This window comes from Natronococcus amylolyticus DSM 10524 (assembly GCF_000337675.1).
In the GTDB taxonomy this organism is placed as follows: Archaea; Halobacteriota; Halobacteria; order Halobacteriales; family Natrialbaceae; genus Natronococcus; species Natronococcus amylolyticus.
Genome location: NZ_AOIB01000030.1, coordinates 1 through 57,671, shown reverse-complemented (window position 1 = coordinate 57,671; position 57,671 = coordinate 1). Strand labels below are relative to the sequence as shown.

General features: G+C 55.0%; 41 protein-coding genes and 9 pseudogenes (1 of these 50 running past the window's edge). 27 read left to right on the top strand and 23 right to left on the bottom strand.

Translation table 11 applies throughout. The features are described 5' to 3' along the window. On the top strand, positions 1 to 465 hold the 3' portion of the coding sequence (locus C491_RS22000; RefSeq protein WP_083909361.1) for a PrsW family glutamic-type intramembrane protease. Its footprint begins 1,566 nt before the window's first position; only the last 465 of its 2,031 coding nucleotides appear in the window; its start codon lies beyond the left edge, outside the window; it ends in the stop codon at positions 463 to 465. Positions 466 to 485: 20 nt separating this feature from the next. On the opposite strand, the pseudogene C491_RS15150 reads toward C491_RS22000, so the two are convergent. Further along, a pseudogene (locus C491_RS15150) lies at positions 486 to 1,229 on the bottom strand (IS1595 family transposase); the annotation flags it as partial. A 164-nt stretch (positions 1,230 to 1,393) separates the two neighbouring features. Here C491_RS15150 and C491_RS15145 point away from each other — a divergent pair. From C491_RS15145 to C491_RS23780, 3 genes and pseudogenes are all read left to right on the top strand, one after another. After that, positions 1,394 to 1,852: a response regulator gene (locus C491_RS15145; protein WP_005557831.1), complete on the top strand. Its 459-nt coding sequence runs from the start codon at positions 1,394 to 1,396 to the stop codon at positions 1,850 to 1,852. 903 nt (positions 1,853 to 2,755) lie between these two features. Beyond that, positions 2,756 to 3,433, top strand: coding sequence for an SWIM zinc finger family protein (locus C491_RS23785; RefSeq protein ID WP_241431341.1), 678 nt, complete (start codon positions 2,756 to 2,758; stop codon positions 3,431 to 3,433). A gap of 174 nt (positions 3,434 to 3,607) precedes the next feature. Further along, positions 3,608 to 3,748: pseudogene (locus C491_RS23780) on the top strand (HTH domain-containing protein); the annotation flags it as partial. 60 nt (positions 3,749 to 3,808) lie between these two features. On the opposite strand, the gene C491_RS23775 reads toward C491_RS23780, so the two are convergent. The 4 genes from C491_RS23775 to C491_RS15125 form a co-directional block, all read right to left on the bottom strand. Continuing rightward, the gene (locus tag C491_RS23775) at positions 3,809 to 4,006 is read right to left on the bottom strand and encodes a hypothetical protein (protein WP_049892115.1); all 198 of its coding nucleotides are present in this window, start codon (positions 4,004 to 4,006) and stop codon (positions 3,809 to 3,811) included. A gap of 369 nt (positions 4,007 to 4,375) precedes the next feature. After that, the gene (locus tag C491_RS15130) at positions 4,376 to 4,789 is read right to left on the bottom strand and encodes a type II toxin-antitoxin system VapC family toxin (protein WP_005557826.1); all 414 of its coding nucleotides are present in this window, start codon (positions 4,787 to 4,789) and stop codon (positions 4,376 to 4,378) included. After that, entirely contained in the window at positions 4,786 to 5,097 is a 312-nt protein-coding gene (locus tag C491_RS21990; RefSeq protein WP_005557825.1) for an AbrB/MazE/SpoVT family DNA-binding domain-containing protein, read from the bottom strand. Before C491_RS21990 ends, C491_RS15130 begins: the two co-directional genes overlap by 4 nt. Positions 5,098 to 5,463: 366 nt before the next feature. Beyond that, positions 5,464 to 6,882: a carotenoid oxygenase family protein gene (locus C491_RS15125; protein ID WP_005557824.1), complete on the bottom strand. Its 1,419-nt coding sequence runs from the start codon at positions 6,880 to 6,882 to the stop codon at positions 5,464 to 5,466. 134 nt (positions 6,883 to 7,016) lie between these two features. Between C491_RS15125 and C491_RS21980 the strand changes: the two genes are divergently transcribed. From C491_RS21980 to C491_RS21950, 9 genes and pseudogenes are all read left to right on the top strand, one after another. After that, complete coding sequence (locus C491_RS21980) at positions 7,017 to 7,841, top strand: helix-turn-helix domain-containing protein (RefSeq protein ID WP_005557823.1); 825 nt, start codon at positions 7,017 to 7,019, stop codon at positions 7,839 to 7,841. 565 nt (positions 7,842 to 8,406) lie between these two features. Further along, on the top strand, positions 8,407 to 8,622 hold the full coding sequence (locus C491_RS15115; RefSeq protein ID WP_005557822.1) for a hypothetical protein: 216 nt from the start codon (positions 8,407 to 8,409) through the stop codon (positions 8,620 to 8,622). A 58-nt stretch (positions 8,623 to 8,680) separates the two neighbouring features. Beyond that, positions 8,681 to 8,821: pseudogene (locus C491_RS21975) on the top strand (ornithine cyclodeaminase family protein); the annotation flags it as partial. 148 nt (positions 8,822 to 8,969) lie between these two features. Next, a complete protein-coding gene (locus C491_RS21970; protein ID WP_083909360.1) occupies positions 8,970 to 9,470 on the top strand; it encodes a hypothetical protein in 501 nt (166 codons plus the stop codon). Positions 9,471 to 9,543: 73 nt separating this feature from the next. After that, a complete protein-coding gene (locus tag C491_RS21965) occupies positions 9,544 to 10,134 on the top strand; it encodes a helix-turn-helix domain-containing protein (RefSeq protein ID WP_241431340.1) in 591 nt (196 codons plus the stop codon). Positions 10,135 to 10,358: 224 nt separating this feature from the next. Further along, the gene (locus tag C491_RS15105) at positions 10,359 to 12,365 is read left to right on the top strand and encodes a sensor histidine kinase (RefSeq protein ID WP_005557820.1); all 2,007 of its coding nucleotides are present in this window, start codon (positions 10,359 to 10,361) and stop codon (positions 12,363 to 12,365) included. Between the two features lie 282 nt (positions 12,366 to 12,647). Further along, complete coding sequence (locus C491_RS15100) at positions 12,648 to 13,151, top strand: DUF7342 family protein (protein ID WP_193787542.1); 504 nt, start codon at positions 12,648 to 12,650, stop codon at positions 13,149 to 13,151. 635 nt (positions 13,152 to 13,786) lie between these two features. After that, complete coding sequence (locus C491_RS22600) at positions 13,787 to 14,572, top strand: helix-turn-helix domain-containing protein (protein ID WP_241431339.1); 786 nt, start codon at positions 13,787 to 13,789, stop codon at positions 14,570 to 14,572. A gap of 464 nt (positions 14,573 to 15,036) precedes the next feature. Next, positions 15,037 to 15,588, top strand: a pseudogene (locus C491_RS21950) (transcription initiation factor IIB); the annotation flags it as partial. 623 nt (positions 15,589 to 16,211) lie between these two features. On the opposite strand, the gene C491_RS15095 reads toward C491_RS21950, so the two are convergent. Continuing rightward, the gene (locus tag C491_RS15095) at positions 16,212 to 16,646 is read right to left on the bottom strand and encodes an SRPBCC domain-containing protein (RefSeq protein WP_005557813.1); all 435 of its coding nucleotides are present in this window, start codon (positions 16,644 to 16,646) and stop codon (positions 16,212 to 16,214) included. Positions 16,647 to 16,839: 193 nt separating this feature from the next. Then, a pseudogene (locus tag C491_RS15090) lies at positions 16,840 to 17,127 on the bottom strand (DoxX family protein); the annotation flags it as partial. Positions 17,128 to 17,298: 171 nt separating this feature from the next. Between C491_RS15090 and C491_RS15085 the strand changes: the two are divergent. The 3 genes and pseudogenes from C491_RS15085 to C491_RS15075 all read left to right on the top strand — a co-directional run bounded on the left by C491_RS15085 (position 17,299) and on the right by C491_RS15075 (position 23,970). Then, positions 17,299 to 20,151 carry a M14 family zinc carboxypeptidase gene (locus C491_RS15085; protein ID WP_049892112.1) on the top strand — a complete coding sequence of 951 codons (2,853 nt, stop codon included), beginning with the start codon at positions 17,299 to 17,301 and terminating at the stop codon, positions 20,149 to 20,151. Positions 20,152 to 20,608: 457 nt separating this feature from the next. Then, entirely contained in the window at positions 20,609 to 21,799 is a 1,191-nt protein-coding gene (locus C491_RS15080; protein WP_083909357.1) for a M14 family zinc carboxypeptidase, read from the top strand. Positions 21,800 to 22,402: 603 nt separating this feature from the next. Continuing rightward, a pseudogene (locus tag C491_RS15075) lies at positions 22,403 to 23,970 on the top strand (ATP-binding protein). A gap of 4 nt (positions 23,971 to 23,974) precedes the next feature. Here the strand turns inward: C491_RS15075 and C491_RS15070 are convergent. Then, positions 23,975 to 26,620 (bottom strand): PEP/pyruvate-binding domain-containing protein, encoded by a 2,646-nt coding sequence (locus C491_RS15070; RefSeq protein ID WP_049892110.1) that lies wholly within the window; start codon positions 26,618 to 26,620, stop codon positions 23,975 to 23,977. Positions 26,621 to 26,717: 97 nt separating this feature from the next. Between C491_RS15070 and C491_RS21930 the strand changes: the two genes are divergently transcribed. Both C491_RS21930 and C491_RS21925 read left to right on the top strand, forming a co-directional pair. Next, positions 26,718 to 27,335, top strand: a complete 618-nt coding sequence (locus C491_RS21930; protein ID WP_005557803.1) for a TetR/AcrR family transcriptional regulator — start codon at positions 26,718 to 26,720, stop codon at positions 27,333 to 27,335. A 780-nt stretch (positions 27,336 to 28,115) separates the two neighbouring features. After that, a pseudogene (locus C491_RS21925) lies at positions 28,116 to 28,673 on the top strand (class I SAM-dependent methyltransferase); the annotation flags it as partial. 279 nt (positions 28,674 to 28,952) lie between these two features. Here the strand turns inward: C491_RS21925 and C491_RS15055 are convergent. The 4 genes from C491_RS15055 to C491_RS21920 form a co-directional block, all read right to left on the bottom strand. After that, positions 28,953 to 29,228, bottom strand: coding sequence for a PadR family transcriptional regulator (locus C491_RS15055; RefSeq protein WP_005557798.1), 276 nt, complete (start codon positions 29,226 to 29,228; stop codon positions 28,953 to 28,955). Between the two features lie 1,304 nt (positions 29,229 to 30,532). Next, entirely contained in the window at positions 30,533 to 30,889 is a 357-nt protein-coding gene (locus tag C491_RS15050) for a type II toxin-antitoxin system PemK/MazF family toxin (protein ID WP_005557797.1), read from the bottom strand. 2 nt (positions 30,890 to 30,891) lie between these two features. Further along, positions 30,892 to 31,167: an AbrB/MazE/SpoVT family DNA-binding domain-containing protein gene (locus tag C491_RS15045; protein WP_049892105.1), complete on the bottom strand. Its 276-nt coding sequence runs from the start codon at positions 31,165 to 31,167 to the stop codon at positions 30,892 to 30,894. Between the two features lie 482 nt (positions 31,168 to 31,649). Further along, positions 31,650 to 31,868 carry a HalOD1 output domain-containing protein gene (locus C491_RS21920; protein ID WP_083909356.1) on the bottom strand — a complete coding sequence of 73 codons (219 nt, stop codon included), beginning with the start codon at positions 31,866 to 31,868 and terminating at the stop codon, positions 31,650 to 31,652. Between the two features lie 451 nt (positions 31,869 to 32,319). Here C491_RS21920 and C491_RS21915 point away from each other — a divergent pair, with 451 nt between their 5' ends. Both C491_RS21915 and C491_RS15040 read left to right on the top strand, forming a co-directional pair. Further along, a complete protein-coding gene (locus tag C491_RS21915; RefSeq protein ID WP_083909355.1) occupies positions 32,320 to 32,637 on the top strand; it encodes a hypothetical protein in 318 nt (105 codons plus the stop codon). Between the two features lie 93 nt (positions 32,638 to 32,730). Further along, entirely contained in the window at positions 32,731 to 33,006 is a 276-nt protein-coding gene (locus tag C491_RS15040) for a helix-turn-helix transcriptional regulator (RefSeq protein ID WP_005557792.1), read from the top strand. A 113-nt stretch (positions 33,007 to 33,119) separates the two neighbouring features. On the opposite strand, the gene C491_RS15035 is transcribed toward C491_RS15040, so the two are convergent. The 4 genes from C491_RS15035 to C491_RS15015 all read right to left on the bottom strand — a co-directional run bounded on the left by C491_RS15035 (position 33,120) and on the right by C491_RS15015 (position 43,384). Beyond that, positions 33,120 to 36,272, bottom strand: a complete 3,153-nt coding sequence (locus C491_RS15035; protein WP_083909354.1) for a type IV secretory system conjugative DNA transfer family protein — start codon at positions 36,270 to 36,272, stop codon at positions 33,120 to 33,122. 1,401 nt (positions 36,273 to 37,673) lie between these two features. Continuing rightward, positions 37,674 to 41,144: a VirB4 family type IV secretion system protein gene (locus C491_RS15025; protein WP_005557790.1), complete on the bottom strand. Its 3,471-nt coding sequence runs from the start codon at positions 41,142 to 41,144 to the stop codon at positions 37,674 to 37,676. Next, complete coding sequence (locus C491_RS15020; protein WP_083909353.1) at positions 41,141 to 42,862, bottom strand: hypothetical protein; 1,722 nt, start codon at positions 42,860 to 42,862, stop codon at positions 41,141 to 41,143. The genes C491_RS15025 and C491_RS15020 overlap by 4 nt, the downstream gene beginning before the upstream one ends. Positions 42,863 to 42,874: 12 nt before the next feature. Then, positions 42,875 to 43,384 (bottom strand): hypothetical protein, encoded by a 510-nt coding sequence (locus C491_RS15015; RefSeq protein WP_005557786.1) that lies wholly within the window; start codon positions 43,382 to 43,384, stop codon positions 42,875 to 42,877. A gap of 237 nt (positions 43,385 to 43,621) precedes the next feature. On the opposite strand from C491_RS15015, the gene C491_RS23510 reads away from it, so the two are divergent. Then, on the top strand, positions 43,622 to 43,936 hold the full coding sequence (locus C491_RS23510) for a hypothetical protein (RefSeq protein ID WP_193787543.1): 315 nt from the start codon (positions 43,622 to 43,624) through the stop codon (positions 43,934 to 43,936). 33 nt (positions 43,937 to 43,969) lie between these two features. On the opposite strand, the gene C491_RS22585 is transcribed toward C491_RS23510, so the two are convergent. Next, the gene (locus tag C491_RS22585; protein ID WP_152421348.1) at positions 43,970 to 44,215 is read right to left on the bottom strand and encodes a hypothetical protein; all 246 of its coding nucleotides are present in this window, start codon (positions 44,213 to 44,215) and stop codon (positions 43,970 to 43,972) included. Positions 44,216 to 44,276: 61 nt separating this feature from the next. Beyond that, positions 44,277 to 45,596 (bottom strand): hypothetical protein, encoded by a 1,320-nt coding sequence (locus C491_RS15005; RefSeq protein ID WP_241431338.1) that lies wholly within the window; start codon positions 45,594 to 45,596, stop codon positions 44,277 to 44,279. A gap of 733 nt (positions 45,597 to 46,329) precedes the next feature. On the opposite strand from C491_RS15005, the gene C491_RS15000 reads away from it, so the two are divergent. Continuing rightward, positions 46,330 to 46,827: a helix-turn-helix domain-containing protein gene (locus C491_RS15000; RefSeq protein ID WP_049892096.1), complete on the top strand. Its 498-nt coding sequence runs from the start codon at positions 46,330 to 46,332 to the stop codon at positions 46,825 to 46,827. 15 nt (positions 46,828 to 46,842) lie between these two features. Here C491_RS15000 and C491_RS14995 read toward each other — a convergent pair whose 3' ends face one another. The 3 genes from C491_RS14995 to C491_RS21910 form a co-directional block, all read right to left on the bottom strand. Next, positions 46,843 to 47,418: an FxLYD domain-containing protein gene (locus C491_RS14995; protein ID WP_005557779.1), complete on the bottom strand. Its 576-nt coding sequence runs from the start codon at positions 47,416 to 47,418 to the stop codon at positions 46,843 to 46,845. 254 nt (positions 47,419 to 47,672) lie between these two features. Beyond that, complete coding sequence (locus tag C491_RS14990) at positions 47,673 to 48,233, bottom strand: TATA-box-binding protein (protein WP_005557777.1); 561 nt, start codon at positions 48,231 to 48,233, stop codon at positions 47,673 to 47,675. Positions 48,234 to 48,321: 88 nt separating this feature from the next. Next, entirely contained in the window at positions 48,322 to 48,615 is a 294-nt protein-coding gene (locus C491_RS21910; protein WP_005557775.1) for a helix-turn-helix domain-containing protein, read from the bottom strand. A 415-nt stretch (positions 48,616 to 49,030) separates the two neighbouring features. Here C491_RS21910 and C491_RS14985 point away from each other — a divergent pair, with 415 nt between their 5' ends. Next, entirely contained in the window at positions 49,031 to 49,894 is an 864-nt protein-coding gene (locus C491_RS14985) for a hypothetical protein (protein WP_152421347.1), read from the top strand. A gap of 257 nt (positions 49,895 to 50,151) precedes the next feature. Here C491_RS14985 and C491_RS14980 read toward each other — a convergent pair whose 3' ends face one another. Next, entirely contained in the window at positions 50,152 to 50,445 is a 294-nt protein-coding gene (locus C491_RS14980) for a hypothetical protein (protein WP_005557772.1), read from the bottom strand. Between the two features lie 197 nt (positions 50,446 to 50,642). On the opposite strand from C491_RS14980, the gene C491_RS14975 reads away from it, so the two are divergent. The 4 genes and pseudogenes from C491_RS14975 (at position 50,643) to C491_RS14965 (ending at position 57,135) form a co-directional block, all read left to right on the top strand. Further along, positions 50,643 to 52,607, top strand: a complete 1,965-nt coding sequence (locus C491_RS14975) for an archaea-specific SMC-related protein (RefSeq protein WP_049892094.1) — start codon at positions 50,643 to 50,645, stop codon at positions 52,605 to 52,607. Positions 52,608 to 53,266: 659 nt separating this feature from the next. Beyond that, positions 53,267 to 54,556: pseudogene (locus C491_RS14970) on the top strand (orc1/cdc6 family replication initiation protein). A gap of 824 nt (positions 54,557 to 55,380) precedes the next feature. After that, positions 55,381 to 55,625: pseudogene (locus C491_RS24270) on the top strand (acyl-CoA dehydrogenase); the annotation flags it as partial. Between the two features lie 283 nt (positions 55,626 to 55,908). Next, positions 55,909 to 57,135, top strand: coding sequence for a tyrosine-type recombinase/integrase (locus C491_RS14965; protein WP_005557769.1), 1,227 nt, complete (start codon positions 55,909 to 55,911; stop codon positions 57,133 to 57,135). Positions 57,136 to 57,263: 128 nt separating this feature from the next. On the opposite strand, the gene C491_RS14960 is transcribed toward C491_RS14965, so the two are convergent. Continuing rightward, the coding region (locus tag C491_RS14960) for an electron transfer flavoprotein subunit alpha/FixB family protein (protein ID WP_005557767.1) at positions 57,264 to 57,671 on the bottom strand (408 nt) is incomplete at its 5' end.

The window sequence follows — 57,671 nt, the reverse complement described above, 5'->3', positions numbered from 1 at the left end:
ATAGTAAGATTTACACTCATTATAGCACCCCTTCAAGTCCTTTTTTCGGCATTTGCCGGCTATTATCTTGGCCTTGCGAAATTCAACCCAGAGAACGCTGGTCCAATCGTTACTAAGGGTCTACTTATCGTTATTGTACTTCGCAGTTTCTATGATATTGCGGTAGACCTCATTCAAGCAAGAATCCCCGCAGAGCAGACTGGGATCGTATTTAGCGCTCAGATAGACGCACTTCTCATTTTCGGGATTATCTTCATTCCAATACTAATGGTTATGCTCTTCAGGAAGCTTTCTGCCTACTCTACGCTATATCGAGAAACAATTCACAGTTGTGCAGAAGAAGACACAGGGTCAGACATCGAGATAGAACCACAGGAAACAACACAATTGGAAGATCTTCGTGGACTCCTTGATAGCGGCCTACTTACCTACGATGAGTTCGAAGAACTCCGCAGTAGACTCTAATTGGCTCGCTCTTCCGTAATCTAGCGGAATACGTTGACGGCGATGCAGTCAACCAGTCCGTGAATCGGTGCTCCAGTAAGGTTCAGTGACCGGAGGAAGCCGTAGGTGCGAGCGGCCTGCTCCAAGCCCTGCTTGGAGAGGCCGCAAAACTTCGCTAACCACGGCTGGAGCAGCGACCAGAGACACTCTGCTTGGTTCGTATGAACGCCGTCTTCGGAAACATATCCCTCGTCGTGGACAACGTACCGGTGATCGTACTCCATGCCTCGGTAGGCTGGCAGTCCATCAGTCCAGACCTCTCCCAGTGGCTGGGAGAGGTCGTCCGCCTCCTTGATAACTGGGCCTAAATCATCCTCGTAGTCACTTCCCTCTTAGGCCGAGACTACGCGAAGCACGTCGCGGCAGGCCGCGACGAGCGTCATCTCATCCCCCTGCTCTCCGGTCCAGCGCGTTCGTCCACCCTCGGACGAGCCGCCGCGGTCGAGACCCTCCCGCGGCGGCTCTTGGCCCTTGAAGCCGGAACAGACCTGCTGTGTTTCATCGACCTGTGTTGGGCCATCGACTGTCTGGGAGATGCGCTCCCAGACAGTCGGGAAGCCTCGAAGAAACGCGGTCTCCAGGTCTCTGAGCTGATTGTGAAGCGTCTTGTAGCACGGCGAGAGGAGAGCGGCAATTTGGTTGATGCTGAACAACGTATCAGCGTAGAGGATGGAAACGATGAGGAACTCACCGGGGGTGAGTTCCGCATCGTAGAAGTTCGATCCCCAATCTACTACCGGCGTAATTAACCAACAGGAGCCCCTCTACTGCATCCGTTGTTGGTTAAGCAGGCAATCTTGTGACTGGTACCAATCTGCTATGTACAGACAAAAGACAGACCAATCTCATTGTCCATGGTTCTTTACCTGCTCACCGAGTATAGCTCACAGTGGCTTCAGACGATGAGCAGAACTATCAGTTGGTCACAATTTTACTGGTTGAGCCAAATCCCGGGGATACGCGCCTCTTTACGGAATCATTCAAGGACGCAAAACTGAAGAACGACCTCTACACCGTCTCCGATGCTGACGCCGCCCTTGATTTCGTCAACCAGCGTGGCGAGTATACGGATCATCCGCGTCCTGACTTCATCCTGCTCGAGCCGAAATTACCCGGAAAAAGCGGCATAGACGTATTGACCGAACTGGATGATGAGCCCACATTGCGTGAGATTCCTGTCGTCGTACTCATGAGTTCGAAAATGGGCGAGGACATCGTCAAATCGCACGGGCTTGATGCGGATCACTACGTCCAAAAACCAGTCGAACCAGAGGATTATATCGAATTCGCACAGGAAATCGAGGGGTTTTCGATGGCGCTCGTTCAAGAGGAGTCGACAGATAACTGAGTTTCCTACTGCTGACTCGATATACGAGTCTTTGAGCACGACTCGAAGACAAGTACGAACTATACCGCGTTCAATTCGCATCTGCACATAACGAATCGACCAGTTCAGATTCACGGACGATACTGAATAAAGAAACCGCACTACTATCTACTGATACGCTTGGCCATGGTCAGCAGTTCTGGTTGGAAGACTCTATGAGAAATCGGCTCGTTCTTTCGACCAACCGTGCCTACATTTGGCCGAACAGAATCTGGGAAGTGGCACATCATCGGTCCCGATGGGTGCCGATATGGACGAGCCTTCGCTGACGAGACCGAGAACGTGCCAGACGAGTCGGTCACAGCAACAGATATTGTTGCCTATGAGCCCCCTGACTCATCAGGCAACAGCCAATCTCGTCCAATATCACTCACCGGAAGAGAAGGGTCCCTTCTGCAGGGCGAAAAGGAGACTCAGCGCCTCGTTCTGCCATCCACTGTTCGCGAGAGTGACTCTGAACTGTGTCGTTCATGCCGGTTGCAACTAGAACGCCACCAGAAGCGACGATCACGAGTCATCACTCAGCTCAAGCAAGTGACGCCGATTCGGGACGGGGACTGGAATACGGCCGAGCAGGATACGAGACGCCCCTGTGATTGGTGTCGGGCTCATGAACACACCACTTGGCACACTGAGGAACTCAACTGTACAGTTTGTCCAGCCTGTGGCCGACTCTTCGAGACACCATTTGGGGAGTCAACTGCCGAAAATCAGCCAGAAGCTAACCGCTTGCCGAATACTCCAACCGAACCAGTCGCACCGATCGTGTTTGGAACAGGACTCCCAGACTACGATCCGACCGAATTAGTCGGAAGCAATCGGCCGTTGATCAAATACCGCGACAAGCACAAATATGCTGAGCTGGTGCTCGAACTCGAGCGGACTGGCCATGGGTTCTCAGCCGAGGGGATCACTGCACTCGACGAAATTCGCTCGAACTACGCCACCCAAGTCGCTGATGACAACACACACCAGACTGATGTCACACTCGAGGTCGGTGTGACTCCACGAACGATAACGATTAAGGGGATATTCCCTGAGGATAGCTCGCCAATGATTGGATCGTGTTGGGACATCGTGAGCGATCCGACCAAGTGGTTCCCGATTGGATGGCCAGAGCAAGGATGGATCCACCGCCGATCAGCTGATCCCGCTATCCCAGGAGATGAGCCTGTCGTAGATGCGTTTCCCCGCCTCCAGACACAAACACCAGCTAACTCAGTTGACCTCGAGACACTGCGACAAGTGACCGAGCCAGGCCGCTATGAGCGAGGAAGCTGCTACTACGAACAAGGCTCAGTAACCGGTATCGAGTTCGTCGACGATTCTCTTCAGGCGACAGTCCAGGGGAGTCGTCCATACGAGGTCCAGGTCACTCTCTCAGAGGGGAGCTACGTTAGCGGTCAGTGTAGCTGCCCAGATGATACAGTCCCCTGCAAGCATATCGTCGCTGCCGTATTGGCTAGCGGTGATATTGAGGCCGTCGGCGATGGTCAATCGGTAGACGCTCTTCTAGAGGAAGCGGCCGCCAAAGAGCTTTGAGCCGTGCTTGCTGAACTCGCAGATGAAAACATGCAAATGAGGAAACACCTCTATGAGAAGCTTGGTGAAGGCTGACTGCAGTATCGAAATAACGGTTCGTTCTCCACGCCCTCAGACCGGCCTGTAGAGATTCACGAATGTAGATGTCTCGAGTCCACTGGAATCAGTTACACCGTGACGCTCGAGCCCGAGCAATTGCCCTCCGCCTGCCCACCAGCAGTTGGCCGAATCGTTCAAACACTTCTCACCGCTGAGAGTCGGCTCTCACAACGAGAGCTTGCTGAGCGAGCGGACGTCTCGACACGGACGGTCCGGAACTACCGTGATCGACTCGAGGCACTTGATCTCATCAGTATCGATGAAAACGGATATCGCCTAACGTTGTCGTTCCAGACGACCACCGAACGCCGCGAGCCCGTTGCTCCAGCCGTCCTCGAGGAAAGTCAAACGCTCCTCGACGCGGCCGATGCATTGCTCGAGACAATTCTCCCACCAGATCGCTACGGCGATCCCGACGATCCGCTCGGGAATGTGCTGTTCTGGCCACCGGACCCGTTGCGAGTACTTGAGCATCCAATGGTCGGCTCATGGTTGCGCCTAGCGGCTGCACTCACAGCGACAGAACCCACCGAAGGTAGCCGGGCCGTTCAGATGGGGTCTTCGCTCGAGCAGCAGCCACTTTCTCGCGCGACTCCGTAGCATCTGGATCATCGTTCGATCTCCAATCTACTACTGGGCGAGGTTAACCAACATATGCCTCTCTTTAGCACCCACTGTTGGTTAAGCAGACAATCTTGTGATCGGGGCCATGTGCTCAGTACAGGCGGAACAGATACCGCTGCGGTAGCGCCACAAGCGCAGCACCCGCGAGCGACCAGTGGGAGCGGTAGGGAGGGGAGGAGCGCGTTCGCATGGCTCGCTACCCCCCGGTATCATAAGACCTCAAGCTGGGTCGTCGCGAAATCGCTCAACAAGATCCTCTAACTCATCGAAGTCGTTATCAGCACCAACAAGGAGTGTTCCATCAACCGCGTTAGCCGTTGCCAGGGCGTATGCATCCCCAAGCGCCATTGGATAGGCTTCTTTGAACGCGGCTGCGGCCTCCCAACAGTCCCGTGGGTCATAGACTGTGACGCCGATCTCCTCAAGACGTTTGAGGCTGGCTCGAACCTTGTCAGTTCGAAACCCTACTCGAGAACCAACGTATAGCACTTCAGTCTTAGTCACTGGACTAATGTATCCATCAATCTCACCGGACGCAACCTGATCGATCCATTCCTCAACGACGTCACTGCCTGGCTCGTCATCCAGGTAGGCAATGAGTGGTTCCGTGTCAAAGACAACTGTGTCCGTCATTTCTCCTCTGCTTCGTCGGAAAAGCGCTCAACTAGCTCATCGACGCGTTTTTTATCACGCTCTCGCTCTTCACGGAGAAGTGCCGTTGCAGGCCGACTGTCATCACTGTCTCGTTCGATACCACGAAACTCGCGCATCGATCCAACTGGTCGGATCACGATTTCTCCATTCTCATTTTCGATGAACTTGACGCGACCAGGGGCGGGAATTCCGTGCTTTTCTCTGAGATATTTCGGGATCGTTGCTTGGCCCTTTTCGGTGACAGAAACAACTCGTTCCTCACCGTTAGAATGGGTATTACTTGACATAGGTAATACTTTTTTCTGTTCATACTTAACTCTGATCGTGGATGGAACAGATATTCAGTCCTCATAGAACTAGCAGACATAGACGGCTTCGGCAGAAAGTTGTCTATCACAACGCGAGCTTGCTGACTGAGCGGCTGTCTCGGCACGGACGATCCGGAACTACCGCGATCGACTCGAAGCGCTCAATTTCATTCGTATCGACGAGAATGAGTATCGACTGGCATTGTCGTTCCCGACGACCACCGAACGCCACGACCCCGTCGTTCCATCTTGTACGGAGCGCGGGTTAGGGTAGAGGAAAATAAGCCGCCGCCGTCGATTCGAATTACTCGAGAAACAGAACGTCCTCGTTCGACCGGACCCGTATCACACCTCCGGAAAGAATCGACCGTGGAAGCCGAACGGAACGGCGTGTGGCAGGGGTGCACGCGCTCTCTCGACTAACGTTTCCGCATCGAACACGAGCAGCATCGATCGCTCCCGTCGGGTGTCCAGCGCCGTCGCGATCACGACACCGTCGTCCTCCATGGTCCCACCGGGGCGCTGAACCATCCGCGGCTCTTCAACGTAGACGCCCCGTTCCCACCATTCCGTCGCCGTTCCTCGTTCAATGTCGAGTTTGACCAGTCCGTTCGCGCCCTTCCTGTCGGTCGCCTGTGCATACGCGTACCGGTACCGTCGTCCCCGAACCGGTTTCGGAACCGTCGGGAGCTCCATCCCACCGTCGTACCGCTCGAAGCGTCGGACGCGTCCCTCGTCGGGATGGAGTCGGAATCTAATTAGCTGGCCGTCGGGAGCCGCGCTGAAGGCGTTCTCCGAGAGGGCGTCGAAGGTAAGCGCCTGGACGATCTCGTCGTCGTCGAACGCGACGAGATCGAGGACCAGCTCGTTGCCGTCCTCGTAGGCGTTGACGTGATGGAACGTGAAGAACGGCGGCGTTTCCAGCGTCCCGACGAGCGTTTCGGCGTCCCGATCGACGACGATGATCCTGCTTGCGGTCCCTTCGTCGTACTCGAGGAGATCGAGGAATCCTTTATTCCACGGGGCCAGTACCTTCGCCATCGCGATCCGGAGCGGTGTCTCCACGATGACAATATGCGAGTCGGTGATCGAACAGTCGTGGACGTATCCGGGGCCGGCAGCCGGGACGGTAGCGACGTGGGTTCGCCCGGCACGCCCGGGCGGGATCCGGTAGAAGTGATACTTCGGAGAGCGCCCGAACTCCGTACTGTAGCCGATCGTTTCCTCGCGATTGGGATCGACCTGGAGGTGGGCTGTCGCCAGATGCTCCGGAATGTCGTCGCGCCAGCGAAACTCGCCGCGGGTCTCGAGCGTTACTGGGTCGAACGCGATCCGCCGCGGTGCCTCGGTGAGAGCGACAAAGTGCTCGCCGAGTTGGGCGACATGGACGTTCGCGTTGTCCGTCGGTTCGGGCGGTCCGAGCGACCGGAGCCACCGTAGGGTTCGGCGGAACGAATCGCCGCCGGTTGCGAACTCCGTAGCGCCGTGGCCGGAGTCAGCGGCCGCGTACGCGTCGGTCCGCAGGAACCGGTTCGTATACGAAACGGTGCCGTCCGCGAACCCGTAGCGGCGGAGCATCGCCAGGCCGTCGAACCAGTGGGTCGCGCGCTCGCCGCCGAACTCGAACCGTCCCGGTCCGTTCCGGATCAATGCCCCGGATAGCCACGACGGAACGGTACCATCGATCGGCAGCTGTCGGTCGGCGTACTCGGTGTCGACCGTTCGAAAGCCGAGTTCGTAGGCGCAATCGGTTGCGTTCGACATACTCTCACATCGGATGGACGGACGATCAATCCGCGGGAGGCGGCACCGACCGGAGAAGCGACAGATTGCTTTTTCGCTGACCGTCGATGCCGACGACCCGCTAGGGACGCTCATTGGTTCCGTAGTCGTTCGTGGTGAAGACATCAACCGACTCCCGTCCGAAATTCAAACACTCGCTCGAGACGCCAGCAGCGCTCGCTGAGGATGCTCCCGAATTCGCGGTCCGCGTTTCCCTCTCGACAGGGGACCGGGCCACCTACGCAACGGCTGCGACGCAAATCCTCCAGTCGAAGAACTTGCGACTAACTCGAGAAATCGTTTCGTTGCTCCACGCACTGGCTGGCTCACCGTACGCCGCTACTCGAGCCTTGCAGCAACTCGCTACCGAAGACGACCGCCGAGAGCTTCGACCGGACGAACTCCGCTATGCGCTGGGAACACTCGAGCCTGCGCAGCTACTCTCCGATCTCCCACCGACAGTTGGCCGAATCGTTCACACCCTGCTCACCGCTAAGAGTCGGCTCTCACAACGAGAGCTTGCTGATCGGGCAGACGTCTCGACACGGACGGTCAGGAACTACCGCGACCGACTCGAAGCGCTCGATCTTATCCGTGTCGACAAGAACGGGTATCGCCTGGCGTTGTCGTTCCAGACGGCCACCGAACGCCACGACCCTGTTATTTCGACCGTCCTCGAGGAGAGCCAGACGCTCCTCAACGCAGTCGATGCATTGCTCGGGACGATTCTTCCACCCGATCGCTACGGCGATCCTGATGATCCGCTTGGGAGTACGCTATTCTGGCCACCGAATTCATCGCGATTACTCGAGCATTCGATGGTCGGCCCATGGATGCGACTAGCCGCCACACTCACAGCGATAGAACTCACCAGAGACAGCCAGGCCATTCAGATAGGACCAATGCTCGAGCAGCGATCACTTGCTCACATACCTCCGTAGTAGTATCTGGATCATCGTTCTATCTCCGATCTACTGCCGGGCATGGTTAACCAACGGGACCCCCTCTACTGTGCCCGCTGTTGGTTAAGTAGCTGATTTTGTAATTGGGGCCAATCTGCTATGTACAGAAGAATCGTGATTACCGAACTGGGGCTGCTCACGTTCGTCGGTTGGCCGACCGGTTACGCGGTGTACGTCCGTTCACGATCGTAACCTCCCTCTGTAGCATTTCAGTCACCACACTGACTTTTCCGTGGACGAACACACCGTGTTCATCCAAGCCGAGAAATGAACAACCGAGATGGTTCTGATGGTGGAGTGTTTCTCACTATTTCCGACTTAAAATCCAGCTATGATAGATAGAATGAGTCAATCAACCGATTCAGCCGATATTTTGAGGACGGAACGATTCCGACAGACAAGTCAGCCCCGTGAGTTCTTCGCCGTGTAACCAACTCATAAGTTACGAAAACCCACTCACCCAGTTACGCGTTAGAAACATATCCATCATCGGCTAATTATGGGAAACACTTATACCACTAACCTACATAGAATAGAATAGATTATGACTGGATACTACGACATTGTTCTCGGCCTAATCCCGGTTGCACTCCTCGGAATCACCGCAGCGATGATGTTGGTGGGTATCTCGCTGACCGCAGCGGTGCCCGTCGGTGCGTTCGTCGCGATCGGAATCATGGGACACGCGATGTTCGTCAACAGTCCCGGCGAGATCACCGACGAGCCGACCGCGACGTACCCGCCGGTCAACGCCGACTGAGCCGACCGAACCTTCTCCCTCCTCATCTTTTTTCCATTCGACGTCGTTGTCACACGAGATGACAGACACGCTGTTTCTCACCAGTACCGACGTCGTCGGCCTCACCTCGCCGACCGAGTACGTCGACGTCGTCCGAGAGGGGTACCACCAGCGCGGTGAGGGTGCGCCGACCCAGCCCCGCTCGAGTGAGTTTCGCGACAGCGTTAGCCTCTCCGCGTTTGCTCAACTGAATTCTAACTAACAGTCGCCTCGAGCCCCTGGAGGATCCGCCGGCCATTCTAAGGGAAGCTCACTGTATTGGCGAGCTCTCAGATGAAGCCCTCGAAAATCCGGAAACACTCCGAGAGATGTTCATCGAGTGGGGGACTGAGCTCGAGGATCTCGCAGCAAAACTCTCGACCGGCGAGTACGAGGAGCGCAATCGGTTCCGGAGTTCGATCATGCGGTCGATTCACGGCCTTGCTGGCTCAATCATCCATCTGTTCGATGCTCTCGAGATCGACGTCGTTCGCGAACTTCGGGTGCCGGCTGGACTCGACACGAACTCACTGAACGAACTCGCAACCTCGGTCGGCATTGCGACGGCAATTCAGTCGAAATACGGTGCGTTCGCCTGCTACCGGCACTGTTCGAGGCACGAGGAGAGAAGCGTCAGAGTATTCTCTCGCCAACAGTCGATACCAACGGTCCTGAAGACGATATCCACCGACTCCGTCCCAAACTCGAGCAAGCGCTCAAAGCGCCAGCAGCGCTCGCTAAGGCCGCTCCCGAGCTCATGGTCCACCTCTCTCAACGGGCAGCCGGACAGCCCATGCCGCAGCTGCGACGCGAATCCTCCAGTCCAATAACCTCCGACCGACTCGAGCTCTCGTTTCGTTGCTCCACGCACTGGCTGGCTCACCGTATGCCGCTGCTCAAGCCTTGCAACAACTCGCCGGCGAAGACGAACGTCGAGAGCTTCGACCGGATGAACTCCGCTATGCGCTTGGAACACTCGAACCCGAGCAGTTGCTTTCCGATCTGCCGCCGACAGTTGGTCAAATCGTTCAGACACTGCTCACAGCTGAAAGGCGTCTCTCACAGTGTGAGCTCGCCGATCGAGCGGATGTCTCGACACGGACGATCCGGAACTATCACGACCGACTCGAAGCACTCGATCTCATCTGCGTCGGCGAGAACGGGTATCGTCTGGCGTTGTCGTTTCAGACAACCACTGAGCGACGCGACCCCGTTGTTCCAGCTGTCCTCAGGGAGAGTCAGACGCTCCTCGAGGTAGCTGACAGACTCCTCGAAACGGTTCTCCCACCCAATCGCTACGGCGACCCCGACGACCCACTTGGGAGTGCGCTATTCTGGCCACCGAATCCATCGCGACTACTCGAGCATCCGATGGTCGGCTCATGGATGCGACTAGCCGCCACACTCACGGCCACAGAATCCACCGAAGACAACTGGGCTGTTCAGATGGGGTCATCACTCGAGCAGCAATCGCTTTCTCACACAACTCCATAGCAAACTGTGTCTCGTTCTCTCTTCGATCTACTGTTACATGTAGTTAACCAACGAGACCTCCTCTAGTACACCCGTTGTTGGTTAAGAAGCAAATCTTGCGATCGGCCAATCTGCTCTGTACAAGTCAAGTAGATAACAGAGCAGTAATTGACTCCCTGATAGCTGCCAAGAGCAACATGCTGAGTCCCAGTAGCTCTTTATCTTTCTGCTGCACAAACAGTACCATGGCATACTGGCGACGCCTCGTGTCTATAATCGGAGGAAGGCGTATAGTCGGTGCTCTTGGGGCGTTCTACGTCGCATTTGCCGTTCTTCGGATATTCATTGGGTTTAATATTGGTGAACCGATCAGTAGCATCTTCATCATAATCTTGTTAATTTCCGTTCCCGGCTTCTTCCTCCTTTATGGCGCATACTGGCTTCCTCAGAGCGATATCGACGCCGAGTTCTACGCCGACATCGCCGGATGGGCTCTCACCGGATTCGGGGCAGTGGCGGGTGTGCTCATCTTATATCACCTCCAGCCTGAAGGTGGTATTTCTGAGCCACTAGCCGGGATTCCGATTCTCACGGCACTAGGTAGTCTTGGGGGGCTCGGTGTCGGTGTCTATGATGGCCGAGCCAAGACGCGAACTCGACAACTCAAGCGACGAGCCAACCAGCAAGAGACGGTGGCCGACCTCGGTCAATTTGCGCTCGAAACTGAGGACCTCGACTCACTCATGCATGAAGCGGCCCGCAAGGTCTCGGATATACTCGACACTGACTACTGCAAAGTGCTCGACCTCGACGTTGAGAACGAGGAGTTGCTACTCCGCCAGGGCGTCGGATGGAAAGACGGGATCGTCGGAGAGGCGACAACCTCGCCCGTTGAAGCGGATTCGCAGGCAGCGTATACGCTGGCCAATACCCATCCGATCGTTGTCGAAGACCTCGAGACGGAGACGCGGTTTAGCGGGCCGGAACTGCTGACGAACCACGACGTCCGCAGCGGCATCAGCACTATCATCGGACCGTTCGACGAGCCGTGGGGGATTCTGGGAACACACGATACTGACCGGCAAGAATTCACCGAGGAAGACGCTAACTTCGTCCAAAGTGTCGCCAACGTACTCGCGGAGGCGATCGAACGTACGGAAAAAGAACGCCAATTGAGGGAACGGAAGGCACAGCTGGATCTAGCGACCGATGCTGCGTCAATCGGCACTTGGACGTGGGATATCCAGGAGGACGTTGTTACTGCAGATGTGTATCTCACCGAGATGTATGAGATGGAACCGGCAGATACAGCGGGCGGTGCTTCAATGGAGGTCTTTTACGAACCAATCCACGAAGACGACACGGAGCAGACATGGGAGGCTCTCGAGCAAGCTGTCGAGGAGACGGGCAGACTCAATACCGAGTATCGAATTAGGAGTACGACCGGTGACATCATCTGGGTCGAAGCTCGAGGAGAGGTTAAATACGAGGGTGGCGAGCCGGTCGAATTATACGGTACAGTTGCCGATATCACCGAACGAAAAGCGCGGGAGGAACGATTAGAACAACTGGTCGCTGAGCTCGAAGAATCGAACGAACGGTTAGAGCAGTTTGCGTATGCTGCCTCACACGATCTGCAAGAGCCGTTGCGGATGGTCTCGTCGTACCTCCAGCTTATCGATAGTCGATACGAACTTGATAAGGAGGGAGAAGAGTTCATCGAGTTCGCCGTGGACGGAGCCGAGCGGATGCAGTCGATGATCAACGGACTTCTCCAGTACTCGCGCGTCGAAACACAGGGCGACCCAGCAGAGTCAATTGAGTTGGAAGATATTCTTGCGGATACTCGCGAGAACCTACAGATGACAATCGAAGAGAGCGACGCGACGATTGAGGCAGAGCCACTTCCGTGTATTCAAGGCGATCCTGATCAGTTGCGGCAGGTATTCCAAAACTTGCTCGCCAACGCTATCGAATACAGCGACGACCAGCCGATGGTCCACATAACTGCAGAGCGGAACGGCACAGATTGGGTTATCTCCATTGAGGACGAAGGAATCGGGATCGGCTCAGAGGAACAGGAGCAGATCTTTGAGGTGTTCCAGCGAGGTCACAGTCACAGCGATGGTAACGGTACTGGGATCGGTCTTGCAATCTGTGAACGGATTATCGAACGTCACGGCGGTGAGATTTGGGTGGAATCAGAACTGGACGAGGGATCGACGTTCTCGTTTACACTTCCGGCTGAGTAAGCGGCCTGTCCTGCCCGTTCACTATCCTCCGCCGACTGTCCTTGACCCGTACGACATACGCGCCCTGTGTCAACACGATTCTGCTAGCACCACCGGTATTTGATAGAAGTCACAGCGGTAGGTTCGCATATCCACTGAACAGCTGATTCATTGGTTTTACTAGGAAACAAATGAAGCTATCCTGCTGAACCCATGCTCTGTTACCAACTCGAGTTCTCACAGCACCTAAAAACATATTTCCACTACCACGGATATATATTCTAGTAAGCCGTAGTCGCAGACATGCCTGAGGAGAGCCGACAATCGATGACCCGCGGGGAGCGTGTTCGTGCTGCAGCGCGAACATTGCGTACACCTCGGACTGCTCAATGGGTTGCTGATGAAACGGAGGTCTCAGTGAAAACTGCACAGAAGTACCTCGAGCAACTCGTCGAGGACAATGTTCTCCGAAAGGTCGAACAGGGAAACAAGACTCTCTACGGTATCGATCAGCTCATGGCAACCTACCGTGAGGTGGCAACACTCCAGCGGGAGCACGATCAGGAGGAACTCACGGCTGCTCTCGAGTCGATGCGAACGCAGATCACGGAGTGGAAAACCTCGTACGATGTCGAGACGCCAGGGGAACTTCGAGCGAGCATCGCTGACCTCGAAGACACCGACGAGATGAAAGACCGCCGCGAGATCGCCAACGAATGGGAACATCTCGCCGATCGATTGCCAGTCATCCGCGCCGCCCTCAATGAATATGACTGGGCTACCAAACGCGACACCATCTCAGCGTGACGAATGGGACTTTCCGGAACGATCGATAGTGCGGTTTACGAGGGTCTCAAGGACGTCTTGCAGCGATACCCAGTTGTAACAACTGTCGCGTATCAACCAGACAGCATCGTCAAAAAGTTTCTCCGGGCGCAGATTGATCCCGCCCGTGTTGTCCCACCAACTGGTCCAGAACAACCTCGTGTGGACGTCGAATGGCGGTTCACTCAGAACGAACAATTCTATCGGATTCACTATGCAGACCCAAATACGGGGTTCAATTGCGGCTGGCACCGCGATGGAGACCATCCTGAGTTAGGACCAGTCCATTTCCAATATGGGATGCCGAGAGCCGATCGTAGTCAGCACGAGTCTGCAAGCTTTGAGAAGGATGTCCCAACAGAAATACTCTGGAGTGCTCTCGATGGCTTGTTCGAAAGGAGAATTATTGATTTGATGGGTGAGCGGTAACACAGAGATTTGTTGATCGTTCGTATTCTGTCACCACTCTATTTGTCCGGCATGGAGAAGGTCAAGGTCTATCGCTTCTCCGTAGTTAGTTAGCCAATGTTGACTATCCTGCCTTCTGAGTATTGTGAATAGAACAGAGTTCTGACTGCATTGAACTGACAAAGCAACTCAACCAAAGCCTGTACAGGATGGGCAATCGCTCGAGACGCCAGCAGCACTCGCTGGGGCCGCTCCCGAATTCGCGGTCCACCTCTATCGACGGGCAACCGGACAGACCATGCCGCAGCTGCGACACGAGTCCCACAGTCCAAGAACCTGCGGCTGACTCGAGAGACTATCTCGTTGCTCCACGCACTGGCTCACCGTACGCCGCTGCTCAAGCACTGAAGCAACTCGCCGGCGAAGACGAACGCCGAGAACTTCGGCCAGACGAACTCCGCTATGCGCTGGGAACACTCGAACCCGAGCAGTTGCTTTCCGATCTGTCGCCGACAGTTGGTCAAATCGTTCAGACGCTTCTCACAGCAGAAGACCGTCTCTCACAGCGTGAGCTCGCCGATCGAGCGGATGTCTCAACACGGACGATCCGGAACTATCGCGATCGACTCGAAGCGCTCGATCTCATCTGCGTCGGCGAGAACGGGTATCGTCTGGCGTTGTCGTTTCAGACAACCACTGAGCGACGCGACCCCGTTGTTCCAGCTGTCCTCAGGGAGAGTCAGACGCTCCTCGAGGTAGCTGACAGACTCCTCGAGACGATTCTCCCGCCAGATCGCTACAGCGATCCTGATGATCCGCTTGGAAGTGTACTGTTCTGGCCACCGAACCCATTGCGATTACTCGAGCATCCGATGGTCGGCTCATGGATGCAACTAGCAGCTACACTCACAGCGACAAAATCCGTCGAGGACAATCGGGCCGTTCAGATAGGACCCCCGCTCGAGCAGCAGTCACTTTCTCGCGCAGCGCCGTAATTTCTGGTTCGTCGTTCTGTCTCCGACTATCAATCACGTCTAGGTAACCAACGGAACCCCCTCTACTGTAACGGTGTTGGTTAACCAAGCTGATCGCGGTTGTTTGGAGACAATTTAGGAGAGATCTGCTACTATAATATTCAGAGAGCACTTGACTATACAGGAAGATCTCTATGAAGTACCGAGTTCGATCCGATCGCAATCTTGGCAAACTCCGATTCCTTGATATTTACAATCAGTTTCGATAAGAGAAGTGAATTACACAAGGTCGTGGAATAGTGATATATGTGGATTCAGTGTCAATCATTGTACGGAAGATGGTGATTATATGGCAAAAGATTACGAGCCACCACAGGTGACCACATTTGGTAGCATAACGGAGATAACGAAGCAAGGGAGAGGAAGAGGGCCGCCGGAAAACCTACCCATAGGCTACGGCCGGGGTCCCCCGTGAGAAAGTAAGCGCACTCAGTGAGATCGATCAAAGGTCCTCTGTACCGGCTGTACCACGGTCAGTTTGTGAAGTCGCCAGCGCTGTCTATTGACAGGCATTGAACGAGGATCTTATCCGCGGTCGGTCGATTGAAGGGGTCGCAACAAGCTGTCTGTATGCTGCCTGCCGACAGGGAGACATTCCACGCAGCTTAGAGGAGGTTACGGACATCTCACGGGTCGAGAAAAAAGAAATTGGGCGGACCTACCGCTATATCGCCCACGAACTCTCTCTCGAAGTGGACCCAACTGATCCAAAGAAGTACGTCCCCAGGTTTTGCTCTGAGCTGGGTTCGAGTAAAGCAGTTCAGTCGAAAGCCAGAGAAATTATTGATACTAGCACAGAGCAGGGGTTACTCTCTGGGAAATCTCCGACAGGGTTTGCCGCCGCTGCAATCTATGCTGCAAGCATCCTCTGCGATGAAAAGAAAACACAACGCGAGATCGCAGAAGTTGCACAAGTGACCGAAATGACGATTCGGAACCGCTATCAGGAGCAAATCGAAGTACTAAATCTCCAGTAGTCGCTTTCTGCCAGTGGAACCACCGCGGTTGACTCAAGGCGCTCGATCTCATTCGCGTCGACAAAAACGGGTATCGACTGGCGTTGTCGTTCCAGACAGCCACCGAACGCCACGATCCTGTTGTTCCGGCTGTCCTCGAGGAGAGTCAGACGCTACTCGACGCTGCCGATTCACTCCTTGGAACGATTCTTCCACCCAATCGCTACGGCGACCCCAATGACCTGCTTGGGAGTGCGTTGTTCTGGCCACCGAACCCATCGCGAGTACTTGAGCATCCGACGGTCGGCCCATGGATGCGACTAGCCGCCATACTCACAGCCACAGAATTCACCGAGGACAATCAGGCCGTTCAGATGGGATCAGCGCTCGAGCAACAGCCACTTTCTCGCACAACTTCGTAGCATCTGGACCATCGTTCTATCTCCGATCTTCTACCACAGTCAACTAACCAACGAAGACCTCTCTGTTGTACTCAGTGTTGGTTAAGCAGGCAATCTTATTATCGATACCAATCAGTTCTGTACAGGTGGAGTAGGTGCCGGAGTAACAATCGATCTCACGAGATATGGCAAGAACAACTTGCTGAATATAGAAGATGGATGCAGGACGGTTCAGGGCTGGAACTACTCGCTTTCAACTCGCTGCTTCAGCGCCTCGTTCATCTGCTTGAAGCCAGTTTCGACATCGTCCCCAATTCGACGGTTGATGAACCCGACTAGCGCCCCACGAAACGTTTCAGCGTGCGTCAACCGTGTCCGTTCACCATCATCTGATGTGGTGAGGACGAACCGGTGTTCACCATCGTATAAGCCGGGGACAAACAACCGTCCTTGCCACCGAAATTCGGTCGGTTCATTTGCGACGAGTACCGTCGGGCGGAACGTCATCGGTCTCGTGTTCTCGTAGACCGTTGTCACTTCCAAACGCTCGCCTTCGGTCGGTTCACCATCTATCTCTAGTACGGGATTCCACTCAGGATATGACGCGAAATCGGTCAAGACAGTCCACACAGCGTCAGGAGAGGCATCAATTTCGATTTCGGTTACGATCTCATCCATAGAACGCATTTTTTGTGGCGTAATAATAAATCTACATTTTGGTCCGGTTTTGCAAGATATTCGCTGTGTATCTTGCACGTCTCTCAAAATCCATCACCGACTAAGGGTTCCAACAGGACCAATTGGCAGTAATCGAGTTGTCACAGCTGAAGCTGCGGATGTTCTCCTGGTTTTCAGATAAAAACAACTGGGGTTAGCTCAGTACGTATCGAAGCTTTGAGAGGCGCTCGACGGGCGTCTGCCCGCTAACTTCGATCTGTTCGATACAGCGGTCGAGACCGAGGATCCGGCCGGCGCCGAAGACCGCGATGGCCAGAAAGACGACGGCGTAGATCAGCGTCGAGCCAAACAGTGCGAGCCAAGCACCGTCCCACCCGCCAAGGTAGAACATGCTCATCTGGATCGCGCCGCCGAGGGCGGCCAACCGGACAAATGCGCCCGCAATGAGTGCCACGCCGATCAGCACCTGCATGATCGGGACAACATTTAAGTTCTAACAATCGAAGTCTACGCACTTATCCGATTCATCAGCATCAAATTATTTTATTCCTATTAAACATTGTCACCCATCGTGATTTCTGAAAATGAAAGTCATAGTATTATAATATTCTTTCGTCGGCCATCTTGTGGCTAATTGCCACGGTCAGTAACCATGAGCAGCAGACATCACGAGCGGACCGAATCACAAGAGGAGAGCGAGCGCTATACTGAAGCGGAGGCAGTGGCGCTCGACGATGAGGCGTTCAAGGGGAGTTCGATCGACCGGCGAACGTTCCTGAGCGTCGCCGCGGCGACCGGCGCGGCGCTCGCGCTACCGAACGCGGTTGCTGCGGAGGTCGAGCACCCCGCGCTGACCGACCGAGCCGCGTTCGTCGTCAACGCTACGCCGGACGACTACGAGGTACCAGTCGTTATCGAGTTCGATGCGGCAGCCGGCGTCCCGGAGGACTTCGAGACGGAGTACACCGACCCGGACTGGGGCGTCGACGACCAGACTGCCCCGCCGACCGCGGTGACGCGAAGCGAGCCGACGCCGGCGGCCCACGCCCGCCTCGACGCCGACGAACTCGGATCGGTACTCGATGAATTCGATGACTACGTCGAAGCGGTCGCTTATTCCATGGGCGCCAATCCGTGGTGGCATCTGGAGGACCCCTACGCGGATGGCGTCTTTCCACCGGTCGAGGAGTCTCGCGACTGGCTCTCGTTCGAGGAATCCGTTCAGGGTATCAGGTACCTGGAAGAGGAGGTCGCTCCCGACCGAATCAACTTCTACTCGATCGGAGAATCTCCCGGCTGGAACAACCAGTTCACCAGTGAGGACCCCGACCCGAACGACGTCTACGTCACGGAGGTCACGAATGACGTCGACGACGAGGCGTCCTTCGACGAGAAGGACAAAGTGGTGTACTCGCTTAACATCCACGGCGACGAGCGAGCCGGCACTGAGGCCGGCTGTCGGATCATTGAGGACATCGCCTACGGCGAGGCCCCCGACTTCGAGGAACTACTCGACGATGTCGTCCTCCTCTTCCTGTTTACGAACCCGGACGGATGGGTCTCGCGCAAGCCCGAAACCGAGATCCCGTGGGTGGCCGACCACAACTGGAACTTCCAGCGGGGGAGCGCGTCGGGTCTCGACACGAATCGGCAGTACCCGACGATGGGTTGGACGGATCCGTCGTTCTGGCCTGCGGAACCCGTGGACACGCCCGACGTGCGCCCCGACGATCCCGACGGTCGGGGCTACCACGAGATGGTCCCCGACTCGCTGGCCATCGTCGAGCACTTCCGCGACTACGACAACGTGGAATTCCTCTGTGACTACCACGGGATGTACACCGCCGATCACATGGTGTTCAACCTCGAGACGAACGCTCCGTTCACCCACGACAAGACTCATGACCTAGACGAGGTGAGCATCCAGATCGGCGAGGCGATGGCCGACGAGTGGGGCTCGATCGAGGCTGAACCGCTCGCGTCCGACATCATAGCGGCCTCGGAGACGGAGTATGGGTCCCCGTCTCTGCCGGGTGGCGACAGCTACGATGGCCTGCTCGACTGGGGGACGATCTACGACTCGCTCGCCTACCAGGTCACGGGCGCGTTCCTCGGGTGGGCCGGTCAACCCGAGGAGTTCGGCGGCCTCGGTGCGGTCACCGTCGCCCCGGAGGTCATCATCTCGAATCACTTCGGCGACGCGATCAAGGTGTGGAAGCCGTACTGGTCGCGTCACTACGAGACCGCCTACCGACTCTCGATGCGCGAGTACGCCCGAATGACTGCCGCGGAGACCGACGCAACCGTGGCGACCGATGGACAGGACACGGCCTACGTTAGCTCGGACGAGCTGACGCGCCGGTCTGCGGACCTCCCACATACCAACGAGAGCCCTGGCCAGGGCCAGGGTCCCGGGCAGGACCGGGCAACCGAGGTGCGACGGCGCCACGAGACCGTCCAGCCCGGCCCCGACGGCAGATCGAGCGTCAACACGTCCGCCGGCGAGTCGGCACACTCGCTGTTCGTACACTTCCAGGGACTCTCGACCGCTACCCAGGGAACGGTTCGGCTCGTCAATCCCGCCGGGAACGTCGTCAAGGAGATTGATCTCGCGGATCGGGACGTCCGCAGGCACGACTTCGAGGACTGGTTCGTCCGCCGTCCCGAGACGGGCGACTGGAACGTCGAGATCAATACCGACGCCGACGTCGACGTCCAGACGACCCTCATCGAGTCGGAGGGGGCCCCCGATCCCAGAGACACCCTGGGCTACGAACAGACCGAGTACGTCGTCAACCCGATGCAGTTCTTCGACGACCTCGAGCCGTTCGTCGAGGACGGCGACGTGAACGGGCTGCGCGTCCACGACGTCCGAAACGGGCGACTGCTCCGCGGCCAGTCCGGTAGGCGCCACTACGACAAGCTGGTCGTCTCCCACGACGACGGGATCGACGACGACCGCTACATCTCGGCCATCGAGGGGTTCGTCGAGGCCGGTGGCGACCTCGTGTTGACCGACAGCGGCGTCAACCTTCTCGGAGTCCTCGATGTCGGTGACGCCGCCGACATCGACGGCGATGACGTAAGCGACATCGAGGTCAACTTCGCCAACCTCGAGGATCGAGACTTCGACCACGACCTCCTCGCGGGGATCCGTCCCCGGCAACAGGAGATGTGGAAGGGATCACAACTCGGCTACACGACCGGCGTCGACCAGCCCGCGACCGTGGTCGACGAGGACGTCTTCCGAGAGGCGAACGGCGAGGTCGCCGGAACGATCGGCGGGGAGGGCGTCGGCGCCGGCCGGCTCGCCGCCGGCGACGCCGAGATCACAGTCCTCGGAAGCGTGCTCCCGCCGGCCCAGCAGACTGAGCTCCACCCCTTCGGCATGGCCGACTATGCCGTCTCGTTCATGGGTCACACGCTGCTCTGTAACGCTCTCGGGTTCCAACAGCGCCGGTACGTCGATGGCGAACTGGTCGGGACGTACGGGGAGGTTCGGTAGGGCTCCGGTTTCGGGGACCTGCCAATCGATTTTTCGACTGACATCCGCAGGCAGCTAGTGATCTCGGATGTGTCGAGTTCGCAGGGCCGAATGGGTCGGTCGTACCAGCGTGCGGTTCGGGGATGACTGAATCGATGCCGGGTCGCGCCGGTACTCGCCAGGATGCTCAGTGTTGATTTGCTCCGTGAACTCCTCTCGAGTACCAAAGGTCCTCGAGCAGTCAAGAGACGGACAGTCGTACGTCTCGACGTCGTCATTCATGGCCTGATCGCTTTCTCGGAGCAAAGACGAGGGCGGTCGGGGGCTCCTATGAGGGATTGTGTTTGTTTTCCTCAAGCAGCTCGTCGCCGAGCCCTTAGCGTACGACTGGACATTAGTATGTAGCAGAATTGTAATAGATATTTCTGAGAAACGCCGTAAACTATTTGATATTGATTAATGATTTATTGAGTGTATCATGAAGCGACGGCATGTACTCAGGACCGCTAGTGGAATCGCTGCGGCAGGCGTCCTCGGCACGACTATCACCGGAACGGCGGCGGCAGACTGTGACGTGGTCACGCCGAATGGTCCCTTCCCTCCAGAGACCGCCGAGGAGAACTACGAGGCGTTCACCTCGAACGAGACGCTCTACGACCGGCTTCACCAGCTTGAGAACCGGACGAACGTCGAGTACGAGGAGCTCGGAGAGACCTGGCAGGGTCGACCGATCCCGTACGCGAAGGTGGGCAGCGGCGACTTCCACATCTTTCACACTAACCAGCAACACGGCGACGAGCAGCCGGCCACCGAGGCCGCACTCCGAGTGCTGCGAGATCTTGGCAACGGACAGGGTCGCTCCGACATTCTGGACGAGTTGACGATCCACTTCCTCGTTCGACACAACCCGGATGGCTGGGCACCCGCCGACGACAACGAGACGCCCACGCGAAGCAACGGCCGGCCGGATGACATCTGTCACGACGGCCCCTACTTCGGACGGAACCAGTGCGGCCCGTCCGACCCGAACCGCCAGCACTACTTCCAGTTCAACGAGGAGACCCTCGCCGAGGTCGACGGGGACGCTTTCGACGAGGAGATCGGCATTCCGGACGAGAACCCCTCTCCAGAGACCCAGGCGATGATCGACAAGGTTGAGGAGGTCGACGCTGACCTTATTGTCGACTGGCATACGCAGTTCACCTACCACGACCAGAACTGCGACATGGTCAACGTATCACTAGCCTGGCCGTTCAACCCGCACGCGCCCGACGACGCAGTCAACCTCTCGAAGCAGGTCGCCGGCGCGTTCTGGGACGGCGTCCAGGGCCGCGCGAACGGCAACGCCTCGATCTTCCCCGGCGGTACGACAGCAAACATCTGCCGCAACGCATACGGGGTGGCCGGCCGCGGCAGCGTCCTGGTCGAACAGCGCGGCCAGGCACCCGAACTGAACAACGCCTCCAACGGTCGCATCATCCGCCACTCGCTGAACATGTACGAGCGGCTTCACGAGGAGGCTGCCAGCGGGGACCTAACTGAGCGGGATCCGGACTACGCCGACGGGCTCTGGGATGTCGGTCGGGACTGGTTCTGGCGGGATCTCCCCTCGGCAGACCTGGACGAAGAGGTCGAGGAGTACTGGGAAGAACACCTGAATTCGCACTAGCCCCGCCGCGGAGACGGAACGGTTTAGACTTTTTTCCAAGTGACGGTCGCCGAGTGATACGTCGAAATACGGTGCATTCGCCTGCTACCGGCAGCTGTTCGAGTCTCGAGAAGAGAAGCGACAGACTGCACTCTCGCCAACCGTTGACGCCGATGAGCCGCTGGGGACGCTCATCGGCTCCCTGGTCGTTCGTGGAGATGACGTCCACCGACTCCGCCCCAAGCTCGAGCACTCGCTCGAGACGCCAGCAGCACTCGCTGAGGACGCTCCCGAGTTCGCAGTCCACGTCTCCCTCTCGACGGCCGACCGGACGGCCTATGCAGCAGCTGCGACGCGAATCCTCCAGTCTAAGAACCTCCGACCGACTCGAGGTGTCATTTCGCTGCTTCACGGATTGGCTGGCTCACCCTACGCCGCTGCTCGAGCCTTGCAGCAACTCGCTACCGAAGACGACTGTCGAGAGCTTCGGCCGGATGAACTCCGCTATACACTGGGAACGCTCGAGCCCGAGCAGTTACTCTCTACCTCCCACCAACGGTTAGCAATTCCAGTTCCGAAAGGCAAAACAGACAAGTCATTACCGCAGTAATCATTATGTAGCGTATGACCTTCTACGATCGAGACGACGAACTCACCGCATTAAACACCGCCTTCAAATCGTCCGGTCATGCCTTCTATGTCGTATATGGCAGACGTCGAGTTGGGAAAACAGAGCTGCTCAAAGAATTCTGTTCTGAACAGGACCACATATACTTTCTCGCAGCCCAGGAGGCCGAACACCGTCAGCGGGAGAAATTCGTCGAACAAGTCGCAGATGCTTTCGACGATCGCATCCCTCGGATCGATGGCTGGGACGATGCCTTCGAATACCTTGGCGAGAAGCTCACGACAGATACCGTCGTGGTGGTTATCGACGAGTTCCCCTATTTAGTCGGCGAAAATGACTCACTCCCATCGTACCTTCAGTCGTTTGTCGACGAACACCTCCAGAATACAGACTCGATGCTCGTTCTCTGTGGATCGAGCGTGAGTACGATGGAGTCAGAGGTGCTTGGTCATGAAAGTCCACTGTACGGTCGACGAACGGGGCAGCTCGATCTTCAGCCGTTCTCGTTCCAGCAGGCCAGAGAAGCCATCGGATACAATCTTGGAGATGCAATTCGATCGTACTCGGTGACCGGTGGGACACCGATGTATCTCACGCTCTTTGACTACGACGACCCGCTCGCTACAAACATTCAAACACGAATCCTCTCGCCAACGGCTGTCCTCTACAATGAGCCGGAATTTCTCTTACGAACGGAACTGCGCAATCCTGCTCGATACATGAGCATCCTCGAGGCCGTCGCGCTTGGTCATACAACACCAAATGAAATTTCCGNGAACTGCGCAATCCTGCTCGATACATGAGCATCCTCGAGGCCGTCGCGCTTGGTCATACAACACCAAATGAAATTTCCGGAGCAACAGGAATCGATTCGGGGCCCCTCTCGAAGTATCTCCAGACGCTCCGTCGGCTCCGGCTCATCGACCGCAAAATTCCTGTGACGGCGTCTGCGAAGAAATCGAAGCGCTCGCGCTATTACGTCGCCGACGAGTTCCTCCGATTCTGGTTTCGCTTCGTCGAACCAAATCGCTCGAGTATCGAAGAAGCACCACAAGTCGTCTTCGAGGGAACGATCGAACCGAATCTTTCGACCCATACCGCACGGACATTTGAAAATATCTGCCAGGAAGCGATCTGGGAAGAGATCCGGCAGGAGAACCTCGAACCATACTCGGAGGTTGGACCATGGTGGTATGGGGAAACCGAGATCGATATCATTGGCCTCGCTCCTGATGATGATCGAATTCTCCTTGCCGAGTGCAAATGGACCAATGAGCCAGTTGGTCACGCACTCGTAGACGACCTTCGATCGAAGACAGAGAACGTTCGATGGGGTTCGCCTAACCGAGACGAACAGTTTGCACTCTTCTCAAAAAGTGGTTTTGTCGGTGGACTCGAGAAGGATCTCGGCAATAATTGGACACTCTTCGATCTAGAGGACCTCCGTACACTCTTCCCGCGNTTCTCAAAAAGTGGTTTTGTCGGTGGACTCGAGAAGGATCTCGGCAATAATTGGACACTCTTCGATCTAGAGGACCTCCGTACACTCTTCCCGCGGCAGTGAGGACTCACGGTGTCTCCTCGATGATTTCGACGCGTCCAGCATCTCCATCTACTCGGATCCGCTGGCCGGTTTCGATTCTGTCCGTAGCGCCGTCAACGACAACCGATGGAATACCGTACTCACGTGCTACTAACGATCCATGGGAAAACACACCACCGACGTCAGTCACCAAACCGACCGCGTTGAGAAACAACGGCGTCCAACCGGGGTCAGTATACGGACAGACGAGAATTTCGCCCTCTTCGATTTGCTGTGTTCGTGGGTCATGAACTACCCGTGCAATCCCTTCGGCAGAACCGCTTGACGTTGCCACGCCGACGAGCCCGCTATCGTCTTGATCTGGAGAGCTGGTTCCACGTGGAATCTCTCCATTGCTCGTAATTACGCGTGGTCCGCGAAGCGTTCTGTGTGCCCGATATTCTGCCTTCCTGCTTTCGAGATCAATGTTGAGGTCTTCCCACGCTTCCGGGTCCTCGAGTGCCGTAAGCAACTCTTCAAGCTGAAGTAACCAGACGTCATCAACATTCTGGAGCTGGCCCTCTCGCTCGAGTCGCTCACCTGCTACAAGCACCTGTCGTCTAAATTCCGCCCATAGATGCGTATAGGCGTATTTCGGAGTCTCCCTTGTCGACTTGTAATTTCGATACCGGGAGGCGAGTGGTTTGACAAGTCGTCTACGGATTGACCCAAAGAACCCGCGATCAGCGATATCCTCGAGGCGGGCAATCGCGACATCAGCATCTGCTTCCAGCTGGTTCAGTTTTTCTCGGTGTTCACCTGAACAGCCGCCCGCGAGTCGCGACCGTATCGTCGACAAAAGCGGAGATGGATCCTCACAATATCGTGGTTGACTTGGGTCGAGTTCAGAGGAGGCACGGTGTCCATACGTCTGCATGAATCGGTCGAACGCAGCGACGAACTCGGTACTTTCTTCCAAGTCACGAATTTCGTCGATTTCGGCGCCAGATTCGAGAGCCTCTGCTACAGCTGGTGATTCTCGTGCGATATCCGCAAGATCACCTAGCTCGAGAACCATCGAGATGGTTACGTTGTCCCGTAGCCCCTTATCGAGTGCCTCAAACTCAGACTCACAGTCGGGACAAAGCCAGCGAAGAATGCGTCTCGAAATAAATCCAGCCGTTGTCTCGAGTTGTTTCGTTGCCGTCCACCCAAATTTCGATGTTTCTGAGACCGTGCGACGGATTCGATCCGATTCTGATTCTGCCGTCTGTATCGAGATGATCGCTTCTTCTACATGCTGTTCGTATTCGGTTCGCACCTTACTCGGGAATTGCTCGTAGTTTGGGTTAAGAAGCCCCCAAACCGTGCGTGCACCTCCGACAGCAGCAGTGCGTGCAAATGTCCGTATGGCACCGAGATATGCTCGAAGTGATCCATCTCCAACAGCAGGGGCAGACGATAACTGGTCGCCTCGACACTCGACGATCTCTCTTTGGGGGACAACGCCTGGTTCGTCCATTTCTTCGATCCCGGCAAGCCACTTTTGTGCGAGGCGTTCTGAACGCAACATCGGCGTCACATCGAGGTAGACGAAGCCGCCGGCACCAGCAACCGATGTGAACTCAGAGGGATGATACGCAAACAAATTTTCGAGGGTCCACATCGTGTACTGACGAACGTAGTCGACCGACAGTGGGGGCATAGGATCGATCATCCCCTGGCGGTGATTGTAGCTGTAATAGACGTGCAGTCCGTCGTCGTTTGGGGCCGGTGTAGGGACAGGAAACAACGACGTGATCGGGCGTGATTGAAGTATCCAAACTTGATCGTTAGTGATACTCCACTCGATGTCCTGAGGGGGCCCGAACAAGTCCTCGATTCGATTCCCGTAAGAGACCAGCCTCAGTACTTGTTCGTCCCTAAGTATTCGCTGCTGATCTGAGAACTCCATCGAGTCCTCACTGTGACTGGATCGGTATTCGATAATGTCGTTGGTTTGTTTATCGACACGGACGTTGTCTGCCGTTACCGTCCCTGAGACGACGGCTTCCCCGAGCCCACTAGCAGCATCGATCGATGCAATGGTTCGATTGCCAGTAAGGGCGTCTGCTGTAAACAACACACCAGAAATGTCTGCATCTACCATTCGCTGGATAACGACTCCCATAGCAACGTCATCATGTGAAATGTCGTTGGCCTTCCGGTAGGAGATTGCACGGTCAGTAAATAGACTCGCCATGCATTCAGAAACGGCATCAAGTACCTCATCATGGCCTGAAACATCGAGAACAGTGTCGTGCTGGCCAGCGAACGACGCAGTGGGGAGATCTTCTGCAGTTGCACTTGAACGGACAACGTACGCCTCTTCAGCCTCGAGAAAACCGTCTATCGCTTTGCTCACCACCTTGGGTATCGGCTGGTTTCGGATTGACTCCCGCAATGTTGCTGCTGTGGGTTTCAACTCATTCGCACCAGAAGACCGGTCTAATTGCTGAACCAGGTCTGCAATCTCCGCTTCGGCAGTGAGGTGATCGTATACAGCAGTTGTTACACAAACTCCCGTTGGGACTGGAAAGCCAGCAGCGAGCAATCGTGCGAGATTGGCGCCCTTCCCACCAGTGTGGCGTAGATCTAATGCTTCTGGGTCGGTCAGCGGAAGCACAGATGCTGTTTCTGCATTCAAGTCCATACCTCTCTATGGATCTATGACTACAAGCAGATTTCGGTCATGAGGTTGTGACTGTAGAATCCGTAGGGTTATGATTTAATAAAGTCTCTAATTGAACATGCGAGGATTCAGTGATGACGAACGGGCTCGAATCAGAGACGGCCTAATCGAAACCGGGAGAGAACAGTTCCTGAAGTACGGTCCAGAACGAACTCGAGTGAAAGACATCACCGACCCGGTTGGAATTGCCAAACCTACCTTCTACCAGTTCTTCGACTCAAAAGGAGAGTTGCATCTCGAAATCATCTCGCGCGAGACCGAGGAATTCGTCGAACTTCTCCAAGAAGAAATAGAAGCAACAGATGACGTCCGTCAGGGTGTAGAACGTCTCTTTACCAGCTACCTCCAGTTTATCGAGCAAAACCCAAATTTACACAAACTGATGTCTGGAAACCACCCCAGAGAACTCTTCCGGAACGTTTCACAGGAACGAATCGACGAGGTCCAACACCAATGGACTGCATCATGCATCCCAATAATTGAACGACTTCAGGAGAGAAGTGACGGAATATTCGCATCACACGATCCTGATATGGTTTTAGCTCTCCTAAGACCGGTTGGACTCCTGCATCAGTACGGAAAAAGCGGAACAACGCGGAGCGAAGAAGAAATCACGGAAGTACAGCAAATGCACATTGATACACTTGTTCGAGGACTCACCTGCAACAGCGAGTGAGATACGAATCGAGTTCATACGTGGTTCGGGCGCACTATGCCTGTCGCTCGACCCGCGCCCAAAGACGCGGGTATACGCTCGCAGTATGTATCATGCGATCGGTCCACGGCTTTGCCGGCTCGCTCGTGCATCTATTCGATGCTCTTGGAACCGACGTCACTCGCGAACTCCGAGTGCCGTCCGGGCTCGACACGAACTCACTGAAGGAACTCGCGACGTCGATCAGCATTTCGACGGTAATTCAGTCGAAATACGGTGCGTTCGCCTGCTATCGCCAGCTACTCACCGAAGGCAGCCAGGCCATTCAGATGGGGTCACTGCTCGGGCAGCAGCCACTTTTTCACACAACTCCGTAGCAACTGAGTCTCCTTCTCTCTCCGATCTACTACCGTGTGTAGTTAACCAACAAGAGCCCCTGTATTGCACCCATTGTTGGTTAAGCAGGCGATCTTGTGATCGGCATCAATCTGCTATGTACAGGGCGAGTGGGTAACGGACCGGTACTTGATCCTCCGACATTTGTCAAAGTAGTATCCCGGATACAGAGGATGCATCTATCATGGGAAGCGTGTTGGAAGTTGTATTTATATGGCCACGCCGGTTCCGACGACTCAATGCCCGACACTCGGGATTCTCCGGAAGCACATCAGGCGTACGAGAGACTTGCAGCTGGATACGACCAAAAGGGCGATACACGACCCGCGAATGCCTATCTCGAACGGCCAGCAACTCTCTCGCTGCTACCCGATGTGACAGAAGCCTATATTCTCGACGCTGGGTGTGGGGCGGGTCACCTCACCCGTGAACTCGTCGATCGTGATGCAGGTGTTGTCGGGCTTGACGTGAGTCGCGAGATGCTCACGTATGCACGAGATCGGGGCCCCTGATGCCGACTTTCTTCAAGCTGATCTCGGTAGTAACCTCCCGTTCGATGCCGACATCTTCGACGGCGTTGTCAGTTCGCTGGCGTTTCACTACGTCCGAGAGTGGGGGCGATTGTTCCGACAACTTCGTCGCGTCCTCAGGCCCGGAGGCTGGATGGTGTTCTCGGTTCAACATCCCCACGCCGACTTTGAGGAGTACGAGGACGCGCAAAACTACCACGAGAGAGAGCGGGTCTCCACGACATGGGATTCGTTCGGAGACGAAGTAGTGGTTCCAGCGTACCGCCGACCCCTTGCAGCGATGGTAACCCCGGCACTCAACGCGGGGTTCCGACTCGAGCAACTCGTAGAGCCGACACCAACAGAGGAGTATCGTCGGGCGGATCCAGAACGGTACGAGTACGAGGCTACTCGTCCGAACTTTCTCTGTCTCCGCTTCCTTCTTCCTCCGTGAGAGCATCTCTCAGAACCGATAGAAAAACACACGCCAAAACCCGATAGGAGGAAAACAGTAGAGGGGAATACTGGTGGAACGACGCACCAGCGAAGGGAGGGGGAGACATCCCTTCAGCTGGCGGGTAACTGGAGACTGCAATGCCCTTGCGGGCACTCGAATACATGAAGTCCGGGGGTATTGAACACATAGATTGTAGTAGTAAGTTAAAGAGTTTTAACGCGAATTGCAGGACCTTTCACGAGGTGCTCTCGCTGGAATCCTCGGAGCTCATCACCATTAGAGGTCGACGTACTGGGATTCCCACTCTCGGCGGGCTTTCAGTTCATGTTCACCTTGACTCGTAACTGAATAGACGTTCGTTCGACGGTCCGCCTGGCTCTTCTCGATAAGTCCTTCCTCGGCGAGTGTGTCGAGGTTTGGATAGAGCCGGCCGTGATGGACGTCCTTCTCGTAGTAATCCTCAAGCTCCTCGTGGATAGCAAGTCCGTGCGGATCATCGAGACCACTCACAACATAGAGCAAATCACGTCGAAATTTGGTGAGATCGTCCATATCAGGATTAGTGTTTATTTTAGACCCATAGAATCTGAGCTAACGCTCATCCGTGTAGTGGTTGTTCTACAGACGAAAAAAGAGAAGAGATCAGAGAGAACGGCAAGCGGTAGTATAGCTAATATGATGACATACACAACTCCGAGCAAAAGGTTCTCCCAGACACTGTGGGTTGAGAACTTACGAGATCTAAGAGAGTATTGAAGGGCCTTGATGAGTTGTGTCGTTTCTGGGAACACGGCCTTTTTTCTGCTCATTGGCAATTCTTACCACTGTGATATGTATTCACTCGCTATAAACACACTAGTTTTAGTTTCCTACAGACAGCTACAAATGTGCTTGTGAAAACCTATTTTTTGGACAAAGAGAAGAATATCTAGAGTTCCCATCAGCTATTTCCAGAAGTGCTTTCATTCAGTGACCTCGTACATCTCCTATCTGTTCTAGGCGAAAAATCTCGCCCATCAGGCCAGGCGTGGATAGGCTGTCATGGTGGATCCGCTCGAGCAGCAATCGCCTTCTCAGATAACTCCATAGCAAAACGGTGTCTTGTTCTCTCTCCGATCTACTACGTGTAGTTAACCAACGTCACCCCTCTATACCGCACCATTGGTTACTCTCCACCATACGTTGCCGGGATGCACTTACTTTCCGCTGCTTTGCGTAAGGACGACTCGTGCTAACCAACAAGACCCTTTCCAGACACCCTGATGTTGGTTAACCTCGAGGGCGACGTCTGTCCTTAACCAACGGTTGGCAGATCAAGGAGCCTCGTGTTGGTTAGTCCTCGTCGCCACTTTCCCGATCGCGACGCGCCTGCCGGCCGGCCGGTGTGTCGGGCCAATCGTCGCGCTGGTACTCACCGGGTTAGATGATGAGAACGATGGCTGACGCTTCTCGACCGACTCTCGACATCGACGCCATCCGCGAAGCCGCCGACTACTGGATTCGATCTACCTACTCGGAATCGGGCCGGGCGATCCATGCCCCCAGCAAAGAGAGCACGCGAGACGAGCCGAAGACGCCATGTCGCCACACCCCCCGCGCTGGGCACTGGCGGACTGTCGAACTCGATCATCTCGATGACGGCCTCCTCAAGGAGTGGCTTTGTAGCGAGTGTGCCGCCAAATCTCTCGGTGAGGAGTATCAACCCGGTGGCGACAACGTCGATTACTCACGGACGCCGCTAGACCGACTCGCCGAAGCAGGCCTCCTAGAAGCTACGTACCGACAGCGGTCCTTCCTCCCCCTCTACGTAACCGCTATTTTGACGAAGTACGAGAATTCACAGGGATCCAGAGAGGTTACCAATCTCCCCGCATTCCAAGGCTGTACTCGAGGCCCTGTTCAACGGCCTCCATCCGCTCATCGGGGATTGATCCGACGACCTCAGTTATCCGCTGGTCAATCGGCACTGTCCGGATTTGGCTGCAAAGAGCGACGGAGTCCTCGCGGAGTGCACACTCATCAGCCGAAATTTTGACCTCGAAGGGGTATAGTCGATCCCCAAATGACGTCGTGAACGGAACGACAATCGTCGTCGGTGCGTTTTCATTTCCGACGTCATTCTGTACGACGAGACACGGGCGGGTTCCGCGTTGCTCGGAGCCTTTCGTCGGATCTAACTCAACAATGACAATATCGCCACGCCGAACATGCATCGTTACTCGAGCTCCGGCACGTCACCAAGATAGTCGTCCGCCTCACGCGACGCTCCCTCGAATTCCTCGGCAATCTCACGATCACGCTCTGCTCGAGCGCGATATCCTTCTGCCAAGTCCTCTCTCGAGACTGGCTTTTTAATTACGATTTTGTCTCCCTCCACGCGGAACTCAAGTTCGTCGCCACCACTAATGCCAAAATCCTCTCGAAGCTCTTTTGGAAGCGTTACCTGTCCACGCTCTCCCACGCGTCGAGTTTCTCCGTTGGATGCTGCCATACATATTCAATTCATATTCATACATAAAAAGGCGTCGGTGGGTTGTGTCACAAATCACTGCTGTCTAGAGCGTATCACCGAACGAGAAAACCGCGAACTAGCGTTCGCACGGAAACAGGTTGCTACTGGGGAAGCAGTCATCCTAAATACTCATCGCCACGATATACTTGGTCCGATGACACCCAGTCATTGCTTCGTAGAAAATAGTTACTCACTGCTGTCGAGTTGTTCAACAGTGAGTTTGTGGCCTGTTTCCTGGCCGTGTTCCCGGATCACTTCTGCAGATATGTCCTCTTCCGTAGTAACCTCCTTCGAGAAGGGACACTCTCTGCACACAATACGGACCTTCTTTGGGCGTTGCTTGGAAGCCATTATGACTAGTCTTGAATAGTCGTCTCCTGAGTAGAAGAAGGGCTCGCATACGAACAGCGGAAAATCTATCTTAGGCGATCTTTTCCCAGGAGCGGCTCAACCTTTCCAACTCACTCAGATGGAGCTACCTCGATATCGCCAGTGCCGGAGACAACGACATCGTAGCCAGCATACTCAAAAGAGACCGACTGCAGACTGGAGCTCCTCTCAGCGCCGACCAAGTCGTTCAGTGCCTCTGGGTTAATCGCATTGCTGAGGGCCGGCAACTCGAGTGGATCTGTTCCAGCAGCATCGGCAACTGCAGAAACGACTGCAACAACGGGTGTCATCTCGTGATGAGGACTCTGCTTCGACACTGGAGTTCCACTCGTCTGCTGACCAGGTGAATTTGGCATAGCACGGACTGCCACATCCCTGCATAAATTGCTTCGCAAACAGCCGACCCGTCCTCAGTGATCGTTTACCGGGGTTGAGTACATCAGCTCGGCGTTCACGGCTAACACGTTCGGGAGCCAACCCCGAAATATCGCTTCGAGCCCGTAGGTCAATCAAGAGATTGATAATGACTCCAACGAGTATCCCGAGTGTCGCGCACCACCCAACGCGACACCGCTGCTCAGCACCCCACCCTGCACCTGGCCACCGGCATCAGCTCCCCACCTGACCGGTGGCCCGTTTGCAACTCCTTCCACCCCTTCCCGAGGACGTCTTCACAGAGAAGCTTCAGCTACTGCAACAAAGAGAGAGGGTCTATTTGTACAGGCCCCAAATAAGAATCCGATGTCAAGCGATTCGGATCCATCTTGGGAATATACCTTTGGGTCCCCAATTGATCTGCCTTCAACGTTTGAGGGGCTCAGCATCCAGTATCTGGACGTCAACGAGACCCGTGCACTCGTGATCTACCAGACTGCAATCCTCAATCTCGAGGTAATCGAGGGCGAACTCTCGGCTGCAAATCGTATCGAACTCGAAGTGTATGAAGATCCTCGAGAGGACTACTCTGCAGACACAGAGAAAAGCAGTAGCTCAGTCGTCGACTCACTCCTCGACCAGCTTACTTCTGTGACTAACTCATCGCTTTCAACTAGAAACTAAATCAGAGGATACAGTTCCTCCCGGAATCGTAGCTCGAGGCTGACAATCGCATACGACAGGGATAACAATATACAGGTATAAGGATAAGTCACCATGGACGACCTTACAGGATTCCAGCGAGACCTGCTGTACGTCATCGCAGCCGCCGATCAGCCATCCGGTCAAGACATCAAAGACGAGATTGAGACCTACTATAGCACCGAGATCAACCACGGGCGGCTATACCCAAATCTCGATACCCTCGTCAACAAAGATCTCGTCGAGAAAGGCGAACTCGATCGGCGAACGAACTACTATGCCCTCGCGGATGAAGGGGATGAAGCCATTGAGGAACGCCGCGAGTGGGAATCACAGTACGTCGACCTCTAACTCGGCCGTTCTTCGAAACTAACATCGAACCGATGGAAAGGAGCCGTCAGCTCGAGCATTCACTCTACGTTAATGAACAGCGCTGTCTGTCTCGAAAAGCAGCAGTAGTGAGACTAGATCGAATTAAAGGAATTATCGGTAGTGGACTCTTCTTCCTCCTTCTCTTGACCACTGTCATCCTCAGCTTCAGGCTCACACTCGGGATCCGGCCGCTGCTCTGGCGTTTCGGGCGCAGGCACAGGCTCCTCGGGCTCTCGAAGTGGTACTGCATCCCGATCGGTACTTTCAGCGTCGCTGTTGTCTCCGTCCGTGGTTGGCTCATCAGCGCTTTCGGGCTCCGTTCCCACCGCGATCTCAGACTCGGATTCGGGTTCTGCCGACTCAGTGGTGACACCGTTAGTCGACTCATCTAGCCAGGTGCCAATCGGAATCGCCGCTTCGCTGCCGACGTCGAACAGAAGCAACTCCGGCTCACCCTCGAGGTCGCGATCATCGTTCGGCACAATTGCAATTCGGAATTCCTCAGGCTCGGGAACGGACTCGTGACCGTGCTCGCGGAATATCGCTTCCGGAATCACCGGCTCGTAGATGTGCGTCCAGTCGTCGGTAAGCGGACCCTTCCCGCCGTACTTCCGCTCAACATCGCCGCTCCGTTCGACGACATAGGTGGTATCCTCGGGATCGTAATGGACGGTCGCAGGCGCATCAGTCGGGTCACGCTCTCGGTACTCTTTGGGACTGTCGAACCGAAGGTATGTTTCGTCAGTGTCCCGGTCGCGACAGACGATCGCGCCACTCTGGAGTTCAATCCATTCGGTCGAGACATCTTCCGGCACGATGGCGAGCTTTTCAGTACCCGAATCGTCGCGAGCCATCTCGAGCTTCCCACGGGTGTAGAACTTCCGAGCAGCCCCCGTCGGCGTACGAATCGACGTGAACGGATCACTCCCATCGGCACCGAAGATCGATGCCAGGCGCTCGGCATTCCGTGTGAGACCATCGTCACCACCGTCGCCGACGACGAACAACAGTTGCTCAGGACTCGGCGCCTTCGCCGCATTTTTAATTGGGCCACCCGGCTTCGAGAGGCCCTTTGACTCGGCTTCAATGTACAACGTCTCTGTTCCCGAAAGCTCGAGGATCTCTGGGTACTCGCTCTCGAGACGCGACTGAACGATCTGATCACGCTCATCTTCCGAAAGATCACCATCAGGAACGATCGACGGTGGGACTTCACCAACCGCGTCCGGCAGTTCGTCGCCGTCCTGCGTTGGCAATTTCATCTCGTATCCGGACCGTGTCCCCCACTCGTAGACCTCTCGAAGCATGTGCCGGTGTTTGCTCTTCCCACCAGAACCACCCGAACCGGTCTCCAGCCCAATCTGGCCGCGTCCCTCTGGTGTCACCGTAATCTCCAGTCCATCGCTCGTACTCCGCTGCTCGAGTGCACCGGCTGCCTCCAGACGCTCGACGATGTTCGACGCCTGCGTGTACTCGAGGCCGGTCGCATCGGTCACTGCCTGCTCTGCGGCCGGTGTCTCAACGGACGTCGACTCCGCTCGAATCGTTTCGTCGTAGATGGCCTTCAGTGCTGCCTGGGCCGCTTCAACATCGTCGACGTCCATCGGTTCTTCGACGCTACTCGAGGTATTCTCACGGCCGGCTGCAGTCGCTGCGTCGGACTGGCCAGTACCAGCAAAGAACAAGCCGTCCAGGACCTCCCGACCAGACTGGCGCTCGATCCCGTAACGTTCCGTCGACTGCTGGATCAGATCGAAGGCTTCCTCGATTGAGTGCAGTGGCGGGTACGGCGGAGTCAGCTTTGCCATGAACGAATCGTCCTCATGGCGCAGCTTCGTCTGAGCGTGGTAGTCGGGGATCTGGGTCAAATCTCGAGGATCCTTCCCACCGAATCGATCGGACAGCGCTCGAGCCTCATCTGGCAGCAGTGGATTTAACGAAACCAGCGTGTTGCAGTTCGACAGAATCGCCTGCTGAGCCTCAGCGTCCAGCTGATGGAGCGTCTGCGTCGCCAACAGCAATCCAAGCTTCTTCGAACGAGCTTTTGTGAGCATCTTATCGATCTGTGATGCTTCAGTGAGAACATCATCACACTCGTCGATCATTAGGAAGTATGGGTCGTAGTCCCCGCCGGAGGTATTTGCTCCGGCGAGCTCGCGAACCTTCTTCTCGGACGGATTGATCCGGTCGTTCACACAGGTCCAGACCCGGCGCATAACCGCCGTCGCAACCATTCGCTTTGCTTCGCCGGGCAGGTCGTTCTTGCAGATGATGATCTTGCCCTCGTTGACCGCCTCGGCAATCGAGACGTCGGACTCACGTTGGGCCAGAATCTGGCGAGTAATCGGGTTCTCGACCCAGTCCTTTAGCCGACCTACGAGTGCGTCGAGCTCTTGCTCTGTAAGTTCCTCGGCAATCTGTCGTGTATAGACTTCGAGAAACGCGATGTCATCGTCATCAGCCGACGCGATCAAATCCGCGTACTCCCTGCGGTTCTCCTCATCAAGCAACGCATAGTACAGCTCGAGTGGCGTGAACTCGAACTCGTGGCGAATCATCCCGCGGACCATCGTCTTCATCACCCGGTCCATCCGATTCCCCCAGAAATCGCCGGCCTTGAGCAATTCCTTGAAGTCGTCGACGATCCCTTCGATCTCCTCGTCAAATCCAGTCTCGTCGGGCTCGTGGTAGGTCTCGAAGAGATTGAACCCGACCGACTTGTCCAAGAAATCGTCCCCCGGCGCAATGTAGATCACGTCATCCCAACGATCCTCCGGAACCCGTCGTAGGAGGTCGTAAATATCGTCGCCCTTCGGATCGATAATCGTGACGCCATGGCCGCCGTACATGAGTGCCACGGCGTCATTGTACATTTTCGTCGTCTTCCCTGTCCCTGTCGAGCCACCATAGAAGACGTGCCGAAAGAGCCGGTCGAACTCTACCGGCACCTCGCGGCCGGAACTCTCCGAGACGCCGATCCACAGCGGCTGTCGGGGCACCGCCTGTGCGTTCTCGATCATCGCTCGAGGCCAGGCACCAGCGTAGGTCTCGATCTCCTCCTCGACCGGATCGTAGCGCTGGATCGCCCACTCCTTATTATTGATCAAAACGGGCTCGCTTGGATCGTCTTCGCCCTCAATCCGGGCACCGAATTTCTCCATCTCTTCAACTGGTTCGCCATCGTCGCCGAATGGTAGAGTCATGTTATGCGGACACCTCCTGATCTCGCTCAGAACTGCGGTCATCTAGCTCGCGATCGCCATCGGACGGCTGACTATCGGCGTCAACACTCCAGTCGTTGTACTCCTCAGGATCGCTCCAAGTCGAGGGAATATCGTACATCCACCAATCAGCGCCCTCGAGGCCGACCGACCGAAGCTCCTTCTCCCATGGAACGGTCCCAGAATCGTGGAACTCCGAAAATCGTGGTGCGTTCGCTGGGACGTCACCGGCGTGAGAAGTGAGCGACCAGTCGACGTCCTGGGTGTTGATATCGTCGTTTGGGATATGAATCAGACCAGCAGCTCCCCGAACACCCATGATCATCTTTCGATCCGCACGGGTGCGGCCATAAGCCCGCTTCAACTCAGCCAGCAGCGGCTTGTCGTACAGCGGAACGACCTCGAAGCCCTGCTCGGTCTTACTTTCGTAGTAGCCGTCAAACTGCTGGGCGGTCTCCGCTACCCGTCGAACCGCAGAATCGGGATCATCCGAGACACCGACAATTCGGAGATTCATCCGGAAGCCCTTCTCACCACGCTGTTCGCGGACGATATTCGAGGCCTGCTTGTCCTTGTTCGACGCCTCTCGCTCCTCCCCGACGATCTCGTACTTCTCGGGGAACAACTCATACTTCAGCGCGTGGAGGAACGACTCATCCTTGCGTGGACTCTTGAGTTCATCAGCAATGTCGTCAATCGACGACGACAACAACCCACCTTTCCACCAATCAGCTGGCGCCGGCTCGAAGATCGTCTGCACGGCCAGGTCGGTCTCGATATCTGACTCACGCTCACCGATCATCTCCGCAGTGATCGAACCGTAGGGGTCGTTTTCGAACCCCTCGATGTCCATGTGCTTGATCGGGTACAGATGCTTGCCGTCCGAACGTTTCCGAAGCCGAAGGTAGGCGCCGGCGACGTAGCGACCNCCCTCGATGTCCATGTGCTTGATCGGGTACAGATGCTTGCCGTCCGAACGTTTCCGAAGCCGAAGGTAGGCGCCGGCGACGTAGCGACCCTCCTCGAGAGGCAACAGCGCCGGCCGATCATGCTCCGAAACGTCAATATGGGCGTCGGGGTAGAACGTCTCGAGCTGGCGTTGCATCTGTTTCTGAGACTCGGTCGTCGCCATCACCCACTGGAAGCCAACCAATCCATTGATGTAGCGCATCTCGAACGAGTGTGTCGGACCCTCTGCCGACCCGAACAAACCACCCCGACCGGGATTATGGACAGCCGTCAGTAGATCGATCGCATCCTTCGGCCCGCCGCCGTCCTTGCTCGGCTGGACGGCGATCGACTTGCGCTCAGGCAACTCCCCATAGAGCTGCTCCGCTAACTCCGGCGTAACCTCGAGAGCCTCGTAGCCATCATCAAGTCCCAGCTTCTGCTTCGTCGCACACACGGTCCGATTTCCGAGTCCCATCAGGACCACCTCCAGCCACAGACATCGTCGTACTGCTGCAGATACGACGCGTAGTCCTCGCCGTGCTCGGAAGGATCGTACATCAGCGCGACTGCCTCTCGAGGATTTTGGTCGTGATCCATCCGGACGCGCCCGGGGTAACAGCCCTCGTCGTCAACTCGCAACAACACCTCCGAGAATCCATCCGCAAGGTTCCCCTTCTGGAGGTTGTCGATCAAGTCGGCTTCATCAACAGAAAGCCCCAGGCGCTTGCCCCACTTTTCGTTCATTCCTTCGACATACTGGTAGATCTCCATCGACGAGAGCTCAAGCATGACCTCAGCGTTATCCGTCAGATGGACATTCCCCTCTCCGTCGGTACCGAAGAAGTCCTTGTGCGATTGGGTCCCGGCACCGATCGAGAGATCCCAGTGACGATGGTGGCGATACTTCTGACTTAGACTCTTCACCGTCATATCGTCGCGAAGCAGGTAGTGGAACTCGTCGCAGAAGATCTTCCCCGGCTCGGGACGGGACTTGACCTCGTTGTACAACAGGTCCAACAAGAGGTGCATCATAAGTCCACCACCCTCTTCGTCGCCCTCCTTGAGCTGCAAGTCGGCGTAGACGAAGTCCGTGTCCTCGAGGTCGACCTCAGTCTCGTGAGCGAGGTGCTCGAGATGACCCCCGTCACGGAAGGGCTCAACGTGGTTGTTGATCACCGCCGTCGCCTTCTCCTCGCGATCGCGAACCTGACTCTCGTTCGACGAATCCTCGACGTACGCAGCACCGTCGCTAGACATATCGTTGATGATCTCGAGGACATCATCGGCCATCGTCGGCGCCTTACCGTCGTACCCCTCTGACTTGCGATACTCGGGATCGTGGGTCTTCGGTTCCTCGGTGATTCCCTTCTTCTCGCCGGCACGCTTGAGCGCCTTCGTCCAGATCGCCCGATACTGCGAGAAATCGAAGCCCTGCATCTTGTAGTAGAGCTCCAAGAAATCAAGTCCCGAATCGAGCCACTCGCGGTACGGCGCCGAGTGACCGATCGCATCGAGCTTGTCCTCCGGCGTCGGTTTGATGTCGAACGGGTTGATGTTGGTCGACCCAACGACGATCCGCTCACCACCGAAGATCTCCTGCAAGTTCGCGAACTCCTGGAGTGGGTCGATCACGGCGATGAACGAATCGGGATTGTCGACCTTGTAGCGCCAGAGGTACTGACTCGAGGTGACGGTCTTCCCCGCACCGGTCTTGCCGACGATCACCCAGTTGTACCCCGCGTCGCGTTTGTAAACGTCGACAGCAAGGGGCTCGTTTGTCGCCATGTTCTCAGCGAGTTCCACACCCGAGGGCTCGTGGAGATTCGTTGTCGTCCACGGGTTCATTGCCGCAAGAGCCTCCGATCGAACCTTCACCTTCTGGTCGACCTTGTCCTGACAGGCCGGTGCGACCGTCTGATGACCAACATCGTGGTTCTGCCGAAGGACCGAGACCTCCGCGCTCATGTCGGACATCTTCGCTCGAATCGAGCGAATGGCCCGCTTCAACGCATCCGGGTTGAACGACCGAACCTCGATGTACGTCTGGGCCTCAAAGATGTCATGCTCGCTCTGTAGGTACGAGTCAAGCGCTGCCTGTGTTTCATCGGCTTCATCACGATAGCGACTCGCGAACATCTCCACCCGTGAATCCTTGACCCGTTCGTACTTCTTCCGGAGCGCATCAGCGTAGTCCTCGAGCTCCTGTTCGGCCTTGTCCTGATCGATCGTCTCGATGTGAGTCGCGACGTTCGTCTGTACCTCCGCGTCATCGAACTGTAAAATTGGCTCAAGGAACCCTTCAGGCGGATCCTTCGGGTAGCTCGAGATGAACATCGTTGCCGCATAGATCTCGCCGTCAATCCGAAGATGATTCCTGCCGCCATCCATCCAGGAGCGCTCGATCTCCTCAGGAGCCAGCAAAGAAATGTACTGCTCCTCGAGTTCCTCGTCGGTAAGAGCGATCTGCGCACTCCCTGGAGACTCCGCGACTTCGACTGAATCCGAAGTCGGCTCTTTCGTTGTGACACCGCCATCAGTCGTCGCCTCTGGTCGCTCAATCGAGTCCGACTGTGCCGTGGGGTCTGAATCATCCGAGCCGCTTGCCCCTTGATCAGCAATCGCAAGCTGGTTGTGCCGCCTCGAGAGTGTCGTCCTCGGATCCCGTTCGGCCTCAACATCCAGATGCGCGTAGGTCACATCGTACTCCGGATCAGAGACTTCGCCGACTTCGACCCCCTCCTCCGTGACCGCTGGTGCCGGAATAGGACTCTGCCGAACCAGAGACGTATAGTCGGCATGAGCATAGACGTTCGCCGCCTGGTAGTGATCCGCCGCCACTTGTGAGAGCTCTTCACTTGGGATTGGGTGTCCGCTCACGTCCTCGAGACGTCGAATTGAGTCACTGATCGTGTCGAGGCGGTCCTCGAGCAACGTGATCATCTGCGGAATGTGCTCGCCGTTCTGCTTGAGCTGGTGGACCTTCCAGTGAGTATACACCCGTCCGAGCACTGGAATCGACGTGAGCCCACCCTCGACATCGTCTTCAGTGACGACGTCGCCTGGCGCGACCTCCACAATCAGATACGGATCGACCGTGTACGTCGAGAGGTCGTACATCGAAACGACGTCAGCACGCTCCTGGCACAGATCTGCGAGCACCTTCTTGCCGAACTCGAGTTCGGAGTAGTCGACCTCACCGGATGCTGTCTCACCGTCAGCCGTCGTGAGAATCTCCTCTTCACGTTTAGAGTAGCGCTCAATCCGGGGTGTGTAGTCGACCATCCGCATGTACTCCGCAATCTGGATGTTGCCCTTGACCGCCGTATCGAGCACCTTCGCGTAGAAGCGGGACTGCCGTTCCCACTCCTCTTCGCTCGAGGTGACCATGTTCGCCGGCGAAATCCGAACCGCACCAATCACGTGACCATCGTCGGTCTCGACCGCCGGTGTCCCGTGATAGGGTTTCGTGTACTGTACAAAGTCCTGAGTGCGAACCGGACCCTTTGACTTGTCTTCTGGTGAGTCTGGACCACGGACTGAGGAAAGGTAACGGAGTCCTGTGAGGGGAATCGACGCTACCCTCCCGAAGAGAGAATCGTTCGTTGGCTGTGCAATACCGGAGTCGGTGGGATTTCTATCGAAGAGCATGGTTGGTTGCTGCGAAAACGATCGAAGCACTGTCTCAGCGTAGAAGCGAGCGGTCATCCAGGGATCCTTCGCGACGATGAAACCGAAGCCGGCGAACAACCACACGATCGCCACGGTGTACGTAAGCGTACCCAGCAGACCGCCGATCATCTGCCGACCGATAAACCAGATTATCGCCGGCGGCGCGACCGCCGCCAGAACCTCCATCTTACTCATTCCGAGGACAACCTGATCGCTTGTCCCGGTGTGGATTACTTTGTGGTCGATACCGTCTGACGGACTGGTACTCTTGCTCATTTGCGGTAGTGGTCTGACTGCGTACGGGCCCGCTCAGCTTGCTTTGAATTCCGTGCACGATCCTGCCGACGCTGTGCCGCCTTGCGACGCTGATCCGGCGTCACGCCCGCCCCCTGCGTTGTACTCGAGGTGCTCGAGCCACCCGAGGACGAACCCGAGCTCGAGTTGGCTGACTGCCCACCATCGGTTCGAATCGGTCGTCTCGAGTTCACAGAGGACTTCGCCCGCTGGGCTGCTTCCTTCGACCGATTCGCCGCTGCGGCACCCGCCCTCTCGCCGCCACGCTTGAGACGCTCTGTCGCCGACCGCGTCCGTTCGCCGCCAAAGACCGACGCTGGCCGCGGCGACGGTGCATACCTCGAGACGACCGATGAAGCGGTCCCGACTGCGGCCCCGCGCATCGAGAGCCCAATCAGGAAGAACGATCCGCTCACAGTAAACGGAATCAGCACTGCGAGCGCGAAGATTCCAAGCGTCGCCAAGAAATTGAGCAGCTCCCAGGGGAAGAGCTGCCAGCCGACGGCGTTCGCAAACGCGAGCAAAATCGCCGTCGGGATGTTCATCACCAGCAGCCCGTACCACTGCCAGATGAAGAACGAGCCGACCTGCTTCACCCGGCGATGACCGCCCCAGTAGGCCAAAATGAAGAAGATAGGCAACACAGCCGGATACACAAAGAGAAGAACATGCCGAGTCGCGTGGATCAACCCAAGGGCAGCGCCGCCAACCCATCCCTTGAAATAGAGGATCAGCGCTGTCGCCACGCCACCCGAGTAGGTCGTTACCTCCGAGTCAAGCACATCTTCCCCATCGGGAAGGAACAACTGCGCCGCCGCATCACTCAGCGCGTGCATGAGTGTCGCGAACTCCCAGACGGCGACAATCATCATCACGACGAATACGCCTGAAGCGAGTATCGAGCCGACCTTCCGACGTGTGATCGCTGTGATCGCCGGTGCGATCAACATCAACAACGCCAACAAGAACATGACCGACATCGCCATCGGCATCACTAGGCCAAGGTAGACCTCCTCGTAGACCGTCACGTAGTTCTCTGTGGCCATCGCATCGTAGAGGCCAGCTTCTTTATGCGACGGCGTTTGTTCGCCTTCCTCGAGAGCCTCGGGCGTACCCAAGATACCGAAGGCACCGTCGTTGTTGATCGTCGGCGTCCCAAGGGCCTCGTTGAAGACTTCCTCAACAAAGAAGCTCATCGCGCCAGCAAACATCTCGGTGAGTCGTTCCCAGACTTCTTCAGCTGCGTCCGCCGGGTTCAGTGTGTTGCTGACCGCACTTCCGGCGCCACCAAGAATCGACCGGCCTGCGGACTCCTCCTCATCCTCGTTCTCCTCGAGATAGAGTTCCTCCAACTCCTCGCGGTCCTCACTATCCTCAATCTGGAGCGGTTCGTCATCTCCATTCTCGAGTCCATCGCCGGACGCATTTTCAGACTCATTCTCAGTGGGACCGTCATCGGTCTCGTCGACCCCAACACCAAGATCATCATCTGAACCAGCCAGTGCATCAGACTCGTTGTCAGCGTCATGTTCGTCATCTTCCGGCGGTTCCCAGACACTCTCGTTGTCGTCAGTACCATCAGTCTGAAACACCACCTCATTCGCTGAGATACCAGCGTCAGCAGCAGCAAGACCCGGTATGGCGAGTGCTCCGACGCTACACAGTACTGCGATTAGAAGAACAATTCGGGAAATTCTCATTGGTGTGTGAGTTTAGACGAACGGCGAGCAGCCTTCGCCGACGCCTGGTCCTCCTGCGTATCCAAGAGCGATATCGATGAACTGGACGAAGAAGATGAACGCGATCACACCGACGATCGGTCCAATCATCATCAGACTCCCAACTGCCGTTGAACCAGTAAACAGCGGCACTGCTCGCAGAACCAGCCCAAGCATGAAGATCAGAAACAGCGCGCCGAGGATGACCTGCCAGGCCATCATCTGAATATCGAAGATCATCAGCCCAAAGCCCTCGCCACAGATGTCTGTTCCCTCTCCTTCCTGTGCTGCAACTGATTGCGATGCAATCAGCGAGACAACACCCATGAAAACCATTGTTCGCACCGGCGTCAGTAGCTGACGCTGGAGCGATCCCCCCTGTTGTTGTGTGAGATCCTCGAGCTCTGCTCGGCTCTCGTGAGCCGACTGCAGAACCCATAGGAAGAGTTTCTGGAGAACCGTACGATCCCGATCCGTACCCGCAGTAGGTTTTTCTTCGGTCATTTGTATTCTCAAAGCCTCACCAAGCCATTAGCAACTCATACACACTCTATCAGTGAGACTTCTATGAGTAGTGTCTAGCCTCAGAACAATAAATCTATTCCTTAACAGTATCTAAACTAGTTATTGGTGCCATCCGATTCTTAGCGGAGATTTATGTGAGTGAGCACTAACCCCGCATAGTGTGATACGCAGCACAGATCTGCCAACCACACAGCCATGGGGTGCTGGGTGATCAGTATGGCGGATAGCAACGAAACCGATACTGACGAAGATGATTCCAAATCAGTCAACATCGAGATTGAAGGGAAAAACAAGACTCGCTATGTCTCTGTTGAGTTCCCTTCCGAACAGTACCAACGTCTCGACGAGGTCAAAGAACAGCACGGGCTCACCTGGCGCGGGCTTCTGATGCACACTCATCGCCAGCTCGATACCCCGGAAATAGAGAGTTCGGACCAGTACGAACAACTGAACGAAACTCGCCAGTGGCATGGATTCACTTGGAAAGGAATGCTCCTGTATGCGGGCCGCGATCTTGAGGGTCAGGCATAACTCAATCCTCACAGAAATTTAATCCTGAGACGGCTACGTCACGCCAATTCCGATTCCGAAGAAGAAGAGTATCATCCAGAGCACACCGCCCGACACACGCCGGATTGCACCGTGGTTATGCGGATCTCCAGTGAGGATCCACAAAACGACGCCAGACGCTGCAATAACGAGTGCTGAAAGTAATCCGAATCCAGAATAGGCCATATAGGCGCCTAAGAACGTTAGCACCGCGAAAAACCGTGCAGCAGCGGCATTTGATCTGGTGAGGAGACCTGGCATCTCTGTTTTTGCATAGTATAATCTCATTCTATAAATGTATTTTGGTGATTCTTTAGCAATATCATAGTGACCCGTTCAGTGTCACGTTCTCGAGCGAGGGTGTCTGACCTCCAATGACTGTTGATACTGATGATCCAGCATCCCATCCGTCTGCCACGATATCCACATCCCGAAGCATCACTGGTGCCGACGTCCCGGAGTAGAACGCATCCGCCGGCTCGAGCAGCGAAATCTTGCAGTTCTCAACGACCGATTCGGTTACCCCAGATCGTGTCCCAATAGCGAAATTTCCCGCCGCTCCGCCACTCTCACTCTCGTGAGCGACCGTCACTTCACAGTCCCGAATCACTCCCTCACCAGCGTAGTGCCAAATCGAGCGCTGTGCATCATGTACACCAGATGGCATCCGATCAATGATCACTACACACCCCTCAACCGTTGACTGACCGTACGGCCCGTGTCGAGTGAGTTCGCCGTCCTCGCTCTCGTCGAGCTCCGGGATCGGTTCCCAGTCGTCGGTATGGTTGAAGCGGATATTGCTCGTTCCTGAGTTAGAAGTGATGCAGTTCCGTACGATCTGCCGGCCACCGCCTTGGATGTACATCCCATTGTCCGGCCATGGACCACAGATCACGTTCTCGAAGAGCGTCGTCCCCGACATACCCCTGTGACCTGCAATCCCGGTCGTCGACCAGCTCTGGCCAAAACCACCGTCGCTCGTTGAACCGTCGTAGTTCTCAGTCTGGCGAGTGTTGATTGTATCCGTGTAGTGCATCCCACCACCACTCATATCGATCGAGTCAACGTGGGCAAAGGCATCCGGTGCCATCGCCGCGACGCGCATGTTCCCGTGAGTCCCGAGATCGTGGACTCCATTGAACGCGATATTGCGAATCTCTGCTCGGTCACCAACCATAGCATACAACCCACGCATCCCCGCGTTCTCTCGAGCCCAATCGAAGATGAACCCACCAAAGACGAGTTCGCCTTGGTGTGGACTATCTGTTGTACCGATCTGGAACAGCATCGTCCCACCGCGGTACTCCCCTTCGTCGACCGTGTGCCCGCTGATAGCCTCGACTTCGCCGTGCCGGATCACTGCGTTCTGTCCGACCAGGCCGACATCGCGCCACCCTGTCCGGCGGAAACTCTGATTCATTTTGTACTGCCCCTGCGGGAACACGATTAGCGTGTCGTCCTCCCAGGCCATCATCAGGGCATCATTGATCGGCTCTTCTCCTGTTGGGTCTGCGTTGTAGGGATCGTCGGTGATATCTACCACGTTGCTGAACCGATCCTCGTAGGCCGCCGGGTCAATCACCGTCGTTACCCCCGTATCGATGTTCGTCGCTCCAACATTGGCCGGGTTCCCTTCACCCATGGAGGACCCTCCGTCAAAGGCCATACATCCCGCCAGAGACGCTATCGACGCCACTGATGCAGCCGCACTACCTCGTAGAAAGCTACGGCGGTTATATGAGTCCTTCATAAGTGTATAACCATGCTTTAGAGTGATATGCATTCCGGAAATCCAACTGATTTGTGAGGGAGGGATTGCGACAGCCACTGCTACTCGAGCCAGCGACCGACACTGACCGACCCCCAGCCAGCACCACCCTACACCACTACCGACTGGCCGCTCGCACTCCGCTTCGCTCCGTGCTCGCTCCGCAGGCTGTAGCCAGAGATGACCCCCAGACACTACCTTGAGATCACCAAGGATCGCATGCCTACACTCGAGGTGATAGTCCACCTATCTACCAGCCTTTTGATAGTCCATACTGCTTGTGCACAGCCTGATAGTCTCCCCTGCTCTCGAGGTGATACTCCCCTCTGCTATTGCTCGTTGACCTCTACTGCTTCCTGAGCTCCTCGAGGTGTTCTTCTGCTGTTCGCGCTCCACTGCTCTTCTCGAGATTTGACCTGCTATAGCCCACTCGGTATTCCACTCTTCTCTCGTATTGTTGATGGTTCCTCGAGGTTATAGCTGCGGAGCCCCAACGCGGCCTGCTCGAGATTAGCGTTGTGGGGGTAGCCGGACTATATGTAGTCGGTAGCTCGGTATTGTATGTAATTACATGTGGTTTTATAACTAGAGAAATTGACGGATAGGTATGGCACAGAATCATGAGCCGTGGGAAATTGCAAAGAACCTCTCGCCAAAGCGACATAGGATTCTCATGTCAATTCGGACTCGAGGTGGTACCGTCCAGAAGTCACGGATCACACAGGACACCGAACTCGACTCGAGCCTGATCAACCACCACCTTCGCGAGATGATGGCACAGAATCTGGTCAATCGAATTGACACTGGACCTGATGGAAAAGTTCCGCAAGAGGGCTACACCTACCAGATTACTAACAGAGGTCGGGACGTCCTTAACGAAGCCCAAGAGAGATACGAACTGACCCCAATCGAGGAGCGAGCAGTCCGACGCCGATTCGATGATCTCGAGGCACGTGTGGAAAAACTCGAGCAAGAAAACGAGCAGTTACGAAGTATCATCTATGACCCCCACGAAAAGTACAATACGCTCGATGAATGGGTCGAAGCGATCCGCGACAACGTCCTCCTACTTCAGGAGCAGTGGCAAAATCAGGACCAAAGTTAGAGTGAGTTCACTGACTTACTGCTTGCCCGCTACAGCGATATCGTGATTGGTGATCTCCTCAGGTCGGCTATGGGGTGCGATCTCGAAACGCCACGTTTCGCCGCCCTCAAGTTCAGGCGTTAGATCGCGGTGACTTCCTAATTCGTCACCATCTTCGTCGTAGACTCTCACTTCGACCGTCACCGACCCATACGCTTTGTCACCGACGTTCTTGACCGCTCCCATATAGCTGACTTGCTCATCATATTCGAATTCCTCAATCTGCTCCTCGTAGTCGATGATCTGGAGGGCACCGAACTCAAGGACATCTTCACCTGCATCGCGTTGCTCAACTTCGTCGGGATCCGGTGGCTCATCGTTAGTATCGGATTCGTCATCCGCTTCAGTATTCGAATCTACCTCGGAGCCGTCGTTCAGTTTGTCGGCCTGCTGCTCATCTTCGTAATCGTCGTTGGCCGACCTCTCCTCAGTGCCGTCTGGGTCTTGATCGGTATCGCTATCTGAACGAAGACCAGCGAAATCGAGACAACCCGACAGAGGCGCAATAATCGTACCAACGGTGGGCGTCAAAAGTGCATCTCTGCGGTCCATTATCAGTAATCGGTAAGACCGCTTGTTTCTTCAGTTTTGCTCATGAATATGTTACTTGGGTATTGTCTATAGGTAGCAGATCCAAAGTGCCTTCGGGGAATGGAGGATTCGACAGTAGCAGATACGGCTATGAAGATTCAAGGTCTGAGAACTGCGATCAACCATTGGCTGTTTCAGTGATTCACTGCAGCTCACTGCGATCTCAAAACACTCGAAGTGAGGATGCTTGAAACCACTTGGTAACTGGGGAGAGACTACTCGAGCAGGCCGAGGTCCTCGAGACGTTCGACGATTACGTCGATAGCCTGTCTAGCGTCGTCGACTTCCTTTCCACCCGTGACGACCAGTTTTCCAGAGCCAAAGAGGAGAGCAACGACATTAGGCTCGTCAAGGCGATATACTAATCCCGGGAACTGCTCTGGCTCATACTCGATATTCTCGAGACCCAGACCAATCGCGATCGCATTGAGGTTGAGATTCCGGCCGAGGTCGGCACTGCTGACAATATTCTGAACGACAATTTCTGGGCCCTCCTTCACCTCAATCTGGAGGTCACGGAGTTCTTCAAAAACAATTTTCAGGCTCTCGTGGACGTTCTCGATGCTTTTGGCACCAGTACAGACGATCTTTCCGGAGCGGAAGATCAGGGCAGCAGATTTGGGGTCTGTAGTACGATAGACGAGGCCCGGGAAGTTTTCAGGATCATAGTCAGCTCCCTCGAGGTCCATTGCGAGACTCTGTAGGTCAAGCTCTTGCCCAATACTGGATGATGCAACCACGTTTTCGATCTCAATAGAATCCTGTGGATCAGCCATCTGTTACCAGACTACGCTTAAATTACATAAAGATCAGGGCCTGTATGGCTTCTGCAGCCAGGAGGTCTCGATAATTTGAGGGTGGTTCTCAATCTCTATCTACATCATATTCGAGTTCACTAGCATCGAGATCGCCATTCAGATACGAACTTCCATCATCGCTTATCGAGTAAAATCCGCCTGACTCATACTCCTTTTCCACTAAACCCGATTCCTTCAGATGTTTCAGACGACGATTGATCGTCGAATACGAAATTTGGCGGTTATATCGTGTCTTGATGTTGTATGCCATCACTCGCGGTGGAAGTGCTAAACCAGTCTCTTCGAGGAACTCAAGAAGCAACTCATCAGTGTTTACCATCCAGTCAGCCTGCAGACGCATTAGTGACAGTATGATACTATATCCCTATAATTATATCGGTCAGTGACTTTTAAGAAGAGTAGAGTATTAATTTGATAGTCTTCATTGCCAAAGTTATAAGTAGAGTAGATCTGATAGTACGAGCTGTAGCAGGTAAATTAGGAATGGTTGCACTCGTTAACACTAGCGAACAGATATTTCGACCAACTGCTGCCGATCTGCAGAGCAGTACAGGCTATTAGGCACCAAGACGCGGAGCAGGAGAGGCGCAGTATATACTAAAGAACACAACTCTGGTGAAAAGGACCGAGATGAGCACTCAATCCCATTCGCTCCAATCTAAAAAGGCTGCTGGCCACAACGATGGTTTTCAGTATCCGGAGTGGCGCCTTCGGGCGTCGCCAGGCCAATCGAAATTGTGATGAGAACGAGCCAATTGGACGAGACCCAAAGAGCTGATTCCGCTATCGCACAGCTACTCGAAGATGTACAGGAGCTTGAGCAACGAGTCGACACACTTGAGCATACGCTCGAACAGAAAGATGATCGGATCGATGAGCTCGAATGCCAGATAGAGATTCGTGGTGAAGACAACGCAATGGAGAATCTCTGGATTCGTAACCTGCCAGTCGGGAAGATGCTCCGTAATCGAAAACAAGTCGTAAAGCAGCTCGAAGGTCGGATCACTAACATCGAACGTGGTGAGGTTGATCCCGGAGAGGTCATCGCAAATGCTGACACTGATGTGGATCCATCGGACTTGCTCCCACTACACAACGCGTACCTGTCGGTTCAGAATCTACACCCAAGTGAACACAATCTTAGTGAAAACCAGGAGATCGCTGCCCGTCTCTTTCCATATCTCGGGCAGTACGCACACTCGAACAGTAGGAAACTTGTGCTCCCTTCGACCAAGATCAAAGATATCCTCGAGAGGGAGATTGCGACGCCTAAGCTTTCTCGACGGCTCGACGTTAAAAATCCGAACACAAACACAATCCGGCGTGTGATGAAATTCGTTGGAGAGTTCGGAAGCGAGATCATGGAGTTCGATGATTCTGCGAAAACTAACCGACTCGTGATTGATCGGGGTGCATGGGTCGAGTACACTCAAGAAGTCACGGAAAGCATTGAGTCAACAGATTACGGCACTGTAAACACCGAGAATGAGACCGTAAGCGCAAGGAAAAAGCGTGATGAGGCTGAAGACCGAGCGGCTCAAGAACCCGATAAGCAGTCTTCACCTAGTGATTACGGTGTCGTAATCACCGACCAAGAGACAACCGTAATCAGCAACTGACTTATCCGGTCCGGGCTGATGCCTAGATGAAGACTTGAGGTAAATTGCCTTGGGTCCGATGTTGTTATTTTGGGTCGGCTACGGTGGGGTATATCTACTACTCTTTCACTACTCAAAATGGAGTCGTGAAAGATAGTCCACTCGCTGATTACGCTATGTGCCTAGGCGAGATTACGACACCGTAATCTCTCTGGTGGCTTCTTCAATAGCTGCGCGGAGCAGCAGTGTTGTTGAGACTGCCAACTGAGGAACAACGACTATTTTGCATCAACCGGCCGAATATATTCTGATTTGATTTTCTCTCCCTCTCGCCACTGCCAGTAGTAGTACTGGTTCCCGTTGATTTTCTTTGTAGTCAGTGTCGCACTGATTGGTGCATCATCGCGATCGAGATCCTTTGGCCGATCAGCGACCTTCTCGTCCTCGAGTTCTGCTTCGAGCTGACGCTCTTTTTTCTCCGCCATCTCGGTAGCGATCTGCGCGATCTCTCGGAGCGTCTCTGGTGACTGCTTTTCGAGGCCCTCGAGGATGTACTGTGGCGGATCGGACATCTATGGATTAACCAACGGCGGGGTTTTCTTAGCCTTGTTGGTTAATTCGCTGCACGTGCGAAGATGTTGGGCATATTCCAGACAAAGTAGATTCAATTCTACACCAAAGTGGCCTCCAAATCCCAGAGAAGCGCTGAGATGTATCATATTGCTGGCTAACCAATAAATACCTACCTACGGACCAATTGTCTATCACTATGGGAACAAGCCAGCACGCTACGGAACAATCTCCGCCCGAACAAGCAACCCTCTCCGTCAGTAACATCGGTGGCATCGACGAAACAGAGGTGTCGTTCGAACAGGGAGTGACCGTTCTCTCCGGTCGCAACGCAACAAATCGGACGTCGCTGCTCCAGGGAATCATGGCGGCACTCGGCAGCGACCAAGCGAGCCTCAAAGCGGACAGCAAAGAGGGCCAAGCCCTTCTCGAGTTCGGTGAAGAAACCTACCAGCAGACGCTTCACCGACGGAACGGAACGATCGTTACTGAAGGCGATCCGTATCTCGACGATCCGGAGATCGCGGATCTGTTTGCGTTCCTGCTCGAGTCAAACGAAGCTCGCCAGGCTGTTGCTCGCGGCGACGATCTACGTGATCTGATCATGCGGCCGGTCGATACTAATGCGATCAAAGCTGAAATCCAGCAACTCGAGCAGCGGAAAAACCAAATCGACAGTGAACTCAACGAACTCGATAATCTCGAGAATCAACTTCCCGATCTCGAGGCCAAGCGAACGCGACTAATCGACGAAATCGAAGAACTTCACGACGAACTCGAAAGTGCCGAGGAAGAACTCGAGGCCGCGAATACTGACGTCGAAACCCGGCGTGAAGAACAATCCGAACTCGATGAGAAACTCAATGAGCTTCGGGACACGCGCTCGGAACTCGAACGAGTTCGCAACCGGATCGAGACCGAACGCGAGAGCATCGAGGCGCTGGAAAACGAGCACGAGGACGTCGAAGCTGATCTCGAGGAGCTACAGGCAGGTGGAGAAGCGAATCTCGGTCGTTTAGAAGCTGAAATCGAGACACTCCAGACGGAGAAAAACGAACTCAACGAAGAAATTTCGCAGCTTCAGCGGACGATCCAGTTCAACGAACAACTACTAGAGGATCCTGGAGAGTTCCTTGGTGGCGAGGCGGACAACAACGACGGTCCTGTCACCGATCAACTCCTCTCCGATGCCGATTCGGAGACGGTCACGTGTTGGACCTGTGGTTCCTCGGTCGCCACCGACCAAATCGAAACTACAATCGACCAGCTCCAGTCTGTATACGAGGACCGACTCAACGAGCGTTCGGAGATCAATGACGAACTCGAGGAGAAACGAGCGACGCTCAATGAAATCGAGGAGAATCGCTCCGAGTATCAGCGAGCCAATCGCCGTCTCGAGTCGATCGATGAGGAAATCGAGCGCCGGCGTGACCGCGTTGAAGATCTCACAGATGATCGAGAGGCCTTCACAGAGGAGATTACTGAACTCGAGGCTGAGATCGATAACCTCGAGACCGACGACTCCGAGGATATCCTCGAGCAACACCGAGAAGTCAACCAGCTCGAGTTCGAGATCGAACGAAAGGAAAGCAAGCGCGATGACGTCGAAGACAAAATCGCGTCAATCGAAGAACGACTCGATGACCGCGAGGGGCTTCAGGATCGTCGTGAAAAGACAACCGAAGAGTTAGCCGATCTTCGAACCCGTATCGATCAAATCGAAGACAGTGCAGTCGAGGAGTTCAACGAGCACATGGAGCGCCTGTTGGAGATCCTCGAGTACAGCAATCTCGAGCGGATCTGGATCGATCAGACAACACGCGACGTTCGCGAAGGCCGACGTAAGGTAACGAAATCGTCGTTCGATCTCAAGATCGTCCGTAGTACTGATGACGGAGCAGCCTACGAAGATTCGATTAACCACCTCAGCGAGAGCGAACGCGAAGTTACCGGGCTCGTCTTTGCGCTTGCAGGATATCTCGTTCACGATGTTCATGAGACCGTTCCATTCATGCTACTGGATTCGCTCGAGGCAATCGATTCCGAACGTATTGCAACCGTTGTGGAGTACTTCGAGTCGTACGCGCCGTATCTTACGGTTGCGCTACTTGAGGAAGACGCACAAGCACTCGAGGGAGAGCATGAGACAGTGACCGAGATCTAATTATCCGCTGCCGCTCTCTGTGTTACTATCCGAGTGTCCTCTTAGACGATGCCAGAACGCTTTGGAGTGCTAATCTACTCTGTCAATTCACACTGTGAGCTGCGAGTACTGAGTTCCGGGTCCTACAGTCCAGCCTCCAACTCACGAATTGCTGTGTAAAATTGGTCGAAAACAAGGACGGTTTTCACATCGATGACGGGGGGAGGGGGAGTTGGACCCTCAGTTTACACTTCGACGACGGAGTGTCAGACGTGTGGCTTACACTTCGATAACGGGGGGTGACGGTACCTACGTCGGAGAACAGAGGCTCGGTTTTAGCAACCCCTCCTTTACACATCGATAACGGGGGGACTCTATTCGATATACTTCGGAGGAGGTTCAACCGTAGGGATCAGAAAACCGGGCTATAGCACCGGTATACCTACTGTGAGCCCCGGATAAACATCGACGGGAGTTATCTTTTTGATGCTCCAGCGTACAGGAGACGTATGCCCGGTAGTGATCAGAATGAGACGACCCTATCTATCCTTAGTGAAGATACTCATTCTGGAGCTAACGCAGATCAAATAGAGTCCACCCGGAAGAACATTGCCGAAGATGCGATCCAAGACGAGGATGAGGAATCTACTAACGGCAGTTCTCAACGATCGATTCGAGACATGCTCGACGATGACGAAGAGGCATCAGTCTTCGTCAATCGAGATCTCGTTGAGCCAGATACGATCATCGATGAAGAGCGGATAGTTGGTCGTGACGATTAGCTTGAGTCCGTTGTCTCATTTCTGAAACCGACTTTACAGGGAAATCGTCCTCCGAATATGCTGCTGTATGGTCCTGCCGGAACAGGAAAATCACTCATCATCGGGGCTGTTACGCAACAGATCATCGAACTCTGTCAATCGAAAGGTGAGCGGTTTGGAGTGGTCAATATCAACTGCCAGCCAATCAACACCCTCGATCAAGCCGTCTACGAACTCGTCCAGACTGTCGCGAAGAACGTCAATGCAGAGATTGGGGTACCAGAAACAGGTGTCTCAACGAAACGCAAGTACCGTCGTCTGTATAAACTCATCAACGAGCATTATGATTCAGTCATCTTCATCCTTGACGAAATTGATCTGCTAGTTGGCCGACGAGCAAACGATGAACCTGCTTACTCAAAGCTGCTCTACCAGTTGTCACGAGCGAGTAATACGAACGAGATTGAAGGCCGTGTATCAGTGGCAGCGCTAACGAACGACCCAAAGTTCATGGAAGATATCGACGGCCGTGCTGAGAGCTCATTCAATCCTCGGGACGTCTACTTTCCCGATTACGATGCCACGCAGTTGCGCGAAATCCTCGAGAATCGTCGCGATGCATTTCGACAAAATGCACTCACAAGTGACGTGATCCCGCTTGTGGCGGCATTTGCAGCACAGAGCCACGGAGACGCTCGAAAAGCAATTGATTTATTCCGTGGTGCTGGCGATCTCGCGGATGAATGGGGCGACGGGGAAGTTACCGAGAGTCACGTACGTGAGTCCCAAGAAGAGATCGACAAAGATCGCTCGCTGAAGCTTGTAGAGGGTTTGACGACCCAAAAGAAGATCTCTCTGTACGCGACTGCTGCAGTTGCCTGTCATTCGAATCGTTCCCGAAACTCTGTACCAAGTCCGGTCGGGTTCAATGTTTATCGGTGGATCACTGACGAACTTGATGCTGATCAGATGACCCGCGAGACATACGTGAAGTACGTGAAAGAGCTCTCTACGTATGGACTTATTTCGAGTTCGCGGAAAAGCCGGGGACGAGGTGGCGGGATGTACATGGAATTCACTTTCACAGGAGATCCTAAAGCAATGATGAAGAGAATTGTTGACAACACTCGATTAGAAGCAATAGGCGATCAAGAGGATCTCCTACAGACCATTGTAAACTCCCAATCGAGGGAGTTACATAACCAGTGAATTTGTAGCCGGTCGCGTAGGCCGTTTTGGAACACACCCCTCGTGTTCGATGTGTAAGTACTTCTGTTCCTGGTCGCGGCTTAGAGTAACTGCCCGTCTAATCTCTTTGAGGTAGCGAAAGGGTCTCCTTATGTTTTCTGGACACCCTCCCCCCGTCATCGAAGTGTAAATCCCAGAAAGAAGGGGAAGTTGATAGCTGATGGAAACGGTTGGATTGAGAAGAGAGGGTGTGAGAATAGGGACAACAGTAGGAATAGATGCTCGATGGAGAATGGGATTATTACCAAACTCGTTGGAGCCAAATCTCTCCAACTCCTCTATCTAGCTCTATTGCGGCTGCCGTTGACAACACTATCATATAAAAGCTTCCAATCTAGAGATAACCGTAGATCAGAACGTCATTAGTGCATTTGAGACCATCTTTACTGTGTATAGCGTGTTCTCCACTAGCTTTTGCAGTTGTAACATCTTGCATCCCCACCTACCTGCAGTGGTTTACACATCGATGACGGGGGGAGAGAGTGCTTTATTCTCCGAGGATCCAATCTCTCTTACTGGATCACCTCAAATATAATAGTGAGTCCTCATCTATAGGCACCTCTTTACTTTAAAACCTGAACTCGACGCTCTCTAAAGGACACTTATTTTCACCTCGTTCTAGTCTACAGCTGTATGGCTCTGTGCAAAAGATAGAGGTACCTTCCTGTCTTGAGGAGAACGCTGCAACTCGTGGCTTATCATTAGACCATATCTCAGCACAATCAAATATAGAAGTTACGATTTCTGAAACTACGATTTCCGAAACCACGATATTATATACTCCACACGAATACCCATACTTTGTCTGTCGGTCCAATGTTGGAGACGAACGAGACAATCGGCTCGAGGTTCATCTGAGGTCGGAAGTAAGCGATCAAGAGTCCGAATTTCGGAATATCCTTGCTGACGCTCTCGAAACAGACGAGGTTCCAAAACAGATGCGAGAGAATTCGCCCTAAAGTATGCATTTGAGAACCCAGAAGATGTGGCTGAACTAATGCGCGATGAGGGATTTGGATTACTCGACTGACTTTTGATAGCGAGCATACCGATTACCATTTTCCTCGTGATCGAACGCTTTGGACCTGTTGGACCCTGATTAGCATTTTCTGCAGAGGCAGGCATACTCATATAGATACATAGAATCTACAATGCTATACTCATATATGACACCTATTCTGTGTATCTGGTTGTCTGCGACAACTAACTACACGATAGGTTTTAGTGAGTGTCATGAGTAGTGAATCGTACAAAAATGATGCTCTTAGAACCACCACAATCTCGAGGAAGTGGGTTACTCGAGGCGATGTCGCGTGAGTAGCGAGCAGATCCAGTGGTCGCACAAATCTCTCGAGGAACTCCGCGAGTTCTGGAACGCCGAAATCGGATTCGAGCTGCAACGGGCTGGCCACGATCTCGAGGACAAACCCACTTATCAGGACCTACTCGACGTCGGCTACGGCGGGCTCACTTACACGCTCCGAGAGCACCACGAGATGACCTTCTCGGAATTTCTCGCGTTTGTGGGCTATGTAGAGGAATCTGAGGAAGGGTATCCGTGGGGTGTCGATGATGAAACCACTACTGAGGAACTCGAGTCGTTCATCCGGACGCTCGAGCGCCGGCAAGGTCTCGCCGATACCACGGTTGCAACGAAGCGGTCCCGGCTTGCGACCTATGTGCAACTCTACGATAGACTCCACGGCCAGGCCAATCTCGTGGCCCGCGTCGTTGACACCGCCGAACGGGCGGCCGAAATTCGACGCGTTCTCGTTGTGTTCGACGAACTCGACGTCGAGCTCGGGACTGACGCCTCGAAGCAACGGTATCTGAGCGACGTCAACCAGTTCTACAGTCACCTCGAGCGTCGGGCGATTGCCGCTTTCAACCCGGCTTCGAGAATTAGTGAAGAGTACAACTGGAATCGCGAGGAAAAAGACAACCAGCCGCTCTCGAGCGAGGACGTCCGGCGACTATACGGAGCTGCCGAGAGTTCTGAGGAGGAACTGCTCGTACTCGCGCTGTGTGCGTGGGGCCTCCGACGGAACGAAGTCGCGTCGTTGCACGTTTCTCAGATGGTACTCGAGGGCGAAGATCCACATATCTACTTTAAGGAGCGAAAGAACGGTCCGGGGACGGTTGCGCTAGTCTATGGTCGTGAGCAACTGTCGGATCACATTGACGCACTCCGTGCTCAAGACGACGAATGGAACGGGTATCTGTTCCCTTCGACGGCCTCCTCAAGTGGCCATATCGTCGGTGAAACAGTCCAATCACGATTTCAGCGACTCTCGAGTCGCGCCGGCGTCACTGTTCGTGGAGAGACGCCGACCTCGAAGATGGGTCGGCGGTTCTGGTATACGACGTACATGGATGCGCAGAGGCAACTGCTCGAGAATCTCGACGTGATCGCGGGCGACCAGGGAAGCTCCGATGCGAACGTTGTCTTGGAAAACTACCTCTCGGAAGCCGAGCGCCGGAAGTACCGGCGTGAATTTATGGGCGAGCGATTATCGGACATATTTGAGACACAGCCATGACTTAGGCCGAGGATTCCTCGACGAGTCGCTGCCACGGCTAGGAAAGAGAGTGGTGGCTAACAGCTGTTGCGGAAAGATAGGAAGTTTCGATTTGTTTTACTAATCAACACGTCCTGAAGATCGTCGATCTACTGGAACTCTTCGGTCAGCGCGGGGACGACGTCGAAGAGGTCGTCGTGGATCGCGTAGTCGGCGATGTCCATGATCGGCGCGTTGGGATCGGTGTTGATCGCGACGATCGTCTCGGACCCTTTCATGCCGGCGACGTGCTGGACGGCGCCCGAAATCCCGATCGCGATGTAGACGTCNTCGGTGTTGATCGCGACGATCGTCTCGGACCCTTTCATGCCGGCGACGTGCTGGACGGCGCCCGAAATCCCGATCGCGATGTAGACGTCGGGCGTGACGACCTTCCCGGACTGACCGACCTGACGGTTCTTGGGGAGCCAGCCGTTGTCGACGATCGGTCGCGACGAGGAGACCGTCGCGTCGAGGGCGTCGGCCAGCTCCTCGATGAGCTCGAGGTTCTCCTCCTC

Bases quoted from the DNA above. Each gene is read 5' to 3' on its own strand.
- C491_RS23775 (WP_049892115.1), bottom strand. From the start codon at position 4,006: ATGCTCAAGTACTCGCAACGGGTCCGGTGGCCAGAACAGCACATTCCC.
- C491_RS15130 (WP_005557826.1), bottom strand. From the start codon at position 4,789: ATGACGGACACAGTTGTCTTTGACACGGAACCACTCATTGCCTACCTG.
- C491_RS21990 (WP_005557825.1), bottom strand. From the start codon at position 5,097: ATGTCAAGTAATACCCATTCTAACGGTGAGGAACGAGTTGTTTCTGTC.
- C491_RS15125 (WP_005557824.1), bottom strand. From the start codon at position 6,882: ATGTCGAACGCAACCGATTGCGCCTACGAACTCGGCTTTCGAACGGTC.
- C491_RS15115 (WP_005557822.1), top strand. From the start codon at position 8,407: ATGACTGGATACTACGACATTGTTCTCGGCCTAATCCCGGTTGCACTC.
- C491_RS21970 (WP_083909360.1), top strand. From the start codon at position 8,970: ATGTTCATCGAGTGGGGGACTGAGCTCGAGGATCTCGCAGCAAAACTC.
- C491_RS15105 (WP_005557820.1), top strand. From the start codon at position 10,359: ATGGCATACTGGCGACGCCTCGTGTCTATAATCGGAGGAAGGCGTATA.
- C491_RS15100 (WP_193787542.1), top strand. From the start codon at position 12,648: ATGCCTGAGGAGAGCCGACAATCGATGACCCGCGGGGAGCGTGTTCGT.
- C491_RS22600 (WP_241431339.1), top strand. From the start codon at position 13,787: ATGGGCAATCGCTCGAGACGCCAGCAGCACTCGCTGGGGCCGCTCCCG.
- C491_RS15095 (WP_005557813.1), bottom strand. From the start codon at position 16,646: ATGGATGAGATCGTAACCGAAATCGAAATTGATGCCTCTCCTGACGCT.
- C491_RS15085 (WP_049892112.1), top strand. From the start codon at position 17,299: ATGAGCAGCAGACATCACGAGCGGACCGAATCACAAGAGGAGAGCGAG.
- C491_RS15080 (WP_083909357.1), top strand. From the start codon at position 20,609: ATGAAGCGACGGCATGTACTCAGGACCGCTAGTGGAATCGCTGCGGCA.
- C491_RS15070 (WP_049892110.1), bottom strand. From the start codon at position 26,620: ATGGACTTGAATGCAGAAACAGCATCTGTGCTTCCGCTGACCGACCCA.
- C491_RS21930 (WP_005557803.1), top strand. From the start codon at position 26,718: ATGCGAGGATTCAGTGATGACGAACGGGCTCGAATCAGAGACGGCCTA.
- C491_RS15055 (WP_005557798.1), bottom strand. From the start codon at position 29,228: ATGGACGATCTCACCAAATTTCGACGTGATTTGCTCTATGTTGTGAGT.
- C491_RS15050 (WP_005557797.1), bottom strand. From the start codon at position 30,889: ATGCATGTTCGGCGTGGCGATATTGTCATTGTTGAGTTAGATCCGACG.
- C491_RS15045 (WP_049892105.1), bottom strand. From the start codon at position 31,167: ATGGCAGCATCCAACGGAGAAACTCGACGCGTGGGAGAGCGTGGACAG.
- C491_RS21920 (WP_083909356.1), bottom strand. From the start codon at position 31,868: ATGACACCCGTTGTTGCAGTCGTTTCTGCAGTTGCCGATGCTGCTGGA.
- C491_RS21915 (WP_083909355.1), top strand. From the start codon at position 32,320: ATGTCAAGCGATTCGGATCCATCTTGGGAATATACCTTTGGGTCCCCA.
- C491_RS15040 (WP_005557792.1), top strand. From the start codon at position 32,731: ATGGACGACCTTACAGGATTCCAGCGAGACCTGCTGTACGTCATCGCA.
- C491_RS15035 (WP_083909354.1), bottom strand. From the start codon at position 36,272: ATGACCGCAGTTCTGAGCGAGATCAGGAGGTGTCCGCATAACATGACT.
- C491_RS15025 (WP_005557790.1), bottom strand. From the start codon at position 41,144: ATGAGCAAGAGTACCAGTCCGTCAGACGGTATCGACCACAAAGTAATC.
- C491_RS15020 (WP_083909353.1), bottom strand. From the start codon at position 42,862: ATGAGAATTTCCCGAATTGTTCTTCTAATCGCAGTACTGTGTAGCGTC.
- C491_RS15015 (WP_005557786.1), bottom strand. From the start codon at position 43,384: ATGACCGAAGAAAAACCTACTGCGGGTACGGATCGGGATCGTACGGTT.
- C491_RS23510 (WP_193787543.1), top strand. From the start codon at position 43,622: ATGGCGGATAGCAACGAAACCGATACTGACGAAGATGATTCCAAATCA.
- C491_RS22585 (WP_152421348.1), bottom strand. From the start codon at position 44,215: ATGCCAGGTCTCCTCACCAGATCAAATGCCGCTGCTGCACGGTTTTTC.
- C491_RS15005 (WP_241431338.1), bottom strand. From the start codon at position 45,596: ATGGGTGAAGGGAACCCGGCCAATGTTGGAGCGACGAACATCGATACG.
- C491_RS15000 (WP_049892096.1), top strand. From the start codon at position 46,330: ATGGCACAGAATCATGAGCCGTGGGAAATTGCAAAGAACCTCTCGCCA.
- C491_RS14995 (WP_005557779.1), bottom strand. From the start codon at position 47,418: ATGGACCGCAGAGATGCACTTTTGACGCCCACCGTTGGTACGATTATT.
- C491_RS14990 (WP_005557777.1), bottom strand. From the start codon at position 48,233: ATGGCTGATCCACAGGATTCTATTGAGATCGAAAACGTGGTTGCATCA.
- C491_RS21910 (WP_005557775.1), bottom strand. From the start codon at position 48,615: ATGCGTCTGCAGGCTGACTGGATGGTAAACACTGATGAGTTGCTTCTT.
- C491_RS14980 (WP_005557772.1), bottom strand. From the start codon at position 50,445: ATGTCCGATCCGCCACAGTACATCCTCGAGGGCCTCGAAAAGCAGTCA.
- C491_RS14975 (WP_049892094.1), top strand. From the start codon at position 50,643: ATGGGAACAAGCCAGCACGCTACGGAACAATCTCCGCCCGAACAAGCA.